This is a genomic window from Streptomyces galbus, assembly GCF_005280195.1.
GTDB lineage: Bacteria > Actinomycetota > Actinomycetes > Streptomycetales > Streptomycetaceae > Streptomyces > Streptomyces galbus.
This window is the reverse complement of sequence record NZ_SZPR01000008.1, coordinates 170,177-227,105: the sequence shown is the minus strand read 5'-3', so window position 1 is coordinate 227,105 and position 56,929 is coordinate 170,177. Positions and strand designations below refer to the sequence as shown.

Genomic DNA, 56,929 nt, shown 5'->3' with positions numbered 1-56,929 from the left:
AACCACGGCACGGGCTGGTGATCGGTGCCGACCTGTACTCCCGCATCCTCGACTACGCCGACCGCCGCACCGCCGCGCTGTTCGGCGACGGGGCCGGCGCGGTGGTGCTCGGGCCCGTCCCCGCCGGGCGCGGCCTGCGGCACATCTCCCTCGTCTCGCACGGCGACGCGCACGGGCTGATCCGGGTCGAGGCCGGCGGCAGCCGCCTCCCCGCCTCGCCGCTGACCCTCGCGGAGGGCGGCCACTACTTCCGGATGGACGGGCGGGGCGTGCGCGCCTTCGTCACCCGCACCCTGCCGCGCGAGGTCGACCGGCTGCTGCGCGAGGCCGCCGTACCGCCGGACGCCGTACGGCACTTCGTCCCGCACCAGGCCAACGGCGCGATGCTCGCCGACCTCTGGCCGGACCTCGGGCTGCGCGGCGCCGACCTGCACCTGACGCTGGAGCGGTACGCCAACACCGGCGCGGCCTCCGTCCCGGTCACGCTCGCCGAGATGGACCGCAGGGGCGCGGTGGCGGCCGGCGACCTGGTGGTGCTGGCCGCGTTCGGTGGCGGCATGAGCCTCGGCACCGCCCTGCTCGACTGGACCCTCGACCGGGCTGCCCCGGCGCCGGACCCCGCCCCCGTCCCGGCCGGCGAGCTGCTCTCGCCGCTGAGCCGGTGAAGGGGGAGGACGGCATGAGCACGCAGGAGAGCGCGACGGACCGCGCCGACGCCACGCCCGTTACCCCCGCAGCCGATCTGCGGGGCCGGGTCGCCGAGTTGCACGCCCTGCGCGAGCGGGTCGAGCAGGGCGACGAACGCGCCACGGCCGCGCAGCGCGGCAAGGGGAAGCTGACGGCGCGGGAGCGCATCGGGCTGCTGCTCGACCCCGGCTCCTTCCAGGAGGTGGAGCCGCTGCGGCGGCACCGGGCGACCGGCTTCGGCCTGGAGGACCGGCGGCCGCACACCGACGGCGTGATCACCGGCTGGGGGACCGTGCACGGGCGCACCACGTTCGTCTACGCCCACGACTTCCGCATCTTCGGCGGCGCGCTCGGCGAGGCGCACGCCCAGAAGATCCACCGCATCATGGACCGCGCCCTCGCCGCCGGTGCCCCGCTGGTCTCCCTCAACGACGGCGCGGGCGCCCGCATCCAGGAGGGCGTCACCGCGCTCGCCGGCTACGGCGGCATCTTCCAGCGCAACACCAAGGCGTCCGGCGTCATCCCGCAGATCTCGGTGATGCTCGGCCCGTGCGCGGGCGGCGCGGCCTACAGCCCCGCCCTCACCGACTTCGTCTTCATGGTCCGCGAGACCTCGCAGATGTTCATCACCGGCCCCGACGTCGTCCACGCCGTCACCGGCGAACGGGTCTCCATCGGCGCCCTGGGCGGCGCCGACGTGCACGCCGAGGTGTCCGGCGTCGCGCACTTCGCGCACGACGACGAGGAGACGTGCCTGGAGGAGGTCCGGTACCTGCTGTCGCTGCTGCCCCAGAACAACCGCGAGACGCCGCCGGCCGCACTGCCCGAGGACCCGGCGGACCGGCCGTGCGACGCCCTGCTCGACCTCGTCCCGGCCGACGGCAACCGGCCGTACGACATGCGCCGCGTCGTCGAGGAGATCGTCGACGACGGGGAGGTGCTGGAGGTCCACGAGCGCTGGGCCGCCAACGTGGTCTGCGCGCTCGGCCGGCTCGGCGGGCAGGTCGTCGGCCTCGTCGCCAACCAGCCGCTGGTGCAGGCGGGCGTCCTCGACATCGACGCCAGCGAGAAGGCGGCGCGCTTCGTGCAGATGTGCGACGCCTTCAACATCCCGCTGGTCACCCTCGTCGACGTGCCCGGCTTCCTGCCCGGCGTCGACCAGGAGCACCACGGCATCATCCGCCGCGGCGCCAAGCTGCTCTACGCCTACTGCAACGCGACGGTCCCCAGGATCTCCGTCATCCTGCGCAAGGCGTACGGCGGCGCGTACATCGTCATGGACTCCCGTTCCGTCGGCGCCGACCTCACCTACGCGTGGCCCACCAACGAGGTCGCGGTGATGGGCGCGGAGGGGGCCGCGAACGTCGTCTTCCGGCGCCGTATCCGCGCGGCCGAGGATCCCGAGGCGGTGCGACGGCAGCTCGTGAAGGAGTACCGGGCCGAGCTGATGCACCCCTACCACGCCGCCGAACGGGGCCTGGTCGACGACGTGATCGACCCGGCCGACACCCGCCGCGTCCTCGTCGAGTCCCTGCGCATGCTGCGCGCCAAGCACGCCGACCTGGCGGCCCGCAAGCACGGCAACCCGCCGCAATGACCGCCGAAGTGAGGGAGCGTCACATGACGAGCACGGTCACACACTCGGACGCACACCCGGGCGAGGAGGCCACCGCCCGGCCCGGGGCACCCCTGGTCCGCGTCGTCCGCGGCGGAGCGCTGCCCGCCGAGGAACTCGCCGCGCTCACCGCGGTGCTGCTGTCCCGGGCCGCCGCCCTGACGGCCGCGGAACCGGGCCCGGAGCCGGTGACGGTCGTCCCCCTGTGGGAGGGCCCGGGGGCCCGCAGCACCCCCTACCGCTCCCCGGTGAGCTGGCGCGACTGAGCCCCGCGCCGCGCGCGGCCGGTCGTGACCGCGGCCCGGGAGGTGGACACCTCCCGGGCCGCAGCCGTGTCCCGTCGCGCTCAGGGGCGCCGGGCCTCCCCGCGGTCGGCTCCGGCGGGCTCCCGGGCACCCTCGCCCGCCGCCGCGCCCGCCTGGGCGCCGGCACCGGTCGGCTCCGGCGTGTCCGTCACCGGTCCCGGCGCACCACCCGTCGCCCCGCGCGCCCCCTCGGCGAGACCCAACCGGCGTACGTCCTCCCCGGCTTCGACGCTCTCCGCGTGCTCGTCGCCCCCGGCGTCCTGGGCGGAGGCGACCGGCGTCCCGGCCCGCGGCGCCCCCGCGGCCTCCACGGGGTCCGTCTGCCACGCCCCCTCGCTGTCCTCCACCGGGCCCTCGCCCCACACGCCCTCGCCCGCCTCGCCCACGTAGGGCGTCGCGACCAGGGCGTCCGGCACGGCCCGCGGTCCCGGCGCGGCGTCCGCCCCGTCCTCCTCCGCCCCCCGCTCGGGCACCCGCACCGCCGCCGGTACCGCGCCGCGCGCCGTCGGGCCCTCCGCCCCGCACCAGTGGAGCAGCGCGCGCCGTACGCGCTCCTCGTGGCCCTCCGCTGCGCCCTCGCCGTCCGCCCAGGCCACGTAGCCGTCGGGGCGGACCAGCAGGGCGCCCGACCCCGCCAGCCTCGCGGGCGGTTCCTCGACGCGGACCGGGCAGACGCGGGAGCCCCACGCCTCGCCCAGCGCGGCCGCCCGGCCGGCCGGGGTGAGGTCGAGCAGGAGGAAACGGCCGTCGCGCATCAGCTCGTAGAGGCGGACCGGGGCCGCGCCCGGACGGCGGACCGTCAGGTCCGGCACCCGCTGCCCGGCGCGCAGGGCACGCCCGCCGCCGCGGCGGGCGTAGTCCGAGCGCAGTCCGGAGATCGCCTCGCCGGCGACGCGGCGGACCCGGCGGCTGCCGAGGAGCCGGGCCAGCGCGGTGCGCCGCAGCGCGGTGAGCGCGGGGGAGGGGCTGGTCGCCGTCCAGGTGGCCCGGTCGGTGGCCTTGAGGATCCGCGCGGCCTGCGGGCGGCGCTCGGCCTCGTAGGAGTCGAGCAGGCCGGGCGGGGCCCAGCCCTGGATGCGGGCGGCGAGCTTCCAGCCGAGGTTGACGGCGTCCTGGATACCGAGGTTGAGCCCCTGGCCGCCCAGCGGCGAGTGCAGGTGCGCGGCGTCCCCGGCGAGCAGCACGCGCCCGGTGCGGTAGTGGTCGGCCAGCCGCTGGTGGATCTTGAACCGGGCCAGCCAGGCCGGTTCGTACGGCTCCGGGTCGAAGCCCAGCGAGAGGGACATCAGCTCGCCCAGCTCCTGGAGCGTCACCGGCTCGCGCGTCCAGGGCCGGTCCCGGCGGGCGACCGCCACCCGGTACAGCCCGTCGCCGTAGGGCACGGTGACCATCACCGCGCCGTTCCCGGCGAGCACCACCACGTCGTCGACGGGCGGCGGCTTGCGCAGCCGTACGTCCGCGAGGACGGGGGCGATGTCGTACGTGCGGCCGCGGAAGGCGATCCCGGACAGTTCGCGCACCGCGCTGTGCGCGCCGTCGCAGCCGACGACGTAGTCCGCGCTCTCCTCCCACTCCTCGCCGCCCGCGCGGACCTGCAGGGTGACGCCGCTGTCGTCCTGCTCCAGCCCGAACACCTCCGCGTCGCGCACCAGGGTGACGCCGAGCTCCACGGCGTGCTTCTGCAGTACCTCCTCGGTGCGGCTCTGCGGCACGACGTGCAGAGCGGGGAAGCGGGTGTCCAGCTCGGTGAAGTCGACGACCGCCCCGCGCGCGGGGTGCAGCCGGCCCACGGGGCGCCCGTACGCCGTCAGCGCGTCGGCGTGGCCGCGCAGGTCCAGCACCTCCAGGGTGCGCGGGTACAGGCCCATCGCGCGGGACTGCGCGGACGTGGTGAGCCGGCGCTCCAGCACGGTGCAGGAGACGCCGGCGGCGGCCAGCTCACAGGCCAGGGTGAGGCCGGTGGGCCCCGCCCCGACGACGATGACGGAAGGGTCGGGAGCAGCGGTGGTCATGGTTTCCTCCTGGAGACGTCGGGCAGGGGCAGGGCCGGCGCGGCGGCCCCGGCGGGCGCGGCCGGCGTACGTCCGATCCGGGCCGCCCAGGCGCCCGCGCCGAGCACCAGCGCGCCGAGCAGCAGCCAGCCCGGCGCGCCGTGCCGGACCACCAGGAAGGTGACGACCAGCGGTCCGTAGGTGTTGCGGGCGGCGTTGCCCAGGCTGAAGAAGGCCAGGTAGACCTGGCGGCGGTCGTCCGGGGCGAGGTCGTAGGAGATGGCCCACGACCCCGCCTGCTGGTGCATCTCCGCGAACGCCTGGAATCCCACGGCGACGAGCAGCACGGCCACGGCGGCGGGCGTGGGCAGCGCGCCGGTCAGGGCGAGTCCCGCGCAGCACACGGCCAGCAGCAGCCCGCTCAGCCCGAGCGCCCGGCCGCCGTCCTCGGCGGTGCGCGTGGCGCGGGTGGCCCGCACCTGGAACAGCACCACCACCGCGGTGTTGAGCACCAGCGTCCAGGCGATCACCGGCCTGGGCAGCGTGTCGTGCGCCAGCACCCACAGCGGGACGCCCGCCGTCAGCACGGTGACGTGCAGGCTGACGGCGGAGTTGAGCGCGGTCAGCGCGGCGAACCGGCGGTCGCGGAACACCCCGAGCCGCCGTCGCAGCGGCAACGGAGCGCCGCCGCGCGCCCGTTCGCCCTCCGCGGTGCGCAACCGGGCGACCAGGACGGCGGCGAGCACGAACGACAGCGCGTCGGCGAGGACGACGGCCACGTACACCGCGTCGGCGTCGCGCACCAGCGCCGCGCCCGCGCCCAGCCCGCCCAGGGCCAGCCCGAGGTTCTGCAGGGACCGCGCCCGGCCCATCGCCCGCACCCGCTCCGCCTCGCCCACCGCGACCGCGAACAGGCCCTGCACCAGCGGGGAGGCGGCCCGGTCGGCGACGGCCAGCAGCGCCACCACGACGAGAAACGCCCCGAAGCCGGGCACGAACGGGTAGCAGGCGAGCAGCGCCGCCCGCGCCAGGTGCGCGGCGACGAGCGTACGGCGGGGCCCCACCCGGTCGGCCAGCACCCCGGTGGGCACCAGCAGCGCGAAGGACGCCGCGCCCGCGACGGACAGGCCGACGCCCACCTGGCCCGCGCCCAGCCCCAGGCAGCGGGTGAAGAACACGACGGAGACGGACATGTACAGCCCGCTGCCGAGCGCGTCGACGAAGACCGCGACGAGCAGTGCCGTCGCGGCCGTGCGCACCGGGGTCCTCATGTCCCCCTCCGTTCCCTGTCGTCGGGGTGGCCGCCGCCTGCGCCGTGCACGGGGACGGTCGACCGTGGGTGGTGCGCCCGGCACGGGCACGGCCGCCGGTGGCCGCGTGCGCCGTGCGGTCGCGGCCGGTCAGTAGTAGTGGCGCATGACCTCGTCGGCCCACGCGGGCTGGACGACCTCCTCGCGCGGCCCGAACTCCCGCAGGTACGGCTTGAGGTCGAGCACGGGGGTGCCGTCCACCGCGTCGAGCCCGGTGACGTGCACGTCGAGTCCGTCGACCTTCAGCAGCCGGCAGCGCGAGACCCCGAGCCGGTTGGGCCGGTTCTTGCCGCGCTGGGCGAAGATCCCGGTCAGCGGCCAGTCGGGATTGCCGCGCGGGTGCCGGGCGCCCGTCTGCACCTTGTGCGGCGGCACCCGGTGGAAGCGGAAGACGACCTCGGCGTGCGAGAACGTGTCGAGGCCGAGCAGCGCCTCGGGCGTGAACCGGGCCGCGTCGAGCCGGATGACCGAACGGACCTCGCCCCAGTCGTCGTCGGTGGGTTCGCGCCGCTCGCTGTGCACGAACCCGATGGGCACCACGTCGGTGAGGGCGCCCGGAGCAGGGGTCTCCCCGGCCTGCATCCCCTCGCGCACCAGCAACTCGCCCGCCGCGGCCCGCTGCACGGTCAGGTAGACCTCCTCCGGGCGGACCCCGAGCAGGTCGACCAGCCGCTGCTGCAGCAGCCGCAGCAGCGCCCCGACCTGCTCGGTGCCGTAGGTCTCCCGGCACGTGACGAAGCCGACCGGGGCGGCGGAACCGGCCCGCCACTCCGGCCGGTGGGCCTCGTCGGGGTCCAGCCGGTGCCACCACACCCAGCAGTGCCCGGCGGGCAGGCCGAGCAGCTCGGTCACCTCGTCCGCGAGCCGGCCGAGGGCGGCGCCGCCCGGTCCCGCGGCCGGCGAGTACAGCCTGATCACCGGCATCTCAGCGCACCTCGTTCAGCGGCTTGACGCCGATCACCATGCAGGTGCGCACCGGGATCAGGAACTCCCCGCCGTCCTCGCGGACACCGAGTGAGTCCCGGTGGGCGGCGGGCGCCGCGGCGAGCCGGGCGCGGATCGCGCGCTCGGCCTCCTCGCCGGACGACGCGATCTGGCACCAGCGCGCGACCGGCACCCCGGTGCGGCTCTCGGCCTGACCGCCGCGCGCGACGGGCACGTTGAGGCCGGCGCCGTGCAGGGCGGCCACCCACTCGGTGAGGGTGTGGCTGCGTACGTGCGTGGGGTCGTGCAGGACCTCCAGCTCGTGGTTGAGGGCGTCGACCTCCGGGTCCTCGTGGCCCTCCAGGTCGATCACGGCGAGGCGGCCGCGGGGGCGCAGCAGCCGCGCCATCTCGCGGACGGCGAGCGGCAGGCTCGGGAAGTGGTGGGGCGCGAGCCGGGACACCACCAGGTCGAACGAGGCGCCGGGGAAAGGCAGTTCGTCGGCGGTGGCGCGGACGGCCTCCGCCTCGGCGCCGCGTTCGGCGGCGAGCGCCCGGAAGGAGTCGAGCATCGAGGGCGCCGGGTCCACGCCCACCAGCCGCTCGGGCCCGTCGGCGGCGAAGGACAGCGCCAGGTGGCCGGCCCCGCAGGCGACGTCACAGATCGCGGCCCCGGTCTGCGGGCCGAGCGTCTCGTGCAGGGCCTCCATCGTCGGGCTCGACCGGTGCACCTCGCTGGTCGCGAAGTTCGCGGCGATCTTGTCGAACCGCCTGCTGGAGAGCGTCTCACTGCCGGGCATGGGTCCCCTTCCGTCGTCCGGCCGGATCTCAGGTGGCGGCGCCCGCGAGGGCCGCGAGCGCCGTGAGCGGGTCCCGGGCCGGACCGGGACCGCACGGGTGGAGGGTGTGCCCGAGCCCCGGGAGCACGTGGACGCGCACGCCCAGCGGGCGGGGCCCGACCAGGCGGCGGGCCGACCAGTCGGCGTACAGCAGCGGCTCGAAGACGGCGGGCGGCAGCGTCTCGTCCTGGTCGTCGGCGAGGTAGCCGACCAGGTCGTATCCGCCGTAGACGAGGTCGAGCGTGTCCACGCGGGAGGTGACGAAGGCGTCCTCCTCGATCACCGTGCCGACCAGGACGACGCGTTCGGCCCGCGGGGGCGTGCCGGTGCACAGCAGGCGCAGCAGGGCCTGTCCGCCCAGGGAGAAGCCGATCAGGGTCAGGGGGCCGGTCAGCAGGTGGCGGTGCGCGTCGAGGAGCCCCGCGAGCCGGTCGGCGCGGGCGTCGCGGTCGGCCTCGGTGGCGGGGGCGCGGCGGTCGCGGGCGGGCATGTCGCACTGCAGCACCTGGGCGCCGGCTGCGACCAGAAGGTCCGTCAGCTCCGCGAGCAGCAGGTCGTCGCGGCCGTCGCCGTCCAGGACGGAGACGGTGCCGGGGCCCGCGAGCAGCACGGTGGCGCGCGCCGGTCCGGCCGGGAAGGTCCGGCCCAGGCGGTGGGCGGTGCCGGCCGGGTCGGTGCGCCAGGTCAGGCGCCGGTGCGCGCTCACCGGCTCACCGGCGGCAGACGGCCTCGGCGAAGTCGCCGATGCGCTGGTGGAAGTAGACGCTGATGATCTCCTCGTGCAGGGCCTCGCCGTCCAGCGTCGGCACCACGGCCTCCGGCTCGCCCGGCACCGGCGCGACGAACCCGCGCTCGGCGAGCTCGGCGAAGACGGAGGCGAACGGCTCGTCCCGGAAGATCTCGACGCCGAACCTGCGGCGGTAGCGCTCGGCGCGGATCGGCTGGTTGGCCTTGAACGCGAACCCCAGCACCATCCCCGCCGACTGATGGCCCGTCAGTCTGCGTCCCGGGGCGAGGGGCAGGCCCGGGCCGGCCTTCATCCGGCTCGCGTAGCCGGTGATGTCGGCGGTGTTGTGGGTCTGCACGACCGTGTCGTCGTCGCCGGTGAGCCAGCCGTAGGCGCCGGGACCGATGGCGATCATCGTGTCGTGACGCTGCCACTTGTTGCGCGAGACCCGCGGGATGTTGCCGTCCGGGTAGGTGCCGGGCCGGTTCCACCACCCGCAGGGGCTCGGGTGGTAGCCGGCGTCCAGCAGCAGCTCCACGACCGCCTCGCGCATGGCGTAGGTCTCGCCCACGCTCGGGAAGGCGAACTGCGCGTCGAGGCGGCTCTTGACGCTCGGCACGTTCCACACGGCCCGGTTGCCGATGCCCATGCCGGCCCGGTCCGCGTTGCGCAGCCGGTAGACGGTGATGGTGGGCACGCCCAGGTCGACCAGCCGCCGGATGTCGTCGGCGACCGTCGCGGTGGTCTGCTGCGGCAGCCCGAACATCATGTCGACGTTGTACGGCTTCCCGGTCGCCCGCAGCTTGTCGATCGCGCGCAGCGACATCACCGCGTCGTGCCCGCGGCCCGCGAACGCGTTGACCTCGCTCTGCAGCGACTGCACCCCGACGCTGAACCGGTTGAAGCCGAGCGCGCACGCCTCGGCCAGCTCGTCGCCGAGGAAGTTGTCGGGGTTGCCCTCCAGGGAGATCTCGCAGTCGTCGCTCAGGCGGTAGCGCTCCCTCATGTGCGCGATCAGGTGGGCCAGTTGCTCGGTGCCGAGCAGGGAGGCGGTGCCGCCGCCGAGGTAGACCGACTCGATCGACGCCCGCCGCAGCCAGGGCGCGTGGGCGAGGTGGCGGGCGGACTCGTCGAGCAGCAGGTCGGTCCACACCTGCGGGGCGCGCGCGCCGCCGGGCCCGTCGGGGACCTTGCGCTTGACGTAGTTGCAGAAGTGGCAGACGTACGCGCACAGCGGCACGTGGAAGTACAGGTGGGCCGGCCGGCCGGCGCCCGGGTGGGTGCGCAGGGCCTCGGCGACCTCGCCCTCGGAGAGCCGCTCGCCGTAGTTGGCGGTGACGTTGATGTTGTAGTCGTCCTGGTCGATGCGCAGGGCGGGGTTCTCCCGGAGCAGCCGCGCCAGTCCGGTGCCGGGGCGCGCGGCCGGGGTGCGGCGCACGGCGGTGGTGGTGCCGGTGGTGCTCATCGCGACCTCGTCTCCTCGGGGCTGTGCGCGACGGTCGCCCTCCCGGCCCGCGCCGGGGGGCGGGCCGGGAGGGAGGCGCCGTACGCCGACGGGGGGTTGTCGGAGACGCACGGCGGCCTCTTCGCGGCCCGTCCCTCAGCGGGCCGCGAAGTCGGGGGGCGAGCGGTCAGACCTCGACCTCGATGACCGTGGCCTCGGTGATGTTGGTGGCCTCGACCAGCGTCTCGGCGGGGGCGGTGGCCGACGCGGCGCCCACCGCGCTCAGCGTCACGCCCTCCTGGCCGGGCTCCAGGTGGATGCGGATGACCTTCTTCTCCTCGGGCATGGCTCGTTCCCTTTCGTGGTGGGGCGGCACGGGTGGTGCCGCCCGGACAGGGGCCCGCTCACGTCGTCGGGAGCGGGGGCGCTGGGTGCCCGGCGGGTCGCCGGACGGCGTGCGGCCTACGGCGTGCGGACCGGGCGCGGGGTGAGCGTCAGGCGTACCCCCCGCTCCCGGCGCTCGCGCCAGTAGCGGCCGGCCCGCAGGGTGAACTCCTGGAGGTACTCGGTGGCCCCGCAGCCCTTCTCGTCGCCGGTGATGTTGCGGGCCAGCGGCGGGCAGCGGAACTGGCACCAGATGTCCTCCCGGGCGACGGGGCAGGTGCCGCACACGGCGTGGTCCTCGAAGCGGATGTCGCGGAAGGCGTCGAAGCCGTTCTCCCAGATCTCGGCGAACGGCTGCCGGGTGACGTTGCCGGCCCGGTGCAGTTGGCCGGACATGCAGTTGCTGCACGGGTAGACGTCGCCGCGGCTGTTGACGTAGACCACCGAGCGGCCGCACTTCTCCTGGCCGACGGCGCGTTCGAGGCGCTGGCAGAACTGGATGGTGTCCACCCCGCGGATCTCGTCGGCGGCCCGCCGCACCGGGGTGGGAGCGGAGGCGCCCGGGCCGTCCGGGGCCGGCCGGCCGGCGGGGCCCGCCGGGTCCTCCGGCTCGCCCGAGTAGCGGTCCATGCAGCGGCGGTAGACCGCGAACACCTCGTCGACGTCCTCGGGCCGCAGCAGCATGCCCGGGTGCAGCAGGGCCCGGCCCACGGGATGGGTCTCCAGCCACTGCGGCCGCGGATAGCCGTTGCGGGCGCACCAGTCGAAGATCTCCTCGGCGTCCTGGATGTTCTGCCGGTGCACGGAGATCGCCGTGCGGAACACGTGCCCGTGCGCGCGCATCGCCTCGAACGCCCTCTTCAGCTTGGGGAAGTCCATCCGGCCGCGCACGGTGCGCTCGGGGTCGGCGGTGTCGAAGCTGATGAAGAACGACTGGCCCGGCGGGATCGCCGCGAGCTTCTCCTCGGTGACCAGCAGCCCGTTGGTGAAGATCTGCGTGCTGAACGGCTTGCTGCGCGCGTGCCGGACGATCTCGACGGCGTCCCGGTGCGAGAAGATCTCACCACCCGTCAGGAACACCTGCAGCACGCCCGCGTCGGCGAAGTCGTCCAGCAGCGACTTGATCATCGGGGTGGACATCTCGTCCGGCCGCTTGAGCGCGGAGTCCGCGTAGCAGTGCCGGCAGCGCAGGTTGCACAGGTTGGTGGTCTCCACGAACGCGATCGCCGGCGCGGGCAGGTGGAAGCGGTCCAGCGTCACCAGCGGGTCGCTCAGCGCGTGCGTCATCAACTCCGCGGCGGGCACCGGCGATCCGGCGTTGTGCCGGTGGATCAGCGGCTCGGCCGAGGCGGCGAGGAACTCGACGTGCCCGTTCGGCAGGAGGGCGACCAGGCCGCCCTCGTTCACCTGGAAGGGAATCTTCTGCACGAGCCCTGCCTCCCGGCCGCATGAAGTCAACGCGTGTTGAACTCATTACGTGTTGAACTCTACGAGCCGTGCATTCCCTTGGCAAGGGCCGCGCGCGTTCCGCCGTCCCGGCGGACCTGTCATCGAGTCCATCTGTTGTTCTAACCCCTTGAAACCTTTTGACAGGTTAGATCCGCTCGTGCTTGCATGGCAGGAACTAACCGGAGCAAGTGTCCAGAAGGGTTAGATATGAGCTCGGTGCACTACCGGACCGCCACCGTCGACGGCCACGAGATCTTCTACCGGGAGGCCGGCCCCGCCGACGCCCCCGCCATCGTCCTGCTGCACGGGTACCCGACCAGCTCTTTCATGTTCCGTGGGCTCATCCCGCTGCTGGCCCGGGACTACCACGTCGTCGCGCCGGACCACCTCGGCTTCGGCCGCTCCGCCGCCCCCCGCGTGGGCGAGTTCACCTACACCTTCGACGCCCTCGCCGAACTCACCTCCGGACTGCTCGACCAGCTCTGCCTGGACCGCTTCGCCCTCTACGTCCAGGACTACGGCGCCCCCGTCGGCTGGCGTCTCGCACTCGAGCACCCTGAACGGATCTCCGCCCTGGTCACCCAGAACGGCAACGGCTACGAGGACGGCTTCGTGGAGTCCTTCTGGGCGGACGTCTGGGCGTACGGGGCGAACCCCGGTCCCGGCACCGAGCGGGCCGTCCGCACGGCGCTGAGCCTCGAGGCCATCCGCTGGCAGTACACGCACGGCGTGCCCGACCCGAGCCTGGTCAGCCCGGACACCTGGGAGCACGACTACGCCCTCGTCTCCCGCGAAGGCAACGACGAGATCCAACTGGCGCTGTTCCGCGACTACCAGAACAACCGCCCGCTCTACCCGCTCCTGCACGAGTTCCTGCGCGCCAGCGAGGTTCCCGTGCTGGCCGTGTGGGGCCGCAACGACGAGATCTTCGGCCCCGCGGGCGCGCAAGCCTTCGCCCGCGACGCCAAGGACGCGGAGGTACACCTGATCGACGGCGGTCACTTCCTGCTGGAGAGCCACCTCGACGTCGTCGCGGGCTACCTCCGCGGCTTCCTCGGGCGCGTGCTGAGCCCAGCCGGAGCCATGTGACCGCAAGGTGCCGGCGCGTGCCCTTGCCTGCTACGTGCCGGACGCGCTGTCAAAGGTCGCGGGTGCGTGCTCGATGGCGGGCATGTGGTGCGCTGCCCAGGCCAACAGCACGTCGATGGGGGGACGAAGGGTCTTGCCCGGGCGGGTGATCCGGTACCGGACCGCTACGGGCCGGGTGGAGACGAGGCGGAGCCTGACAGGTTCCCTGACCAGCAGTCCAGCGGTTTCAGTTCACCGACCGCCGGTATATGCGCCGCTGGCGCTGTGCCCGTCGACCGCCGATCTGCCCCTCGCCTCCGCGCGGCCATAGTCGACCGGCTCGCCTTCAACGGCACGATCATCGAGACCGGCACCACCGACCTCGCGCTCGATGACGCCGCTGCGTCGCGGTCAGCGACTTCGATGCCCCCGGCCTCCCTGATCGGCGTCGACCATCTCTTCGAGCCGGACGTCCTCGTGGAGGTCGAGGCGACCGCGCTTCTGGACCGATAGGGCTGAGCTGGGCGGGGGCTCGGCGCCGGCCGCCCCGTGGGTGGTCAGGTCCGCGGCGCCGTCCGGTCCGGGGGCGTGTCGTCCGGGGTCGCGCGGTCCGGCCGGGCGGGCAGGTAACTCGCCAGGCCACGCAGGATGATCTGCAGGCCGATGTCGAACCGCTCGTCGGAGGAGTCCGTCACCATGTGTCCGGACAGGGCGCGCAGGTGCGGGAAGTCGGCCTCGGGCAAGGAGGCGAAGTAGTTCTGCATCTCGTCGGCCATCTCACGCCAGTCGGGCCGGGCCGGTGAGGAGGCGCCGCCCTGCTGGGCGGCACGGTCCTGCCACATCCCCTCCTCGAGGACGAACCCGTCGATGTACGTGGAGATGAGGTCGCCCGCCTCCGCGGCGATGCGATCGGGCAGGCCCGCCGTGCGGAAGATGGCGAGCAACCCCTCGACGTGCGGGAGCAGTTCGGCGGTGAACGGGACGTGGGCCATGGAGATCCGGGCCATGTCGCGATGGGAGAGCAGACGCTGCCTGTTGGCCCGCGCGAAGTCCAGCAACTGCTCCTGCCAGCGGTCCGGATCCGCGGCGGGCATCTCGAAACCGTCGAAGAGGCGCGTGTACATCAGCTCCAGGAGGTCGTCCTTGGAGCTGACGTGGGCGTAGAGGGCGGAGACGGTGACGCCCAGCTCGGCGGCCACCTGACGCATGGACAGTCCGTCGAGTCCCTGCCGGTCCAGCACGGTGAAGGCCGCCTCGACGACGCGGTCGCGGGACAACGGCGTGCGCGCAGGAGCGGAGTGGGTGCGGGTGGGACGCTCCCGCTCCCACGGGGACGGCGGTGGGGTCGCTGGGGTGTCGGCTACCGCGTCGGTCATGCGGCCAGTCTAGGCACTGGGGGAGAACAGTGTTCTCCGCCGGTCGCGTGAGCTTCGGGGCCTCCGGGGCGCGCCTCGATATGCGTCGCGTCATATCTTGATGAACAGTGTTCTCCGGATGAGCACTGTTCTGTTACGGTGAACACCGTTCACCGATCGTCCGCCCTTTCCCGCGAGGAGTTCCGATGACCACCACCGGTGTCGCGTCCCCGGAGACGCCCACCGACCCGTCCGCGCCCTACCGGTGGCGGTGGGCCGCGCTCTTCGTGATCCTCGCGGCGGAGGTGATGGACCTCCTGGACGCCGTCGTCACGAACATCGCCGGCCCGTCCATGCGCGCCGACCTCGGCGGCGGGGCCTCCACCCTCCAGTGGCTCGCCGCCGCGTACACGCTGTCGATGGCCGTCGGGCTCGTCACCGGCGGACGGCTCGGGGACATCCACGGACGCCGCACCATGTTCCTGGTGGGCGCCGCGGGCTTCACCGTGGGCTCGCTGCTGTGCGCGGTGTCCGTGTCGCCCGAGATGCTGATCGGCGCCCGCGTGGTGCAGGGTCTGTTCGGCGCGGTGATGCTCCCCCAGGGCCTCGGCATGATCAAGGAGATGTTCCCGCCCGAGGAGTCGCAGAAGGCCTTCGGCATGTTCGGCCCGGTCATGGGGCTGTCCGCGGTGTGCGGGCCGATCCTGGCGGGCTGGCTCGTGGACGCCGACTACTTCGGCACCGGCTGGCGGATGATCTTCCTGATCAACCTGCCGCTGGGGGCCGCGGCCTTCCTCGGCGCGGTGCGCTACCTGCCGCGCGGCCGCTCCGGCAGCAAGCCCCGCCTCGACATCCCCGGCATGCTCCTGGTCTCGCTCGCCGCGCTGCTCATCATCTTCCCGCTGGTCCAGGGACGTGAGTACGACTGGCCCGCCTGGACGTTCGTGATGATGGGCGCCTCCGCCGTCGTCTTCGCGGTCTTCGCGAGGTACGAGTCGCGGCGCAGCAGCGCCGGTCTGGACCCGCTGGTCGTGCCGAGCCTGTTCCGCAAGCGCGGGTTCAGCGGCGGCATGGTCCTGGGGCTGGTCTTCTTCTCGACCATGCAGGGCTTCATGCTGGTCTTCAACCTCTACACCCAGATAGGTCTCGGCTACTCGCCGCTCAAGGCGGGCCTGGTCATGGTGCCCTGGTCCGGCGGCATGATCGTGGGGTTCGGGATCGCGCAGGGTGTCGCGCGGTTCGGTCGTGCCGTCCTCCAGGCGGGCACCGTCGTCATGGCGGCCGGCGTGTTCGGTGTGTGGCTGACTCTCGACGTGGTGGGCAGCGGCGTCGGTCCCTGGCAGCTCCTGCCGTCCCTGCTCGTCACCGGCATCGGCATGGGCCTGCTCATGGCTCCCTTCTTCGACATCGTGCTGGCCAGTGTCGAGCAGCACGAGACGGGTTCGGCGTCCGGCACGATGACCGCGATGCAGCAGCTCGGGGGAGCCTTCGGGGTGGCCCTCCTCGGCACCGTCTTCTTCGGCCTGCTGGGCGGCGGGATCGCCACCGCCGTCGACCACCGCTCGGACGGTCTGCGCGGGCAACTGGCCGCCGCCCACGTCGCACCGGCGGCGCAGGACCGCGTGGTGGCGGACCTGCGCGCGTGCGCCTCGGACCGCGCCGTGGCCAAGGACCCCGCCGCCACCCCGGCGTCGTGCGCGCGCCTGGAGACGGACACGCGGTCCGCGGTGACCTCGCCCGAGGCCGGTGCCCGGATACCCACGGCACTGCAGGCCACCGCGACCTCCGCCTTCAAGGGCGGTTTCGGATCGGTCATGAAGACGGTCCTGTGGATCGTCGACGCCCTGCTCGCGCTGACCTTCCTCCTCTCCTTCCTCCTGCCGCGCCGCGCCCGCCCCGAGGAGCCCGCCGCACACTGACCCACGCGCCGGCCGCCGCCCGGCCGGTTCCACTCTTGCCTCGCCCCCGGCCGGGGCCCCGGGTGCGGAACGTGCGCGCCGCGCGCGGCTCAGGTCTGGGGCGGGGTGACCGGCGGCACCGGCGGTACCGCGCCGCGCGCCCGCAGGTCGGCGGCGCCGCCCGCGCCGAGCACCCCGGTGGCCCGCTCCAACTCCTCGGCCGGCAGCGCCGACAAGGACCGCCGGGCCACCGCCGACACCACCAGCGGCAGCACCGGGCGCAGCGGTTGCACCAGACGCAGCCACGGCGGCGCGTAGATGCTCACCGCGCGCCGCTCCACCCCGTGCACCAGCCATCGGGCGACCTGCTCGGGACTGTGCACGCGGCGGGCGGGCGCCGGCTGATGGGAGCGCAGGGCCCGCAGCACCGGATGGTCGTCGAGGGCCGCGATCATGTCGGTGCCGGTCCAGTGCAGGTACGCGATGCCCACCCCCACGCCCGCCGGACGCACCTCGGTGCGCAGGGCCTGGGCGAAGGACTCCACGCCCGCCTTCGACGCGCAGTAGGCGCTCATCAGCGGCGCCGAACCGAACGCCGCGGTGGACGCCACCTGGAGGAAGTACCCCTTGGTGCGGGCGAGTTGGGGCAGGAAGACACGGGCGGTGTTCGCGCTCCCGATCAGGTTGACCTCGACGACCCGGTCGAACAGCGACGCCTCGCACGTGGCGAACGGGCCCGCGGCGGCGATCCCCGCGTTGGCGACCACCACCGAGGCGGGCCCCAGCCGTGCGCCGATGCTGCGGGCGGCGCCCCGGAGCGCCGCCTCGTCGGTGACGTCGACCTCGAAGCAGTGCGCCTCGGTCGGCAGCTCGTCCGCGACCCGGCGCAGCGAGTCGAGTTCCCGGCCCAGCAGGGCCACCCGCATGCCCCGCAGGGCCAGCCGGCGTGCCACCGCCGCTCCCACGCCGCGCGCCGCCCCGGTGACCACCGCGATCCGCGCGTACGGTCCCCACTCCGCCATGACCGCCTCCAGGCCCGCCCTTACGACCCGCGCCGCACCGCGCTCCCGCCCAGTCGACCACGCCCCCACCAGGCCCGCCCGCCACCGCGCGCCACGAGGGTGACGGCAGCGCGGTCCGGGCGGCGCGGCTCCGGGAGGACGTGTGATCCGGCATGTCGCTCCTGCTTCGAACCGGAAGCCGCGGGTACTCCACGCCGGGTACGGCACACACCGAGCGCCAGGAGGTACCTCATGGGCAAGCTGGGAGACATGGCGAACAAGGCCAAGGAGATGGCGAAGGCCCATCCGGACCAGGCCGACAAGGGTGTCGACAGTGTCGAGCGGATGGTCGACGAGCGTACGGGGGACAAGTACGACGCGCAGACCGACAAGGCCGCCGACGCCGTACACCGTTCCTACGGGGGCGGCGAGTGACGGAGCGCTGACCCCGCGGAACCCGGAACCGGGCCCCGGCGTCGCTCGCCGGCTCGTGCCGGCTGAGCCGCCGGGGTCCGTGGCGTGCGCCCCGGGGCGCACGCCAGGGTCCGCGCGCCTGTGGTGCGCGCGGCGGTAGGAATGTCACGCTGGATCCATGGACCTCCCCTTTCTGTCCAAGTGGCGCAAGAGGCATGACCCCGCCGCCGGGGTCGCGGTGTTCCCGGACAGCGACAGTGACGGTGACGGCGAGGGTGCGGGCGGCGGGTACGCCGCACTGCTCGCCGAGTGCGAGCTGCTGCGCTCCCTGGCCTCCCGCGCGGGAGTCCGACTCGACGACACCCCGGCCTCGTTGGAGGCGCTGGACCAGCTCGTGCCGCGCTGGCGCGACGACGAGGAGATGCTGCCCTGGCTCGGCAACGACGCGGGCCTCTACCTGGGCACCGTCGTCGTCCGCACCGTGCCCGGCACCGGCTGGCGGATTCTGCCGGAGGGGCGCCCAGTGGTCCGGCTGGCCTCCGGCCGCGAGGTCGACGTGGTCCTCGAGGGCCGCACCTGGGCCATGACCGGCAGCCCCGAACTCTTCCAGGCGTACGCCGAGATCGCGGAGGTGTGACGCCGGGCGGATCTGGATGCGGATGCGGGTGGGAGAGCGGGGTGCCGGTGAACCTCTGGCCCGACCTGCGGTGTAAATACGGCTAATGCCCGAAAGGTGCGTGTCGTGCCTGCGGCCCCTCCCGGGCTGGATAGTTTGCGGCACCACGACACAGCTGAGAGTGAGTAGGGCTGGGCATGGCCGTCGATCCTTTGATCGAGTCGCGTGACGTCAACGAGCACTCCGGGGAGCCACCGGGCGACACCGAGGACCGCCGCACCACCGATCCCGAGCACCGGCCGGGGGGCGTACGCCCCCGTGATCCGTACGACGCGTGTGTCCCGCCCTGCCGCCGTGCCCAACCGCAGCCGCACGCCCGTCAGTTGGGGGCCGTGCTCCTCGCCCCGCACCGGCCGTCCCCGCGGGCCGGGGCTGCCGGTGTCCGCCCGAGCAGGACCGGCGCGCCGGGCCTCGACTAGGATGTGCCGTTCATCCCTGTGGTGGGGGTGAAGTCGCCGATCCCCAGGGAAGGGCGACGGGGAGACTGCCGCCGGGGAGGGGGCCCTCGCGCAGGGGGCGGCAGTTCACGAGAGCCATACCCGCCCGGTCGCGCGGCCGGAGATCACTGCTCGCGTGGCGGGACCGTCGGACACGGCGGATCGCCGCCGGCGAGGAGAAGGTCAGCCGCGCGCCGGTCGGGTTGCGCTCGGGGAGCGTGTTCCGGTGTCGCCGGGGCGGGTTCGTCAGGACGCCCGGTGCGAGGTCCGGGTCGCGGCGCCGGTCCGGTCGGGCAGCGCGGTACGGGCCGCCTGGGTCACGTCCGCCACCGGTTCCACCACGTCCGGCCCGTACGCCTGGGAGTTGACGACCCGCAGCAGCAGGGCGAACGAGGAGTTGCCGTACTTGCGGGCCAACCGCTCGTGGTGACGGGCCAGATAGCGGGTCGCCGCCTGGTTGGTGATCGCGCGCTGGCCGCAGAACAGGAACACCGGCCGCGCCTCGGGCCGCTCACCGGCCGTCAGCCGGGCCAGCAGCACGTACTCGCTCACCCCCGGCTCCATCCGGTACCGCTCGCCACCGATCTGGAACGCCCCGCGGTCCGGGCCCGGTTCGGGGCCCACGTTGACCCGCACGCCCGGCAGCAGCGACGCCAGGTGGGCGAGCATCCGCCGGTTGGAGGCGGGGCCGCCCACACAGAACTCGGTGCGCTCGCCGAACCCCTGCTGGGCCGCGTCGTGCGCGACGACCTGCGCGTGCGCGTTGCAGTCCTTGATCAGCGCGGCCAGTTCGAGCAGGGCGAAGACGTCGAAGCGGGTCACCGTGAGGTCGGGCCCGCCCGCGTCGCGGTTGACCACCAGCAGCGACTCGGAGTTGTCCGGCAGACCGAAGAACGCCTGCTTGCGCCGCAGCCTGCGCCTCCACAGACAGGTGCGGGCGACCCAGCCGAGCGCGGCCGATATACCCGCCGCCACCACACCCAGGACGATGTTGCGCACGTCGTCGTTCATGGGCGCGCATGCTAGCGGTCACCTGTGCCGCAGGCGTACCCGTGTTCGACGTGTGGCGGTCGTATGACAGTGCCCCGGAGGGGCTGTCGGGGCCGGGGTGGATGTCGTTACGCTGCGCTGACGTTCCTGCACTGGAGGTACGGATGCGTCTGCGTCGCCCTGTCGCGCGGAAACTGTCGGTACTGGCGGTCTCGGCCGCCGTCGTCTCGGTGGGAGCGGCAGCGCCACCCGCCGCCCCGAGAACCGCCGGGGAGAAGGTCCCGGTCGCCGTCGGCTACGGCGGCGCCGTCTCCAGCGTGGACGCCGACGCGTCCGCGGCCGGCATCGAGGTGCTGCGCAAGGGCGGCAACGCCGTCGACGCGGCCGTCGCCACCGCCGCCGCCCTCGGCGTCACCGAGCCCTACTCCGCCGGCGTCGGCGGAGGCGGCTACTTCGTCTACTACGACGCCAAGTCCCGCACCGTGCACACCCTCGACGGCCGCGAGACCGCACCCCGCAGCGCCGACCAGAACCTGTTCACCGAGAACGGCAAGCCCCTCGCCTTCGCCGACGCCGTCACCAGCGGGCTGAGCGTCGGCACCCCCGGCACGCCCGCCACCTGGGCGACCGCGCTGTCGCAGTGGGGCAGCAGGAAGCTCGGCGCCGTGCTGCGGCCGGCCGAGCGCCTGGCCCGCGACGGGTTCACCGTCGACGACACCTTCCGCAGCCAGACCGCCGCCAACGAGGCGCGCTTCCGCTACTTCCCGGACACGGCGAAGCTGTTCCTGCCCGGCGGCGCGCTCCCGGTGGTCGGCTCGACCTTCAAGAACCCCGACCTGGCCCGTACCTACGAGGAGCTGGGCCGCAAGGGCGTCGCCGCCCTCTACCGGGGCGACCTCGGCAGGGACGTCGTCGCGACGGTCAACAAGCCGCCCGTCGACCCGGCGTCGGGGTGGAACGCCCGCCCCGGCCGGCTCACCGCCGCCGACCTCGCGGCCTACCGCGCCAAGCTCCAGGCGCCCACCAGGACGGCCTACCGCGGACTGGACGTCTACTCCATCGCGCCCTCCTCCTCCGGCGGCACCACCGTCGGCGAGGCCCTCAACATCCTGGAGCGGACCGACCTGTCCAGGGCGAGCGAGGCGCAGTACCTGCACCGCTACATCGAGGCCAGCCGCATCGCGTTCGCCGACCGCGGGCGCTGGGTCGGCGACCCCGCCTTCGAGGACGTCCCGACCAAGGAGCTGCTCTCCCAGCGCTACGCCGACTCGCGGGCCTGCCTCATCAAGGACGACGCGGTGCTCACCAGCCCCCTCGCCCCGGGCGACCCGCGCCACCCGGCGGCCTGCCCCGGTCGCGGCACCCCGGCGCCGACGACGTACGAGGGCGAGAACACCACGCACCTCACCGTCGCCGACAAGTGGGGCAACGTCGTCGCCTACACCCTCACCATCGAGCAGACCGGCGGCAGCGGCATCACCGTCCCGGGACGCGGGTTCCTGCTCAACAACGAGCTGACCGACTTCTCCTTCGCCCCGGCCAACCCGGCCGTCCACGACCCGAACCTGCCCGGCCCGGGCAAGCGGCCGCGGTCGTCGATCTCGCCGACGATCGTCCTGGACCGCCACGGCCGGCCGGTCGTCGCCCTCGGCTCGCCCGGCGGCTCCACCATCATCACCACCGTGCTCCAGGTGCTCACCGAGTTCGTCGACCGCGGCCTGCCGCTCGTCGACGCCATCGCGGCCCCCCGCGCCAGCCAGCGTAACGCCGCCCAGACCGAACTCGAACCCGGCCTCCACGACAGCCCGCTGCGGGCGCAACTGGAGGCGATCGGCCACTCGTTCAAGCTGAACCCGGAGATCGGGGCGGCCACCGGCGTGCAGCGGCTGGCGGACGGCCGGTGGCTGGCCGCCGCCGAGACCGTACGCCGCGGCGGCGGCTCCGCCCAGGTGGTGCGCCCGGCGCGGTAGGGGGCCACGCGGAGCGGGTCAACGGGAGCGCCCGTGACCGGTCACAACTCCGGTGCAGGGACGGAGGGTTCGTCGGTGCGGAAGACGAGCCCTGCGTCCCCCGCGTCCACCGTGACCCGGTCGCCCTCCTTGACCCGCCCGTCGAGCAGCAGCCGGGAGAGCTGGTTGTCGACCTCCCGCTGGATGGTGCGGCGCAGCGGGCGGGCGCCGTACTCCGGCTGGTAGCCGCGCGCCGCCAGCCAGTCGACGGCCGCCGCGCTGAAGGTCGCGGTGATGCCCTGCGCCTGCAGCAGCCGGCGGGTCTTCTCCAGCAACAGGTCGGTGATCCGCCGCAGTTGCTCGGTCGAGAGCTGCCGGAAGACCACGATCTCGTCGATCCGGTTGAGGAACTCCGGCCGGAAGTGGTCGCGCAGCGGCCGCAGGACCTGCTCGCGCCGGGCCTCCTCGTCCGCGTCGGCGCCGCCCGCGCCGAAGCCGATGCCGGTGCCGCGCCGGGTGATGGCCTCCGAGCCGAGGTTGCTCGTCATCACCACGACCGTGTTGGTGAAGTCCACCGTGCGGCCCTGCGCGTCGGTGAGCCGGCCGTCGTCCAGCACCTGCAGCAGGATGTTGAAGACGTCCGGGTGCGCCTTCTCCACCTCGTCGAGCAGCAGCAGCGAGTACGGGTGCCGCCGCACCACCTCGGTGAGCTGGCCGGCCTCCTCGTGGCCGACGTACCCGGGCGGGGCGCCGACCAGGCGGCTGACCGTGTGCCGCTCCTGGTACTCGCTCATGTCGAGCCGCACCATGCGTTCCTCGCTGCCGAACAGCGCCTCGGCGAGCGCCCGGGCCAGTTCGGTCTTGCCGACACCGGTCGGCCCGAGGAACAGGAAGCTGCCGATGGGGCGGTCGGGGCTGGCGAGCCCGGCCCGCGAGCGCAGCACCGCGTCGGACACCACCCGCACCGCCTCGTCCTGGCCGACCACCCGCTGGTGCAGGTGCTCCTCCAGGCCCAGCAGGCGGTCCTTCTCCTCCTGGGTGAGGCTGCTGAGCGGGATGTGCGTCAGCCGCGAGACGACCTCGGCGACGGCCTCCGCCGTCACCTCCAGGCCGCAGCCCTCGTCCACCGCGCCGTCCTGGGCGGTGTCCGCGATGCGCTGCTTCAACTCGGTGATGCGGTCCCGCAGTTGGGTCGCCGTCTCGTACTGCTCGTCGGCGACCGCCTGGTCCTTGTCGAGGGTGAGCTGCTCGACCTCGCGCTCCATGGCGCGCACGTCCGTGCCCTTGGTGCGCGCACCGAGCCGTACCCGCGCCCCGGCCTGGTCGATCAGGTCGATCGCCTTGTCCGGCAGGCGGCGGTCGGTCAGGTAGCGGTCGGACAGCTCCACCGCCGCCACCAGCGCCTCGTCGGCGTAGCGGACCTGGTGGTGGGCCTCGTAGCGGTCGCGCAGGCCCCGCAGGATCTCGATGGCGTCCGGCACCGACGGCTCGGGCACCAGGATCGGCTGGAAGCGGCGGGCCAGCGCCGCGTCCTTCTCGATGCGCCGGTACTCCTCCAGCGTGGTCGCGCCCACGATGTGCAGCTCGCCGCGGGCCAGCGCCGGCTTGAGGATGTTGCCGGCGTCCATCGACCCGCCCTCGCCGCCGCCGCCCGCGCCGACGACCGTGTGCAGCTCGTCGATGAAGACGATCAGCCGGTCGGAGTGGGCGCGGATCTCGTCGACGATGGTGTTGAGCCGCTCCTCGAAGTCGCCGCGGTAGCGGGTGCCGGCCACCACGCCCGTCAGGTCCAGCGCCACCACCCGCCGTCCGGCGAGGATGTCGGGCACGTCGTTGTCCGCGATGCGCTGCGCGAGGCCCTCCACGATGGCCGTCTTGCCGACGCCGGCGTCACCGATCAGCACCGGGTTGTTCTTGCCGCGCCGGGACAGCACCTCGATCGTCTGCTCGATCTCCTCGTCCCGGCCGATCACCGGGTCGATACGGCCCTGACGGGCCATGTCGGTGAGGTCGCGGCCGTACTTGTCGAGGGTGGGCGTGGACGTCGGGCGCTGCCGCTCGGCACGGGCCGCGGGCGGCGCCTCGGGCGTCTCGGCGGGGCCGCCGGGGGCGAACCGGGCCTGGTTGAGGATGTGGCCCGCCGCCGAGTCCGGGTTCGCGGCCAGCGCGCTCAGCACGTGCTCCGGACCGATGTAGCCCGCGCCGCGGGACCGGGCCAGGTCGTGGGCGTCCAGCAGGGCGCGCTTGGCGGCCGGGGTGAGGGACAGCGAGGTGGGCGGCGGCACCTCGGCCGGTGGCTGCTGCGCCGGGCCCGAGCGCTCGTCGATCTCCGAGGCGAGCGAGTCGGGATCGGCACCGGCCCGGCTGAGCAGCGACCTGGTCGGCTCCGCCGCGAGCGCCGCCCGCAGCAGGTGTTCGGTGTCCAGGTCGCGGCTGCCGTGCTCGGCGGCGTACTGGGCGGCGCCGCGGACCAGCTCCCTCGCGGGCTGGCTGAGGAGCTGGCCTATGTTGATCTGCCGGGGGCCGGGGCGGGGCCCGCCGAAGAAGCGGGCCAGGAACTCGCCGAAGGGGTCGCCGTAGCCCTCCGGGCTGGTGAAGCCGCTGGTCATGGCGTTCCGTTCGTTGACTGCGCGGGCTGGCCGGGTGCCCGGTCCGTGCCGGACTTACACCACCATGGCACGGTACGTACCGAACGGCGCGTCCTGCCCGGAGGGCACCGGGGCCCCGCTGCGGCCGGGCGGGTCAGCGCCGCTCGGTCAGCACCCTCGGGCCGCTCTCGGTGATCGCCACCGTGTGTTCGACGTGGGCCGCGCGTGAGCCGTCGTTGGTGCGCAGGGTCCAGCCGTCCGGGGCCACGTGGTAGTCGTCGCGGCCGCCCCCGAGCAGCATCGGCTCGATCGCCAGGACCATGCCGGGGCGCAGCGGCAGACCGCGGCCGGGCCGGCCCTCGTTGGGCACGGGCGGGTCCTCGTGCATACGACGGCCGATGCCGTGGCCGCCGAAGTCGTCCAGGATGCCGTAGCCGGCCGAGCGGCAGACCGTGCCGATGGCGTGGCCGATGTCGCCCATGCGGTTGCCCGGCACGGCGGCCGCGATGCCCGCGGCCAGGGCCCGCTCGGCCGTCTCCACGAGGCGCGCGTCCGCCGGGCGGGGCGTGCCCACGACGAAGCTGAGCGCGGAGTCGCCCGCCCAGCCGTTGAGCTGGGCGCCGAAGTCCAGTGAGACCAGGTCGCCGTCGCGCAGCCGGTAGTCGGTCGGGACGCCGTGCACGACGGCGTCGTTGACGGAGGTGCACAGCACCGCCGGGAACGGGGTCGGCGCGAAGGACGGCCGGTAGCCGAGGAACGGTGACGTCGCCCCCGCCTCCCGCAGCACCTCGTGGGCCAGCTCGTCCAGCTCCAGCAGGGAAACGCCCACGCCGGCGGCGTCGCGCGCGGCCGTCAGGGCCCGGGCGACGACCTGGCCCGCCTCGTACATCGCGTCGATCGAGGTCTTCGACTTCAGTTCCACCATGCCAATTACTATACCGGTATTAGAATGGCGGGCATGGTGCGCACCCCCTTGACCCCCGAAGAGCGCGAACGCGGCGAGCGGCTCGGCCGTTTCCTCCGCGAGGCCCGCGGTGGGCGGAGCATGGCCGACGTCGCCGCCGCCGCCGGCATCTCCGCCGAGACCCTGCGCAAGATCGAGACCGGCCGGGCCCCGACGCCCGCCTTCTTCACGGTCGCCGCGCTCGCCGGCGCCCTCGGCCTGTCCATGGACGAGCTGGCCGGGCGGTGCGCGTTCGCCGGGGTGTGAGCGTCCGGCCCCGGGCGGCCCGCCGAGGGGTTCGCGTCCCCTTCGAAAACTCCCCGTAGCCGGTCCGTAACACGGATGGTGTTTTCTCGGAGCTGAGTGTTCCGGTCGGGTGGGAGTCGACGATGACGGTGGATCAGCTCCCGGAGGAGGCGCGGGAGTTCGCGCACCACCTGGGCGGCCTCTTGGCGCGCCTCGACCAGGTCGCCGGCTGGGCCGGGGTGTTCTGGCAGCGGGACCCGGAGGGCATGCGGGACTGCGTGGAGGGGCGCGAAGTGCCGCCCTGGGACGTGGTGGAGGCGCTGCTGCAGGACCTCGCCGCGGCCTACGGCGCCAGGGCCGCCGAGCAGGAGGCCGAGCGGGTCCGCCCGCTGCACGCCGCCGCACTCCTCGCCCACGACGACCGGCCCGGCGGGCGCGAAGCCCTGGGGGACCGCCTCGACGTCATGCTCCGCGAGCAGCGCTACGCCGCCGAGCGCCAGGCCGAACTCGGCCGCCTCCTCGCCGCCGCGACCACCCCCGGGGAGGCGGACGCCCTGCGCCTGGACCTGGCCTGGGCCCGCGACGACCACGCACGCGCCACCGCCCGCTGCGCCGAGCTGCGCCGCCGCATGGCGGAACACGACCACCGGGCGAGGCAACGCGGCGACCACCGGCGCCGGGCCGACCCCGGCCGGACGGCCACGGCCCACCCCAGCGACCCGCCCGCGACTGCCCCGGCGTACGCGGCCGGCTCCACCGGGCCGGTGGGCGGGACGGATGCCGACGGCTTCACGGGCCGGGGCGAGTTCGCCGGTCCGGAGGGACGGACCGGCGGAGGGGACCCGGTGGGGCCGGCGGGCCGACGCGGCCCGGTGGGGCCGGCGGACCGAGGTGGCCCCGTGGGGCCGGCCGGCCGCGACGGCCCGGTCGTCGCGCGCGACTTCGCCGGCCCTACGGTGTCGGCCGACGCGAGCGGCCCGGACCGGGCAGCCGCGGACGCGTACGGCGCCACCGCGGCCGACCGGCCGGCCACGGGCGGCCGCGCGCCCCTCGACCTTGACTGGGCCAACGCCGGCACATACCCGGACACCTCCGCCCTCCACGAGCCCGCCCACGCCCCCGCCTCCCACGACCCGGCCCACACCCCCGCCCCGTACGGGACCGGCCCCGACCCCCACCAGCCCGTCTCCGCGGAACCCCCCGCCTCCGCCCCCACCGTCCCCAAGCAGCGCAAGCGGCGCAGGGGGAGTGCCCGGTTCGCCGGGATGGCGCAGGAGGACGTCGACGCCGTACCCGTACCGGCGCGGCCGGACGGCGGTCCCGCGCTGCCCGGGCTCGGGCCCGCACCCGCGCCCGCCGGCCGGCGTGGCCTGCGGGGCGCGCGGTTCGCCGGGGCCGCCGCGGAGCCGAAGGCGCCGTCCGCGGCCCGGCCGCGGGAGACCGGCCCGGTGAACGACCGGGCGCGGCAGGAGGCGGCCCGGGCCGTGGAGCGGCTGGTGAGCCTGCGCACGCGGCAGCTCAGCGGCGAGGCGCACGCCCTGCTCGTGGAGCTGGCGTACTGGCCGGCGGCCCACGTGCCGCTGCTCGCCGCGGAACTCCAGCACGCCGGTCTGGGCGCCGACTGGGCGACCTTGCTGTGGGAGGCCGCCTCGCTGCCGGTCGGGCGGCTGGTCGCGGCCGCGGACGCGCTGCTCGCGGCGGGGCGCGCGGACGACGCCGAGCAGATCCTGCGGCAGGGCGTCGGCCGCCCGGCCGAGGAGATCGGTGAGGCGGTACGGGGCCTGGCCGCCGAGGGCCGTCACCGCGAGGTGCGGGCGCTGCTCGACGCGTACGTCCGGGTCCGCGCCCCCGAGGAGGCCGCCCGCAGCGCCGCACCCGAGCCGCGCACCCTGGTCCCGCTGCTGCTGGACGCCGCCCGGGGTGTCTCGGACACCCGGTACTGGGACCTGGTGCACGCGCTGCGGGTGGCGGGACACCACACCTGAGCACGCCGGGTCCGGCCCCCGGCCGCACCCGGCGCGTACGCCGTACGCGCGACGGCTCACCCACCGGAGTGTGAAACGCGATCGACTCACCGGGTTGACGACGATGGTCTTGGCAAGGCCGTCCGAGAGGCTTACGTTCGTCCCTCTAAGGCCTGTTCTACGGGCGTAGAGGCTCTGACGGTCCCGTCGAAGGAGCAGCTCATGGCCAACGTCGTACGTGCCGCACTGGTCCAGGCCACCTGGACCGGCGACACCGAGTCCATGGTGGCGAAACACGAGGAGCACGCCCGCGCGGCGGCCCGGCAGGGCGCGAAGGTCATCGGCTTCCAGGAGGTCTTCAACGCGCCCTACTTCTGCCAGGTCCAGGAACCGGAGCACTACCGTTGGGCCGAGCCGGTGCCCGACGGCCCGACCGTGCGCCGGATGCGGGAGCTGGCGCGCGAGACCGGCATGGTGATCGTGGTCCCGGTCTTCGAGGTCGAGCAGTCCGGGTTCTACTACAACACCGCCGCCGTGATCGACGCCGACGGCTCCTACCTCGGCAAGTACCGCAAGCACCACATCCCGCAGGTGCGCGGCTTCTGGGAGAAGTACTACTTCAAGCCCGGCAACCTCGGCTGGCCCGTCTTCGACACCGCCGTCGGCAAGGTCGGCGTCTACATCTGCTACGACCGCCACTTCCCCGAGGGCTGGCGCCAACTGGGCCTGAACGGCGCCCAGCTGGTCTACAACCCGTCGGCCACGCACCGCGGCCTGTCGTCCTACCTGTGGCAGCTGGAGCAGCCCGCCGCGGCCGTCGCCAACGAGTACTTCGTCGCCGCGATCAACCGCGTCGGCCAGGAGATCTACGGCGACAACGACTTCTACGGCACCAGCTACTTCGTCGACCCGCGCGGCCAGGTCGTCGGTGACACCGCCAGCGACACCAAGGAGGAACTCCTGGTGCGCGACCTCGACTTCGACGTGATCGAGGAGGTCCGGCAGCAGTGGGCGTTCTACCGCGACCGCCGGCCCGACGCCTACGAGGGGCTGGTGCGGCCGTGAACGACCTGTACGCCCGCCACCGCACCGTCCTGCCCGACTGGCTGGCCCTCTACTACGAGGACCCGCTGGAGATCACCCACGGCGAGGGCCGCCACGTCTGGGACGTCCAGGGCAACCGGTACCTGGACTTCTTCGGCGGCATCCTCACCACGATGACCGCGCACGCCCTGCCCGAGGTGACCAAGGCGGTCGCCGAACAGGCGGGGCGGATCGTCCACTCCTCCACCCTGTACCTGAACCGCCCGATGGTGGAACTCGCCGAGCGGGTCGCGCAGATCAGCGCCATCCCCGACGCCCGGGTCTTCTTCACCACCTCCGGCACCGAGGCCAACGACACCGCGCTGCTGCTCGCCACCACCTACCGGCGCAGCAACACGGTCCTCGCGATGCGCAACAGCTACCACGGCCGGTCCTTCAGCGCGGTCGGCATCACCGGCAACCGCGGCTGGTCGCCCACCTCGCTGTCCCCGCTGCAGACGCTCTACGTCCACGGCGGCGTCCGCACCCGCGGCCCGTACGCCCACCTCGACGACGACGCGTTCACCGCCGCCTGCGTCGAGGACCTGCGCGACCTGCTCGGCCAGACCCGCCCGCCCGCCGCGCTGATCGCCGAACCGGTCCAGGGCGTCGGCGGGTTCACCTCGCCCCCCGACGGCCTGTACGCCGCCTTCCGCGACGTGCTGCACGAGCGGGGCGTGCTGTGGATCGCCGACGAGGTGCAGACCGGCTGGGGCCGCACCGGCGACCACTTCTGGGGCTGGCAGGCGCACGGGCGCAGCGGCCCGCCCGACATCGTGACCTTCGCCAAGGGCATCGGCAACGGCATGTCCATCGGCGGCGTCATCGCCCGCTCCGAGATCATGAACTGCCTCGACGCCAACAGCATCTCCACCTTCGGCGGCACCCAGATCACCATGGCGGCGGGCCTGGCGAACCTGACGTACCTGCTGGAGCACGACCTGCAGGGCAACGCGCGGCGCGTCGGCGGGCTGCTGCTGGAGCGGCTGCGGGCCGTCGCCGCGCAGGTCGACGGGGTGCGCGAGGTGCGCGGCCGCGGCCTGATGATCGGCGTCGAGCTCGTCAGGCCCGGCACCGACCGGGCCGACCCGGACCGGGCGGCCGCGGTGCTGGAGGTGGCCCGCGCGGGCGGGCTGCTCATCGGCAAGGGCGGCGGGCACGACACCAGCGCGCTGCGCGTGGCGCCGCCGCTGTCCCTGACCGTCGCGGAGGCCGAGGAGGGCGCCGCGATCCTCGAGGACGCCCTGCGGAGCACGCAGTAGCGCGGCACGGGCTCCGGCGCCCGGCGGGCGCACCGGGCCACGGAAGCGAAGGGGAACCGCCATGACCACCACGTCGGATTCCTGGGGGCACGCCGAACCGCTCGAGGCGCTGTCGGTCCGGCACGTCCTGTCCCTGGAGCGGGTCCTGGCCGGGGAACCGGAGGTGGTGGCCGGGGCGGCGCAACTGGACCGGCCCGTGCGCTGGGTGCACGTCGCCGAGGCCGCCGACGTCGGCGTGATGCTCAGCGGCGGGGAGATGGTGCTCACCACGGGCGTCCTGCTCGCCGGGGACGAGGGCAAGCAGACCGAGTACGTGCGGTCCCTGCACCGCGCCGAGGCGGCGGCCGTCGTCCTCGGCCTCGGGCGGGCGTTCCCCGCGCCGCCGGACGCGATGCGCCGGGCCGCCGAGCGGTGCGGGCTGCCCATGGTCGTCCTGCACCGCCCGTTCCCCTTCGCCGAGCTGACCGAGGAGGTGCAGTCCCGCCTGGTGCGGCGCAAGTTCGCCGCCGTCAGCCTGTCGGAGTCGGTGCGCACCGCCCTCACCCGGCTGATCACGTCCGGCGCCCCGCTGCAGCGCCTGCTCGACGAGGTCGCCCGGCACAGCGGCTGCCCCGTCGTCGTCACCAACCTCGCCCACCGGGTGCTGGCCACGGCGGGGGAGCGGCCGGCCGTCGACGACGTGCTGCGCGACTGGGAGCGCATCGCCCGTCAGGCCGGAGGCGGCGAGGGCGACGGCTGGATCCGCGCCGAGCTGGGCGGACGCGGGGAGCAGTGGGGCCGCATCACCCTGTGCGGCTACCGGGGCGACGCCGCCGGCGGGCGGCTGCTCGCCGACCGGGCCGCCGAGGCGCTCGTGCTGCACCGCATGCTCGGCGGCGGCTCCGCCCGCTCCTGGGAGGAGCAGTCCGCGCAGGGCCTGCTCACCGACCTGGTCTCCGGCGCCGTACCGGCCCGGCACCTGCTGCCGCGGGCGCGCGCGGCCGGGCTGCCCGTGAACCGCCGCACCTTCGTCCCGCTGGTGGTGAGCGACGGCGAACCCGTCCGGCTCGACCGGACGCTGCGCCTGCTGGGCCTGCCCGGGCTGGTCGCCGACCTCGGCGACGGGACCACCGCCGTCCTGCTCAGCCTCGCCCGCGACCAGGACGCCGACGCGCTGGCCGCGCACCTCGCGGCGCGGCTGCGCGGCGGGACGGACGAGCCGCGCCCCGTCGTCGCCGCGGCCGGGCCGCGCACCGCCTGGGACGACGTGCCGGCCGGGCTGCGCGAGGCGCGGCACGTCGCCGAGGCCGTGGCCGGCTCCGCCGCCGCACTCGACCTGCCGCCCGTGGTCCGGCTGCGCGATGTCCACCTGCGCGGCCTGGTACGGCTGTTGCGCGACGACCCGCACGTGCAGTCCTTCGCCGAGCGCGAGTTGGACGGGCTGCTGCGGGCCGGCGACGACGACCTGCTGTCCGTGCTGCGCACCTACCTCGCGACCGGCCGCAACAAGTCCCGCACCGCCCAGCTCCACCACGTCTCCCGCCCCGCCCTGTACCGCCGCCTGGAGGCGATACGGGCCCGCCTCGGCGTCGACCTCGACGACTTCGAGCAGGCGGCCTCCGTCCACATCGCGCTCCTCGCCCACGACGCGCAACAGGGCCGCACCGCGCCCGTGCAACCGCACTGAAACACCGAACCACCTGGGAAAACGGCGGTGAAACATGGCCCCTCGCGAGCGTGACACGGTGGCATGCCGCACGGGTGCGGACGTGACACGCTGCACCTCAAGGACGGCCTCCCCGGTTCCTACGCTCCTTCAGCGAGCACACCGAGCGACCGGAGGTCCCGATGAGCAGAGTGATCCGCGCCGCCGTCTTCCAGACCGCGTGGACCGGCGACAAGGAGTCGATGATCGAGGTGCACGAGCAGGCCGTGCGCGACGCGGCCGCCCAGGGCGCCCAGGTGCTGTGCTTCCAGGAGCTGTTCTACGGGCCGTACTTCTGCCAGGTCCAGGACCCGGCCTTCTACGCGTACGCCGAACGCGTCCCCGACGGGCCGGTCGTGGAGCGCTTCCGGGCCCTCGCCCGGGAGCACGGCATCGTCCTGGTCCTGCCGGTGTACGAGGAGGAGCAGCCCGGCGTCCTCTACAACACGGCCGCCGTGATCGACGCGGACGGCTCCTACCTCGGCAAGTACCGCAAGCACCACATCCCGCAGGTGCGCGGCTTCTGGGAGAAGTTCTACTTCAAGCCCGGCAACGCCGGCTGGCCCGTCTTCGACACCGCCGTCGGCAAGGTCGGCGTCTACATCTGCTACGACCGCCACTTCCCCGAGGGCTGGCGGGCGTTGGGCCTCGCGGGCGCCGAGATCGTGTTCAACCCGTCGGCCACCTCGCGCGGACTGTCCCGCTACCTGTGGCAGCTCGAGCAGCCGGCTGCGGCCGCCGCCAACGAGTACTTCGTCGGCGCGATCAACCGGGTCGGCGTGGAGGACCTCGGCGACAACGACTTCTACGGCACGAGCTACTTCGTCGACCCGGAGGCCCAGTTCGTCGGCGAGGTGGCCGGCGACAAGGAGAGCGAACTCGTCGTGCGCGACCTGGACCTGGCCAAGCTGCGCGAGGTGCGCGACCGCTGGCAGTTCTACCGGGACCGCCGCCCGGAGGCGTACGAGCCGCTGACCGGGCCGTAACCGGGCACGACGGCGCCCACCGCCCGGGGCACCCGGCGGGGAGTGCTCCGCACCCCTCACCGCGCCCCCGGCGGGCCGGGCGCCCCCGGGGACGCGGGCCCCCGCGCCCTCGTCCACCCCCTCGCCCCCGCGTCCTGCCGACCCCGACCCAGCGGAGCGTCCCGCATGAGCAGCCGTACCGTGATCCGCGGTGGCCTCGTCGTCACCGCGTCCGACGAGATCCACGCCGACGTCCTGATCGAGGACGGCCGTGTCGCCGCCCTCGCCGCCTCCGGCACCCCGGCCGCCGCGGCCTGGGCCGGCGACCGCGTCCTCGACGCCACCGGGAAGTACGTGATCCCGGGCGGAGTCGACGTCCACACCCACATGGAGCTGCCGTTCGGCGGCACTTTCGCCTCCGACACCTTCGAGACCGGCACCCGGGCCGCCGCCTGGGGCGGCACCACCACGATCGTCGACTTCGCCGTGCAGAGCGTCGGCCGCTCCCTGCGCGAGGGCCTGGACGCCTGGCACGCCAAGGCGGAGGGCAACTGCGCGATCGACTACGGCTTCCACATGATCGTCTCCGACGTCAACGACGAGACGCTGAAGGAGATGGACCTCCTCGTCGAGGAGGGCGTGACCAGCTTCAAGCAGTTCATGGCCTACCCGGGCGTCTTCTACTCCGACGACGGCCAGATCCTGCGCGCCATGCAGCGCTCCGCCGACAACGGCGGCCTGATCATGATGCACGCCGAGAACGGCATCGCCATCGACGTGCTCGTCGAGCAGGCCCTGGCCCGCGGCGAGACCGACCCCCGCTACCACGGCGAGGTCCGCAAGGCCCTGCTGGAGGCCGAGGCGACCCACCGCGCCATCCGGCTCGCCCAGGTCGCGGGCGCCCCCCTCTACGTCGTGCACGTCTCGGCCATGGAGGCGGTCGCCGAGCTGGCGCGCGCCCGCGACGAGGGGCTGAACGTCTTCGGCGAGACCTGCCCGCAGTACCTGTTCCTGTCGACCGACAACCTCGCCGAACCGGACTTCGAAGGCGCCAAGTACGTGTGCTCCACGCCGCTGCGCCCCAGGGAGCACCAGGCCCGGTTGTGGCGGGGCCTGCGCACCAACGACCTCCAGGTGGTCTCCACCGACCACTGCCCCTTCTGCTTCGTCGGCCAGAAGGAGCTGGGCCGCGGCGACTTCTCCAAGATCCCCAACGGCCTGCCGGGCGTGGAGAACCGCATGGACCTGCTCCACCAGGCCGTCGTCGACGGGCACATCTCCCGGCGCCGGTGGATCGAGATCGCCTGCGCCACCCCGGCCCGCATGTTCGGCCTCTACCCGAAGAAGGGCACCCTCGCCCCGGGCGCGGACGCCGACGTCGTGATCTACGACCCGCACGCCGAGCAGGTGCTGTCCGCCGAGACGCACCACATGAACGTCGACTACTCGGCGTACGAGGGCCGGCGCGTCACCGGCCGCGTCGAGACCGTCCTGTCGCGCGGCGAACCCGTCATCGACCGGCGGGAGTTCACCGGACGCGCCGGCCACGGCGCCTACACCCCGCGTTCGACCTGTCAGTACCTCACCTAGGAGCGGCGCCCATGGACTTCGGACTCGTCCTGCAGACCGACCCGCCCGCGTCGAGGGTCGTCGACCTCATGAAGCGGGCGGAACGCAACGGCTTCACGTACGGCTGGACCTTCGACTCCGCCGTGCTCTGGCAGGAGCCGTTCGTCATCTACAGCCAGATCCTCGCGCAGACCGAGCGGCTGACGGTCGGCCCGATGGTGACCAACCCGGGCACGCGCACCTGGGAGGTCACCGCCTCCACCTTCGCCACCCTGAACGACATGTTCGGCAACCGCACGGTGTGCGGCATCGGCCGCGGCGACTCCGCGATGCGCGTCGCGGGCCGCAAGCCCAACACCCTGGCCCGCATCAGCGAGGCCATGAAGGTCATCCGCGCCCTCGGCCGGGGCGAGGAGGCCGACCTCGGCGGCGGCACGCTCGTGCGGTTCCCGTGGATCAAGCCGGACGCCCGGCTGCCCGTGTGGATGGCGGCGTACGGCCCGAAGGCGCTGAAGATGACCGGTGAGGAGGCGGACGGGTTCATCCTCCAGCTCGCGGACCTCTACCTCACCGAGTACATGGTGAAGGCCGTCAGGGACGCCGCCGCGGCGGCCGGACGCGACCCGTCCGAGGTCACCGTGTGCGTCGCCGCCCCCGCCTACGTCACCGCGGACGACTCGCCCGAGGCGCTGGCCCACGCCCGGGAGCAGTGCCGCTGGTTCGGCGGGATGGTCGGCAACCACGTCGCCGACCTGGTCGCCCGGTACGGTGAGCACTCGGCGGCGGTCCCCGACGAACTCACCGACTACACCAAGGCCCGGCAGGGCTACGACTACGCCCACCACGGCCGCAGCGGCAACCCGGACACCCGGTTCGTGCCCGACGAGATCGTCGACCGGTTCTGCCTGATCGGCCCCGTCGACCGGCACGTCGAGAAGCTGAGGGCCCTGCACGACCTGGGCGTCGACCAGTTCGCCGTCTACGACATGCACGACGCCCAGGAGGCGGTCATCGACGCCTACGGCGCCGAGGTGATCCCGGCCCTCCACGCCTGACGCGCCGTCACCTGCCGCTCGTACCCCCACTGTTGGTCTCCCCTTCCCGCCCCGTGACGGGAAGGGGGCACAGGGCGCTCCCCACGCGCGCACCCCCTCTCGCCCGCACCGGCCTCTCCCGTCCCGCCTCCTGATTGGCCTGCCCATGACCGACACCGCTCCCACGGCGATACCGCCGTCCGCACAGGTCACCCTCCCCGACGGCCGGGTGGAGCTCGCCCCCGGCACCCCGCCGCCCAGCGGCCCCTACGCCAACGAGGACCTGCTCCCCGTCCCCGTCGAGAAGCGCACCTGGACCACGTACAACTTCTCCGCGCTGTGGGTCGGCATGGCCCACAACACGGCCTCCTGGACGCTCGCCTCCGGGCTCATCGCGGTCGGCATGGACTGGAAGCAGGCGGTGCTCACCATCGCCCTCGCCAACGTGATCGTCCTGGTGCCGATGCTGCTCACCGGCCACGCCGGACCCAAGTACGGCATCCCCTTCCCGGTGTTCGCCCGGGCCTCCTTCGGGGTGCGCGGCGCCAACCTGCCCGCCGTGGTACGGGCGTTGGTGGCGTGCGGCTGGTTCGGCATCCAGACCTGGATCGGCGGCGAGGCGATCTTCTTCCTCGCCGGCAAGCTGATCGGCGACAGTTGGGCCGACGCGGGGCGGATCGGTGGCTACGCGTGGACGATGTGGCTGTCGTTCGCGCTCTTCTGGGCCCTGCAGGTGGCCATCATCTACCGGGGCATGGAGACGATCCGCCGCTTCGAGAACTGGGCGGCGCCCTTCGTCCTGGTCGGCGCGTTCGTCATGCTGTGGTGGATGAGCGCCAAGGCCGGCGGGGTCGGCCCGCTCTTCGACCAGCCCTCCCGGCTCGGCTGGGGCGGCGACTTCTGGAAGCTGTTCTGGCCGTCGCTGATGGGCATGATCGGCTTCTGGTCGACGCTCTCGCTGAACATCCCCGACTTCACCCGCTACGGCCGGAGCCAGCGGGCGCAGACCCGCGGCCAGGCGCTCGGCCTGCCGACCACGATGACGCTGTTCGCCTTCCTGTCGGTCCTCGTCACGTCCGGCTCCCAGGCCGTCTACGGCGAACCCGTCTGGGACCCGGTGCAACTGGCCGCCAAGACCGACAACGTGGTGGGCCTGCTGTACGCGCTGGTGACCGTCCTGGTGGCGACGCTCTCCGTGAACATCGCGGCCAACCTGGTCTCCCCGGCCTTCGACTTCTCCAACGTCGCGCCCCGCAGGGTCAGTTTCCGCGCCGGCGCCCTCGTCACCTCCGTGCTCGCGGTGCTGATCTTCCCGTGGAAGCTGTACTCCGACCCGCAGGGCTACATCTTCACCTGGCTCGGCCTGGTCGGCGGCCTGCTCGGCACCGTCGCCGGCATCCTCATCGCCGACTACTGGGTGCTGCGCCGGGCCCGCCTGGACCTGGTCGACCTGTACCGCGCCGGCGGCCGCTACTGGTACGCGGGCGGCTGGAACTGGCGGGCCGTCGCCGCCTTCGTGGTCGGCGGCGTCCTCGCGATCGGCGGCGCCGGCTTCAAGCCGCTGATCGACGGCCGCCCCGTCCCGGCCCTCGCACCGCTCGCCGACTACGGCTGGGCGGTGGGCCTGGGCACGTCGATGGTCCTGTACCTGCTCCTGATGCTGCCGCGCGCGTCCCGGGAGCGAGAGCCGGCGCCGACGGACGCGCGGGACGTCAGGGACGCGCCGTAGCGGTCTCAGCTGGCGGCGGGCGGCGCGCTGCTGCCCGCCGCCGCGCCCGCGCCGCTCCTGAGCGCGGCCACGGCGTCCTTCGCCGCCCTGATCGCGCCCTTGTTGATCTCGTCCGTGCTCGGCGCCTTCTTCGACTCGAAGTCGCTGCCGTTGTACGTGATGACGACCAGCGCGTTGGCCGCGCGCACGATCACCACGCCCTCCCGGGTCTGCTGCCTGTCCTCGGTCGTCAGGTTCACCACCGAGTACGCCTCGTCCCCGAGGCCCGGCACGGCCCCGCCGCCGCTCTTCTCGGCGGTGCGGTCCCGGTAGGAGCCGGCCGCCGCGTCGTCCGAGTCCATGATCTCGAAGGAGACGTCCAGCCAGCGGTAGTCGTACCCCTTGAGCGCGTTCCACGAGCAGGTGCGGCGCAGGTCGGTGTCGGTGGACGGTATCTCCTTGCCGGCCGTCTTCGCGCCCGGCACCAGCGCCGACACCGTCTTCACCGCGACGCTGCCGCAGGGCGGGGGAGCCGCGGTGTACGTCTTCGGCGCGGCCGTGGAGGAGGGCGCGGACGACGACTGCGCCTGCGGTCTGCCCGCGTCCCGGACCCCGGTGTCCTTCGCCGGGGCGAGCGGCCCCGAGGACAGGGCCCAGCCCATGCAGGCGAGTACGGCCACCGGTGACAGGCGCGCGGTCAGGGCGAGCGGCAGGGGGAGAGAACGCACGGCGCACTTCTTCGTGGGGGAGGGTGCGGAGGCAGTCCACACTGCGGACAGGTGGACGCCAGTGAAGCACGACTCCCCGAGGCGCGGAAGGGTCACCTCGCTCCGTGCCCGGGCGGTCACAACGCCCCCACTCCGGGCGGAGGTTCTGTCCGGTTATGTCCCACCGTCCGAGGTGGCCGTTGCGTCGCCTCCCGAAACGCAGGTGCGGACGGTCGCCACCGGCGCCTACCATTCCGGCCGTGCCGTGACCCTTCCGGCCCTTCCGCCCGCCCCCAGGAGAGAGCAACTGACACCGCATTCCCTCGCCTTCTACGTGGACGTGGTCACGTCGGGAACGGTGCTCGGCGTCCGGCCGACGGACCGTCCCGACCAGGTCAGCGCCGTTCTGGGCGCCGACTTCGCCGAGAACTCCCTCAGTGACCACAGCATGTGGCGCGACTACGGCCTGGTCGAGTTCGCCTGGGTCCGACAGACGCCGGACCACCCGTGGGAGGGCCATCACTTCACCGTGCAGGTGCACCGGCTCGCCCACAGGGACGGCAGCATCGTCGGTGAGGCGATCCGCGAGCGGTACGGCCGCTTCGACCGTCACCTCCCCTTCGACAAACTGCGGCGGCTGCTGGCACACCGCGGCGTGTCCCTGGAGGACGTCCCGGACGCCAACGCCCCCGCCTTCAGCCTGCACTGGCAGCCCGCCTCCCAGGTGTCCGTCATGACCCTCCGGGAACGAGAGCGGGCACGCACCCGGCGGCACGGCGCCACGCTCGTCGGTGACGTGTGGAAGATCTCCTCATCCGTGACCCCCGAGCAGGTGGCCTGGAACAGGGCGCGCCACGGGGGTCCCCGCGGCACCCCGGGACGGACGTGACGGTTCTCCTGACCGGACGGCGCGGCCCAGGGCCGATTCGACCCGGTCCACCGCGAGGAACGCCCCGAGGGCCACGAGGCGCACCAGGCAGTCGTCGGTGTGGTCCGGCCGCCGCCAGGCCGCCACGTCCTCGTCCGTGATCCGGTACGGCGCGAGGGCCGCCAGCAGCACGAGGCGCGCCCCCGGCCGCTCCCGCCGGCCCGGGAACCCGGGCAGGGCGAGCGGCGGGTGCGACCCGTCCCAGTCGACCAGGGTCTCCTCCACGAGGTCCTGGTCGTCGGTGTCCAGCAGATCCGCCCCCGCCATGGCCGTCCGCAGCAGCGCCGCGTACGCCGACCCGACGGGTGTGCCGCCCGCCCACGCGGGGGCCTCACCGGGGTCGGGCCGGTCGAGCAGCGTCAGGGCGTCGCCCGGCGGGGCGCTGCGGCGCACGGTCCGCGCCAGCGCCCGGCCGGCGAGGCTGCGCACCGCCCGCAGCCGCTGGGCCCGGCCCGGCAGCAGGTCCTCGCCGACCAGGGCGGAGACGACGCGGTTGATGAAGTGGAAGGCGAGCGCCGTGCCGACGTACCCGGGCAGGTGTGCGCGCGGGAAGGGGTACGGCCCGTCGTCGAGGGCGCCGGGCACCCGGGACCGCTCGCCCCACTCCAGCACGCGCGCGTGCGCCTCGTCGGCGGGGCGTTCCCCGCGGGCCAGGCGTTCGGCGAGGGCGTGGTCGCCGGTCGCGTGCAGCAGCACGGTGTGCGCGTCGACGCAGAACGGGCACCGGTTGGCGCGGGACACCCCGAGCGCCACCAGTTCCTTGCCCGTGCGGTCCCCGGGGCCGGCGATCAGCGACTCGCGCATCAACGCCCAGGTCGCGGCGAGCAGTTCGGGGACGGGGGACAGGACGACGAAGGTGTCCGGGGCCCGCAGGCCGAAGTCGCGGGCCAGTTGCCCGTACACCCCGGCGACGCGGCCGGTGGCCGCCCGGGGAGAGGGGGATGCGGTGAAACGGAAGCGTGTGGACATGGACCGCAGCCTGCGCCCCGGAGGCGGCCCGGGTCGTCGTACGGCCGGAGTGGATCGGCGCTCCTGCGCGGGAGCCGGAGCCGGCGCCGGCTACTTCCCCGGGAGTAGTCCGGGAGCCGTCCCCAGGGCGGACGCCGCCGTCGGCGACGGCCCCTAGGGTGGGCACCATGGGAGGGCTCGGGGCGAAGAGGTTGCCGGACAGGGTGAGGGAGCGGATCACCGACGCGTCCCTCGCCGTCGTGGTGGGCGCGCTGACCATCGGTGTCGCCGCGAGCGACCCCGGCACCACGGCCCTCGACGTCGTCCTGCTCGCCGTCGCCTGCGCCGCGCTGGCCCGCTACCGGACCGCCCCGCGCGCCGTGCTGGCCGTCACCACCGCCGCCGGCACGGCCCACGTGCTGCACGCCCACCCCGGCCCCCTGGCCGCCCTGCCCGTCCTGGGCGCCGTGCACACCGCGGCCCGCGCCGGGCACCGGCGTCCGGGGGCCCTCGCGGGCGCGGTGTACCTCGCGGGGTGCGTCGCGACCGGCCCCGGCACGCACACGGTGCTGGAGCGCACCGCGCTGCTCGCCGGCTGGTTCCTGTGCGCCGTCGTGACCGGCCTCGCCGACCGCAACTGGCAGGCCTACCTCCGCCAGACCGAACAGCGCGCCCTGGAGGCCGAACGCACCCGTGAGGAGGCCGCGCTGCGCCGCGCCGGGGAGGAACGGCTGCGCATCGCCCGCGAGTTGCACGACTCGCTCACCCACAGCATCTCCATCGTCAAGCTCCAGGCCGGGGTCGCCGTGCACCTGGCCCGCAAACGCGGCGACGAGGTGCCCGCCCCGCTGCTCGCCATCCAGGAGGCCAGCGGTGAGGCGATGCGCGAACTGCGCGCCACCCTGGAGGTGTTGCGCACCGACGAGCCGAGCGGGACGCCCGCGCTGCTCGTGGAGCGCGCCCGCGCCGCCGGACTCGCCGCCGCGCTGACCGTGACCGGCAGGCAGCGCCCCCTGCACGCGACCGTGGAGCGGGCCGCGTACCGGATCGTCCAGGAGGCGCTGACCAACGCCGCCCGCCACGCCGGGCCCGCCCAGGTCGCCGTGCACCTCGCCTACCACGACGACCGGTTGACGGTCCGCGTCGAGGACGACGGCGTCGCCGACCCGGACCGCCCGCCGGTCCCCGGGATCGGCCTGACCGGCATGCGCGAGCGCGTCACGGCCCTCGGCGGCACCCTGGAGGCCGCGCCCCGCCCGGGCGGCGGCTTCCGCGTGCACGCCGAACTGCCCCTGGACGGCGCGGAGCACGGAGCGCCGCACGACCGGGCTCCCGCGCCGGCCGAGGTACCGCGGTGATCAGGGTCGCCCTCGTCGACGACCAGGCGCTGATGCGCGCCGGCTTCCGCGCCCTGCTGGACGCCGAGGACGGCGTCGAGGTGGTCGGCGAGGCCGCCGACGGGCGGGCCGGCCTGGAGCTGGTCCGCGCCGAGGTGCCCGACGTCGCGCTGATCGACGTGCAGATGCCGGTGATGACGGGCATCGAGACGACCCGCCGGATCGCCGCCGACCCCGCCCTGACCGGCGTGCGGGTCGTCATCCTCACCAACTACGGCCTCGACGCCTACGTCTTCGACGCGCTGCGCGCGGGCGCCAGCGGTTTCCTGCTGAAGGACACCGAGCCGGCCGACCTGCTCCAGGCGATCGAGGTCGTCGCGCGCGGCGAGGCCCTGCTGTCCCCGGCGGTCACCCGCACCCTCATCGGGGAGTTCGTCTCCCGGCCCCCCGACCGCGCCGACGCCCCCGGCCTGGAGTGCCTCACCCGCCGCGAACGCGAGGTGACCGCGCTGGCCGCGCGCGGCCTGACCAACGAGGAGATCGCCGCCCACATGGTCATCAGCCCCCTGACGGCCAGACCCACATCAGCCGCGCCATGACCAAGCTGGGTGCCCGCGACCGCGCCCAACTGGTCGTCTTCGCCTACGAGTCGGGACTGGTCACGGCCCGGGGCCGGGCCGGCACCTGAGACCCGGCGGGCGCGGCGGGGCCGGGTAGCCTGACCGGCGACCGGTCCGGCCGACGCACGACCACAGCGAGGTGACAGCCCCGTGTTCACCACCCGCCCCACGCTCCAGGGCACCCACGGCATGGTCTCCTCCACGCACTGGCTGGCCTCCCAGTCGGCGATGGCCGTGCTGGAGGACGGCGGCAACGCCTACGACGCCGTGGTGGCCGGCGCGTTCGTGCTGCACGTCGTCGAACCGCACCTCAACGGCCCGGCCGGGGAGGTGCCGATCCTGCTCGCCCCCGCGGGCGGCGAGGTGCGGGTGCTGTGCGGGCAGGGCGTCGCACCGGCCGGCGCGAGCGTCGCCCACTACCGCGGCCTGGGCCTCGACCTGGTGCCCGGCACCGGGCCGCTCGCCGCCGCCGTGCCGGGCGCCTTCGACGCCTGGATGATCCTGCTGCGCGACCACGGCACCCGCTCCCTGGACGACGTCCTGAAGTACGCCGTCGGGTACGCCGAGCACGGCCACGCGCCCGTGGAGAACGTCGCCGCCACCGTCGAGACCGTCCGCGAGCTGTTCGAGACCGAGTGGACGTCGTCCGCCGAGCTGTACCTGCCCGGCGGACGGGCGCCCCGGCCCGGACGTCTGCTGCGCAACCCCGCCCTCGCCGCCACCTGGCGCAGACTGCTCGCCGAGACCGCGGGCGCCGGTGACCGCGAGGCGCGCATCGAGGCCGCGCGGGAGGTGTGGCGGTCCGGGTTCATCGCCGAGGCGCTGGTCCGCCAGGCCGCACGGCCCACCCTGGACACCAGCGGCGCCCGCCACACCGGCACGCTCACCGCCGACGACCTCGCCGGCTGGTCCGCCACCTACGAGACGCCCGCGACGTACGACTGGAACGGCTGGACCGTGTGCAAGGCGGGGCCCTGGAGCCAGGGCCCGGCCCTCCTGCAGCAACTGGCGCTGCTGCCGGCCGAACTGCCCGAGCCCGGCACCGCGGACCACGTCCACCTGCTGGTCGAGGGCTGCAAGCTCGCCATGGCCGACCGGGAGGCCTGGTACGGCGACGCGGCGCCGGTGCCGCTGGCCGAGCTGCTGTCGCCGGAGTACAACGCCGGGCGGCGGGCCCTCGTCGGCGCCGGGGCGTCGCTGGAGCTGCGGCCCGGCAGCCCCGGCGGGCGGACGCCCCGGCTGAGCGCGCACGCGCACGTGGTGACCGCCGACGAGCCCGGCTTCAGCCCCATGGGCGCCGGGGAGCCCACGGTCGGCCGCGACGGGCGCGCCGCGGGGGACACCTGCCACATCGACGTCGTCGACCGTTGGGGCAACATGGTCGCCGCCACGCCCAGCGGCGGCTGGCTCCAGTCCAACCCCGTCGTGCCCGAACTGGGCTTCCCGCTCGGCACCCGGCTGCAGATGACCTGGCTGGAGGACGGCCTGCCGAACTCCCTCACCCCGCGCCGCCGTCCCCGCACCACCCTCACGCCCTCGATCGCCCTGCGCGACGGGGTGCCGGTGCTGGCCTTCGGCACGCCCGGCGGCGACCAGCAGGACCAGTGGCAGCTCCACTTCTTCCTGGAGGTCGCCCGGCGCGGGCCCGTGCGCGGGGGGCTCGACCTCCAGGGTGCGATCGACGCGCCGAACTGGCACACCGACGGCTTCCCCGGCTCGTTCTACCCGCGCGGGATGCGGCCCGGCAGCGTCACCGTCGAGTCCCGCACGCCCGCCGCCGTCGTCGAGGAGCTGCGGCGGCGCGGCCACCGGGTGACCGTCGGGCCCGCCTGGTCCGAGGGCCGCCTGTGCGCGGTCGCCCGGGACCCGGAGACCGGTGTCCTGTCGGCGGCGGCGAACCCGCGGGGCATGCAGGGGTACGCGGTGGGCCGCTGAGCACCGTCGGCGGACGCCGGTGCCCCGTGCGGGCCGGTACGCTGCGACGACGCGAATTCATGCCCTTTCCACCCGGTGTACACGGGCCCGGCGGGGATTGTCAGTGGGCCGTGTTCTCATGGAGGCATGATCGTGAACACGGAAACCATCGACGAGTTTCTCGACCGCCGTTCCGCCGACGTCGAGGAAGCCGTCCGCACGGCGGCCGAGACCGAGATCCTGCCCCGCTTCCGGCACCTCGCGGAGCACGAGGTCGACCAGAAGACCGGCCCGCACGACCTGGTGACGGACGCCGACCGCAACGCCGAGCTGTACCTGACCGGGGTGCTGGGCGCCCTGCTGCCCGGCTCGATCGTCGTCGGCGAGGAGGCGGTCCACGCCGACCCCGCCGTCTACGCCGCCCTCCAGGGCGACGCGCCCGTCTGGATCGTCGACCCGGTCGACGGCACCCGCCAGTTCGTGCACGGCGACGACGGCTTCTGCACCCTGGTCGCGCTGGCCCGGCGCGGCGAACTGCTCGCCTCCTGGATCCACGCCCCGGCCCGGCGGCAGTTCGCCACCGCAGTGCGGGGCGGCGGCGCCTTCCTCGACGGCGAGCGGCTGCACGCGGGGCCGCCCGCGGCCGGCCGCGACCTGGAGGTGGCCACCTCCCACCCCGACTTCACGACCGAGGACCAGAAGCGCGCCCTGCTCGCCCTGCGGACCGACGGCGTGGCCCCCCGTCCCTGCGGCTCGGCCGGTCTGGAGTACCTCGCCGTCGCCCGGGGCCTGTTGGACGCCACCGTGTTCTCCTGGGAGGCCGCCTGGGACCACGCGGCGGGTCTGCTGCTCGTCGAGGAGGCGGGCGGCGCGCACCTGACCCTCACCGGTGAGCCGTTCCGCATCACCGGCGGCAACGCCCTGCCGTTCACCACGGCCCGCGACGAGGCCACGGCCCGGCGGATACAGGGGCTGCTGACGGCACGCTGACGCGCGCGTCGTCCGCTCGCCGTCCCGCGCGGCGGCGGGTGCGCCGTTCGCCCCCCGCCCCGTGGGTGCCGTCCCGCCCCCGGCATATCCTGATCCCCCAGAGGCCACCGGTTGACGAAGGGGTCCAAGTGCCGTCGATGCTCGATGCGGTCGTGGTGGGAGCGGGGCCGAACGGACTGACCGCTGCCGTGGAGCTGGCCCGCCGCGGATTCTCCGTGGCCCTCTTCGAGGCGCGCGACACCGTGGGCGGGGGAGCCCGCACCGAGGAGCTCACCCTGCCGGGCTTCCGGCACGACCCGTGCTCGGCCGCCCACCCGCTCGCCGTCAACTCGCCGGCGTTCCGCGCGATGCCGCTGGAACGCTACGGCCTGCGGTGGCTGCACCCCGAGCTGCCCATGGCGCACCCCTTCCCGGACGGCACGGCCGCCGTGCTGGCCCGCTCGGTCGCCGAGACGGCCGCCTCCTTCGGCCCGCGCGACGCGGGGGCGTACCGCAGGCTGGTCGAGCCGTTCCTCGCCAAGTGGGACACGCTGGTCCGGGACTTCATGTCCCTGCCCTCCAGCGGGCTGCCCCGCGACCCGGTGACCCTCGCCCGCTTCGGCCTGGCCGGCCTGCCCCCGTCGACCTGGCTGACCAGCCGGTTCCGCGACGAGCGGGCCCGGACCCTGTTCGCGGGCCTGGTCGCCCACGTCATGGCCCCGCTGAACGGCGTCGCCACCGGCGCGGTCGGCCTGGTCTTCGCCCTGTCCGCGCACGCCCGCGGCTGGCCCCTGGCCCGCGGCGGCTCCCAGGCGATCTCCGACGCCCTCGCCGCCTACCTGACCGACCTCGGCGCCAGCGTCCACACGGACTACGAGGTCAAGCGCCTCGACGACCTGCCCCCGGCCCGCGCCTACGTCTTCGACACCTCGCCCACCGCGCTCGCCCGCATCGCCGGGTTCGGCCGCTACTACGACCGGTTCCGGTACGGCCCCGCCGCCTTCAAGGTCGACTACGCCCTCGACGGTCCCGTCCCCTGGACCGCGCCCGAGGCGCGCACCGCGGGCACCGTGCAGATCGGCGCGAACAGCGCGGAGATCGGCGCCGCACTGCGCGCCGCGTCCCGCGAGGGCCGCGCCCCCGACCGGCCGTTCATGATCACCGTGCAGCCCAGCGTCGTCGACCCCACCCGGGCCCCCGAGGGCAAGCACGTGTTCTGGGCCTACGGCCACGTGCCCAACGGCTGGACCGGCGACCTCACCGACGCCCTGGAGGCCCAACTGGAGCGGTTCGCGCCGGGGTTCCGCGACCGCGTCCTGGCCCGCGCCACCGCCGGCCCCGCCGAACTCGCCGCCCGCAACGCCAACTACGTCGGCGGCGACATCGCCTCCGGCGCGGCGTCCGGGCTCCAGCTGCTGCTGCGCCCCAAGCTGTCCCTCTTCCCGTACGGCACCCCGCACCCGGCCGTCTTCCTGTGCTCCTCGGCCACCCCGCCGGGCCCCGGCGTGCACGGCATGTCCGGCCACAACGCGGCCAAGGCGGTGTGGCGGCACCTGCGCCGGCAGGGCTGACGGCGGCGCCGGCGGCCCCGGAAATGCCCGGGCGGTCCCGGCCCCGGCGGGCTAGAAAGGTCCCATGACCACCCTCACCCTCGTCCAGGGCGACATCACCCGGCAGTCCGTCGACGCGATCGTCAACGCCGCCAACTCCTCCCTGCTCGGCGGCGGAGGCGTCGACGGCGCCATCCACCGCCGCGGCGGCCCCGACATTCTCGAGGAGTGCCGCCGGCTGCGCGCCTCCCGGTACGGCCGGGGCCTGCCCACCGGCCGGGCGGTCGCCACCACCGCCGGGAACCTGGACGCGCGCTGGGTGATCCACACCGTCGGCCCCGTCTGGTCGGACACCGAGGACCGCTCCGCGCTGCTGGCCTCCTGCTACCGCGAGTCCCTGCGCGTCGCCGACGAGCTGGGCGCCCGCACGGTGGCGTTCCCGGCCATTTCCACCGGTGTCTACGGCTGGCCGCTCGACGACGGGGCCCGCATCGCCGTCGAGACGGTACGGGCCACGGACACGGCCGTCGAGGAGGTCCGCTTCGTCCTCTTCGACCAGCGGGCCCACGACGCCTTCGCCCGCCAGGCCGGCTGACGGACCACCTCGCCCGGGTCGGAGCCCCTCCCTGGACCGGCTGCCACCTCAAGGAGCGGTTGCGCGCACAGAGTTGAAATCCGGTCAGGTCGGCGCGTTGATGGTCGTTTCATCAACACAATCGGACAAGATCTGACCTGCCGCACTCCGCAGCGCCGCACTGTCCGCCCCGAGGGAGGCCACGGTCATGCCGCACCCCCACGTGTCACCCGTGCACCGTTCCGTCAGCCGCCGCCGTCTGCTGGAGGGGTCCGCCGCCGCGCTCGGCGCCCTCGCCCTGTCCGCGCCGACCGGCGGCCGGCCCGCCCGGGCCGCGGAGCCCGGACCGGAGTGGAACGGCCGCATCGACCTCTTCCGGGTCGGCACCCAGCCCCCGCACACCACCCTCATGCCGTACGCCGACCTCGCCCAGGCCCTGGCCGCCGACCGCACCCGCTCGCCGTACCGCCTGAGCCTGGACGGCACGTGGAAGTTCGCCCACGCCGACCGCCCCGACGACCGGGACCCCGACTTCCACCGCACCGACCTCGACGACTCCGGCTGGGACACGATCCCGGTCCCCTCGGCCTGGCAGCTCCACGGCTACGACCGCCCGATCTACGTCAACATCACCTACCCCTGGTGGGGTCCCAACGGCCTCGGCGAGAACGCCCAGCCGCCGGCCGCGCCGACCCGCTTCAACCCCGTCGGCCAGTACCGGCGCACCTTCACGGTGCCCCGCGGCTGGGCGGGCCGGCGGACCTTCCTGCACTTCGAGGGCGTGAAGTCGGCGCACTACGTGTGGATCAACGGCACCCTGGTCGGCTACAGCGAGGACTCCTACACCCCCGCCGAGTACGACATCACCGCCCACCTCAGGCCGGGCACCAACCGGATCGCCGTCGAGGTGTACCGCTTCTCCGACGGCGACTGGCTGGAGGACCAGGACATGATCCGGCTGAGCGGCATCTTCCGCTCGGTCTACCTCTACTCCACCCCCGCCGTGCACCTGCGCGACTTCCGGCTGCAGACCCCCCTCGGCGACGACCACACCTCCGCCGAGCTGAAGGTCACCGCGCACGTCCGCGACTACGGCGGCCACGGCGCCGGCCGCTACACCGTGGAGACCCAGCTCTACGACGCCCGCGGGCACGCCGTGTGGCCGCGCCCGCTCCAGCAGTCCCTCGACGTCCCCGACGGCGCCGAGGCCACCGCCGAGGCGGCCCGCGCCGTCCCCGCGCCCAAGCTCTGGTCGGCCGAGGAACCCCACCTCTACACCGCCGTCCTCCAGCTGCGCGACCCGGCGGGCCGGGTGACCGAGACCCTCTCCCACCGCGTCGGCCTGCGCGAGTTCGCCCTGAAGGACGGGCTGATGCGCATCAACGGCAAGCCGGTCTCCTTCCGCGGCACCAACCGCCACGAGATGCACCCCGAGCGCGGCTCCGCCCTCACCCGGGCGGACCTGGTGAAGGACATCACGCTCATCAAGCGCCTGAACATCAACAGCGTCCGCACCTCGCACTACCCCAACAACCCGCTGTGGCTCGAACTCGCCGACGAGTACGGCCTGTACCTGGTCGACGAGACCAACCTGGAGACCCACGGCATCCGCGGCGAGTACCCCGGCGACCACGCCGAGTGGACCCGCGCCTGCGTGGCCCGCGCCCAGAACATGGTCCACCGCGACAAGAACCACGCCTCGGTCGTCATCTGGTCGCTCGGCAACGAGGCCGGCGGCGGCAGCACCTTCACCGCCATGCACGAGTGGATCCGCTCCTACGACCCGACCCGTGTCATCCAGTACGAGGGCGACGACCGCCCCGGCATCAGCGACATCCGCTCCGAGATGTACGACACCCCCGCGCGCGTCGAGGCCCGCGCCCTGGACACCGCCGACACCCGCCCGTACGTGATGATCGAGTACTCCCACGCGATGGGGAACTCCAACGGCAACTTCAAGACGTACTGGGACGTCGTACGCCGCCACGACGTGCTCCAGGGCGGCTGGATCTGGGACTTCGTCGACCAGGCCCTCAGCTGGCCCACACCCACCCGCAAGCTGCTCACCGAGACCGGCCCGGCCCGGCTGCGCGGCGAGGTCATGGCCCCCAGCGGCGGCTTCGACCGGCACCGGGGCGTCTCCGGCGGCACGGTCTTCGCCCGCGACCCGCGCCTGGACCTCACCGGGTCCCTCACCCTGGAGGCCTGGGTCACCCCGCACGTCACCGGCTACCACCAGCCGATCCTCGCCAAGGGCGACACCCAGTACGCGCTGAAGCAGACCAACGGGACGCTGGAGTTCTTCATCCACGGCGACGGCCAGTGGATCACCGCCGGCTGGACGCTGCCCGAGGACTGGACCGGCCGCGAGCACCACGTCGCCGGGGTCTTCGACGCGGACGCGGGCACCCTCACCCTCCACGTCGACGGCGTGGTGCGCGCCACCCGCACCACCACCCGGCGGCCCGGCAGCACCACCGCCCCGCTCGCGCTGGCCACCGACGTCGACAACCCCACCCGGGAGTTCAGCGGCACGATCCGCGCGGCCCGCGTGTACTCCCGCGCGCTCGGCGCCGCCGAACTGGCCTCCGGCCGGCGCGGCCCCGGCGACGAGGGCGTGCGCTTCTGGTTCGACGCCGCCACGGTCCGGTTCACCGAGAAGCGGCCCCGCGCGAAGACCTTCCTCGCCTACGGCGGCGACTGGGGCGACAACCCCAACGACGGCGCCTTCTCCGGCGACGGCATCGTCACCGCCGACCGCGGCCACACCGGCAAGGCCGCGGAGGTCAAGCAGGTCTACCAGGCGATCCAGGTCACCCCCGCCGCGGGCGGCCCCGGCGCGGTCCGGCTCACCAACGAGTACCTGTTCACCGACCTCCGCCGGTTCGACAGCCGGTGGTCCCTGGTCGCCGACGGCAAGGTCGTCCAGCACGGCAGCCTCACCCGCGAGCAACTGGACGTCGCCCCGCTGTCCCACAAGGACGTCACGCTGCCCGTACGGCTGCCGCGCGACGCGAAGCCCGGCACCGAGTACTTCCTCCAGCTCTCCTTCACCACCAGGCGGGCCACCCCCTGGGCGAAGGCCGGCTTCGAGGTGGCCAAGCAGCAACTCCCGCTCGACGCGGGCGTCCCGGCCGTGACCCCCGCCCCGCTGAGAAGCGTCCCGGCGCTGCGCCACCAGGAGCGGGACAAGACCGTCGAGGTCACCGGCCGGGACTTCTCGGTCGTGATCGACAAGCGCGGCGGCACCCTCGCGTCGTACGAGGCGGGCGGCCGCCGGCTGATCACCTCCGGCCCGGTGCCTAACTTCTGGCGCGCGCCCACCGACAACGACCGGGGCAACGGCCAGCACACCCGCAACCAGACCTGGCGGGACGCCGGAGCGGCCCGCACCGTCACCGGCGTCCGGGTCGGCCCGCTGGCCGACCGGGCCGTACGGGTCGAGGTGACCGGCACCCTGCCCACCACCGTCGCCTCCACCTGGTCCACCACGTACACCGTCTTCGGCAACGGCGAGATCAAGGTCGACCACACCCTGCACCCCGGCGCCGGACTGCCCTACCTCCCCGAGGTCGGCGCCCTGCTGTTCCTGCCGCGCCGCCTGGACCGCCTGCACTACTACGGCCGCGGCCCCGAGGAGAACCACTGGGACCGCAACAACGGCACCGACGTGGGCCTGTACTCCGGCACCGTCGCCGCCCAGTGGAGCGGCTACCTGCGCCCGCAGGAGAACGGCAACAAGACCGACGTGCGCTGGGCGGCGCTGACCGACGCCGACGGGCGCGGCCTGCTTGTCAGCGGCGAGCCGCTGCTGGAGGTCAACGCCTCCCACTTCACCCCGGAGGACCTCTCGGTCGGCGCCCGCCACGACTACCAGCTCACGCCCCGCGACGCGGTCGTGCTGCGGGTCAACCACCGGCAGATGGGCGTCGGCGGCGACAACAGCTGGGGCGCCCACACCCACGACGAGTACAAGCTGTTCGCGGACCGCGCCTACGCCTACACCTACCGGCTGCGGCCGCTGACCGACCTGGCGGACGCCATGGCGGCCGCGCGCCGGCCCACCGCGGCGCGGTAGCGCGGGGCGCGCCGGGAACAGCGGGAGGCCCGGTTCCGTTCCCCGTTCGGTGTGACGCCCCGCACGCCCGGATGATCTCTGTGGCGGCGGGTGCCGAACAGCGGAACAATCCACCACGGAACGGGAAACGGACCGGTCCACATCCCGAGGGAAGGGGAAGCCACCCATGGCCGAGCAGGACGAACGCTTCGACGTCGTGGTCCTCGGCGCCGGCCCCGGCGGCTATGTGGCCGCCGTCCGCGCCGCCCAGCTGGGCAAGCGCGTCGCGGTCGTCGAGGAGAAGTACTGGGGCGGCGTCTGCCTGAACGTGGGCTGCATCCCCACCAAGGCCCTGCTGCGCAACGCCGAACTGGCGCACATCGTCACGCGCGAGGCCAAGACCTTCGGCATCAAGGTCGACGGGCAGGTCTCCTTCGACTACGGCGAGGCGTTCCGCCGCAGCCGCAAGGTCGCCGACGGCCGGGTCAAGGGCGTCCACTACCTGATGAAGAAGAACAAGATCACCGAGTTCGACGGCCGCGGCACGTTCCTCGACGACCACACCCTCCAGGTCACGGGCTACGACGGCAACACCCGCACACTCGGCTTCGACCACTGCATCATCGCCACCGGCGCCACGCCGAGGCTGCTGCCCGGCACCAAGCGCAGCGCGCGCGTGGTGACGTACGAGGAGCAGATCCTCGCCGACGACCTGCCGCGGTCGATCGTCATCGCGGGCGCCGGCGCGATCGGCATCGAGTTCGCCTACGTCCTGCACAACTACGGCGTGAAGGTCACCATCGTCGAGTTCCTGGACCGGGTGACGCCGCTGGAGGACGCCGAGGTCTCCGCCGAACTCGCCCGCCAGTACCGCAAGCTGGGCATCGACGTGCTCACCTCCACCCGGGTCGAGAGCATCGACGAGTCCGGGCCGCAGGTCCGGGTCACCGTCACCGCCAAGGACGGCTCCCAGCAGGTCCTGGAGGCCGACAAGGTCCTCCAGGCGATCGGCTTCGCCCCCAACGTCACCGGCTACGGCCTGGAGAACACCGGTGTGAAGCTCACCGACCGCGGCGCCATCGACGTCGACGGCCGCTGCCGCACCTCCGTCCCGCACCTGTTCGCCATCGGCGACGTCACCGCCAAGCTGATGCTCGCGCACGCCGCCGAGGCGATGGGCGTGATCGCCGCCGAGACGATCGCCGACGCCGAGACCATGGAGCTGGACTACGCCATGATCCCGCGCGCCACCTACTGCCAGCCGCAGGTCGCCAGCTTCGGCTACACCGAGGCGCAGGCCCGCGAGCTCGGACACGACGTCAAGGTCGCCAAGTTCCCGTTCACCGCCAACGGCAAGTCGCACGGCCTCGGCGACACCACCGGCTTCGTCAAGCTGATCAGCGACGCCAAGTACGGCGAGCTGCTCGGCGGCCACCTCATCGGCCCGGACGTCACCGAGCTGCTGCCCGAGCTGACCCTGGCCCAGCAGTGGGACCTCACCGTGCACGAGGTCGCCCGCAACGTCCACGCCCACCCGACGCTGGGCGAGGCCGTCAAGGAAGCCGTGCACGGCCTGGCCGGCCACATGATCAACATGTGACGCCCGCCGGCGGGGCCGCTCACCCGAACGGCCCCGCCGCGCTCGCCCCCGCCGCGCGCCCGGGATCTCCTGCAACGGACCCCACGTCCCACGGGAAGGGAGCGCCGTCGATGGTCTCCGGACCGCACCCCGCGCCCGGCGAGCCGCAGGGCGAGATCGGCACCGCCTGGTCGGTCCCGCGCGGCGGACCCCCTCCGCCCGCTCCGCCGCCACCTCCCGCGCCCCCCGACGGCGGGGGCGCCGCCCTGGCCGCCGTGCTGATGCTGTGCAGCGGCCTGCTCGCCGTGCTCCAAGGCGTGGCCGCGGTCGCCGGGGACGACGTCTACGCCCGCACCGGCGCCTACGCCTATCGGCTCGGCCTCGCCGGCTGGGGCTGGATCCACCTCACCCTCGGCGCGCTCCTCGCCCTGGCCGGCGCCGGTGTCCTCAGGGGCGTCGCACGGGCCCGCACGGCCGGCGTCGTCCTGGCCGGCCTCGGGCTCGTCGCCCAGTTCCTGTTCCTGCCCTACGAGCCGCTGTGGTCGGTGGTGGTGATGGGCCTGGACCTGTTCGTGATCCGGGCGCTGGTGGTCGCCCCGCGGCACCGAGGCTGAGGGCGCGCCTGGTCACGGAAGGTCGATGTCGTGATCCTGCCAGCCAGGTGCGGGCCCGGTGCCCGATGCTGGACGCATGCAGAACGGGATGCACACCGACCGGGAGCACTGCGTACGCGCCGTGCAGTCCAAGGACGCGCGGTTCGACGGCTGGTTCTTCACCGCCGTCCTCACCACCCGCATCTACTGCCGGCCGAGCTGCCCCGTGGTACCGCCCAAGCCCGAGAACATGACGTTCTACGCCAGCGCCGCCGCCTGCCAGCAGGCCGGCTTCCGGGCCTGCAAGCGCTGCCGCCCCGACACCAGCCCCGGCTCCCCGGAGTGGAGCGGCCGGGCCGACGTGGTCGCCCGCGCCATGCGGCTGATCGCCGACGGCGTCGTGGACCGCGAGGGCGTGCCCGGCCTCGCCGCCCGCCTCGGCTACAGCACCCGCCAGGTCGAGCGGCACCTGCGCGCCGAGCTGGGCGCCGGCCCGCTCGCCCTGGCCCGCGCCCAGCGCGCCCAGACCGCCCGCGTCCTCATCGAGACGACCCGGCTGCCGCTCGCCGACGTGGCGTTCGCGGCGGGCTTCTCCTCCGTCCGCAGCTTCAACGACACCGTGCGCGAGGTCTTCGCCCTGTCCCCGACCGCACTGCGCGCCCGGCTCCCGAAGCACGACCGCGCCGCCCCGGCCGCCCCCGGCACGCTGCAGCTCCGCCTGCCCTTCCGCGCCCCGCTGCACCCCGACAACCTCTTCGGGCACCTCGCGGCGACCGCCGTACCCGGCGTCGAGGAGTGGCGGGACGGCGCGTACCGGCGCACGCTGCGGCTGCCCTACGGCCACGGGATCGTCGCGCTCGCCCCGGCCCCCGACCACGTGGCCTGCCGCCTCACCCTCGCCGACCTGCGCGACCTCACCGTGGCCATCAGCCGCTGCCGCCGCCTGCTCGACCTGGACGCCGACCCGGTCGCCGTCGACGACCAGCTGCGCACCGACCCGCAGCTCGCGCCGCTGGTCGACAAGGCACCCGGCCGCCGGGTGCCGCGCACCGTGGACGAGGCCGAGTTCGCGGTCCGCGCGGTGCTCGGCCAGCAGGTCTCCACCGCCGCCGCCCGCACCCACGCGGCCCGCCTGGTCACCGCCCACGGCGACCCGGTCGACGACCCCGCGGGCGGCCTCACCCACCTCTTCCCCGAACCGGCCGCGCTGGCCGCCGTGGACCCCGGCACCCTGGCCATGCCCGCCACCCGCCGCGCCACCCTGACCGGCCTGGTCGACCGGCTGGCCGACGGCAGCCTGCACCTGGGCGTCGAGAGCGACTGGGCCGAGGCCCGCGCCACGCTCCTCGCGCTGCCCGGGTTCGGGCCGTGGACCGTCGAGGTCATCGCCATGCGGGCCCTCGGCGACCCCGACGCCTTCCTGCCCACCGACCTCGGGGTGCGTGCCGCGGCCCGCCGGCTCGGCCTGCCGGCCACGCCCGCCGCGCTCACCGCCCGTGCGGCGGCCTGGCGCCCCTGGCGGGCGTACGCCGTGCAGCACCTGTGGGCGACCGACAGCCACCCGATCAACTTCCTTCCCGCCTGAGGACAACCGCGTGAAAGCCCACACCGTCATCGACAGCCCCTACGGCCCGCTGACCCTCGTCGCCGACGACGGCGTCCTGTGCGGCCTCTACATGACCGACCAGCGCCACCGCCCGCCCGAGGAGAGCTTCGGCCCGCCCGACCACACCCCGTTCGCCGAGGCAGAGGAGCAACTGGAAGCCTACTTCGCGGGCGAGTTGACCGAGTTCACCCTCGAACTGCGCCTGCACGGAACCCCGTTCCAGCGCTCCGTCTGGACCGCCCTGCGCGCCATCCCCTACGGCGAGACCCGCACCTACGGCCAACTCGCCGCGCTCCTCGGCCAACCGACCGCCTCCCGCGCGGTGGGCCTCGCCAACGGCAAGAACCCCGTCGGGATCGTCGTCCCCTGCCACCGGGTCATCGGCGCGAGCGGCGGCCTCACCGGCTACGGCGGCGGCCTGGACCGCAAGCGCCGCCTGCTGGACTTCGAACGGGGCGCGACACCGGCCCTGTTCTAGGGGTGTCTCGTCGGCCAGGCCGGGCTCGCGGCGCCCGGCACCGCGCCTCGCCGCGTTGTCGTCGGTTGGCGATACTCCGCATCGCCGCCCTCCTCCGCCTTGCGATGCACGGCACCGGACGCCGCTCCCTGATCCGGCCTGGCCGACGAGACACCCCTAGGCGGTGTCCTGCGCGGCCAGCTCCCGCAGCAGCCGGGGCAGCGCGGTGCCGATCGGCTCGCGCACCACCTCGTCCGCGAGGTCGTCGTAGGGGGTCGGCTCGGCGTTGACGACGACCAGCCGGGCGCCGTGGTCGACCGCGACCCCGGCCAGGCCCGCGGCCGGCTGCACCTGCAGGCTGGTCCCGACGGCGAGGAAGACGTGGCACGCCTTGGTGATGGCGACCGCCTCGGCGAGGACCGCCGGGTCGAGCCGCTCGCCGAACATCACGGTGGCTGGCTTCAGCACACCGCCGCACTCCAGGCACGGCGGGTCGTCCTCGCCGGCCTCGACCCGCGCCAGGGCGTCGCGCATCGGGCCGCGCGCGTGACAGTGGGTGCACACCACGCTCCGGGCGCTGCCGTGCAGTTCGAGCACCTTGCGGGCGGGCATCCCGGCGAGCTGGTGCAGCCCGTCCACGTTCTGCGTGATCACCCGCACCGGCACCCCGGACCGCTCCAGCTCGGTGACGGCCCGGTGCGCGGCGTTCGGCTCGGCGCCCAGCGCCCCGGCGTCGCGCCGCATGAGCCACGCGCGGCGCCGGACGTCCGGATCGGCCATGTAGAAGGAGTGGGTGACGAGCTTCTCCGCCTCCGGGTCCCGGCGCCACAGTCCGCCGGGGCCGCGGTAGTCCGGGATCCCGGAGTCGGTGGAGATGCCCGCCCCGCTCAGCAGGGCCACGAGTGGCTTGCTCATGGGGCGAGGGTAGGGCGGTGCGTCCGGCCACGGCGAACGGATATCCACGCGCGGACCCGGGGTGTTACCGTCCCGGCATGGCCAAGGTCACCGTCTCCCTGGACGCCCGGCTCGTCGTCGAGGTCATGGTCCTCGCCGGCGTCGGCAACCCCCAGGACGCCGTCGAACTCGTGGTCCGCGACTACATCGAGCGCGGCCACCGCACGGAGGCGCGGACCGCCGCCCGTGACGAGGGACTGCGCGAGGTCGACCTCAAGCCGCGCGACGTCGAGGGCTGACCCCCGTCCTAGGGGGCGGCCCCCTAGCGCCACCCGGCGTCAGCCGACCGGCCGCCCGCTCTCCAGCTCCAGCGGGCCCGAGCCGTCGGCGAGGGCGTCCAGCGCGGCCAGGACGCGCCGGCCGAGGCTGCCCAGCAGGTGGTCGGGGAGGTCCTCGCGCGGCACCAGCCGCCAGGACAGCAGCTCCTCCTCCTGGAGGCGGATCGCCTTGAGGTCGTCCTCGTCGAGCACCCCGCCGTCGTACAGGTACGCCACCAGAGGCGGCCGGTCCGTGCCCGGCACCCAGTCCACGGCCAGCAGCCGGCCGAGCTCACGGTCGAGGCCGATCTCCTCCAGGGTCTCCCGGCGGGCGCCCTGGCGCGGGCTCTCCCCGTCGTCCGACTCCACGGTGCCGCCCGGCAGCGCCCAGCCCTCGCGGTAGTTGGGCTCCACCAGCAGCACCCGCCCCTCGGCGTCCCGGAAGAGCGCGGCGGCCCCGACGAGCACGCGGGGCAGGGAAGCGATGTACGCGGCGTAGTTCTCACTGGTCACCCCGGAAGGGTAACCAGCACGCGGCCCCCCACACGGCTCCTCCGCGGCGGCGCTCGCCCCCTACGCCCCGGTGCGTGCCAACCGCACCGTCCGCTCGGCCAGTTCGCTGATCCGCACCCCGTCGAAGCCGAACACCGCACTGCGCACGGTGTCCTCCAGCGGTTCGGTCCACTGCGCCGGGATGGCCCGCGCACCGGTGAGCACCCCGGCCACCGAGCCGGCCGTCGCCCCGTTGGAGTCGGTGTCCAGACCCCCGCGCACGGTCAGCGCGATGGTGCGGGTGAAGTCGCCGTCGCCGTACAGCAGTCCCGCCGTCAGCACGGCCGCGTTGGGCACGGTGTGGATCCAGCCGAGCCCGGCCGTCTCCTCGGCCACCGTGGTGAGCGTCTCCTCCCAGGGCAGCCGCGTCGCGTGCAGGGAGAGCACCCGGCGCACCGTCCGGGCCAGGCGGCAGCTCGCCGGGACCACCGTGAGCGCCTGCTCCAGGGCGTCGCGGACGTCCGGCGCGGTGAACGCGGCGGCGATCAGCGCGGCCGCGAACATCGCCCCGTACACCCCGTTGCCGGTGTGCGAGAGCACCGCGTCCCGGCGGGCCAGGGCGGCGGCGCGGCGCGGGTCGCCCGGCGAGGTCCAGCCGAAGGCGTCGGCGCGGATCAGGGCGCCGATCCACTCCTGGTAGGGGTTGTCGTACGTGGCCGTCAGCGGCGGCTTGAGCCCGTTCGCGAGGTTGCGGTACGCGGCCCGCTCCGCGGTGAAGGTCTGCAGGTACGGCAGCCGCAGCAGCCACAGGTCGCCGACCTGCTCGGTGCTGAAGCCGAAGCCGTGCGTCTCCAGCAGGTGCAGGCCGAGGATGGCGTA

47 protein-coding genes and 4 pseudogenes (2 of these 51 cut by a window edge) are annotated in these 56,929 nt (G+C 74.2%); 32 read left to right on the top strand and 19 right to left on the bottom strand.

Features of this window, described 5'->3' with window-relative positions; genetic code table 11:
- The 3 genes in view from E4U92_RS05510 to E4U92_RS05500 are tightly spaced (at most 23 nt apart) and all read left to right on the top strand, a layout consistent with a single transcriptional unit that may run on beyond the window.
- Positions 1-665: the 3' portion of a 3-oxoacyl-ACP synthase III family protein gene (locus E4U92_RS05510; protein WP_229861975.1), read on the top strand. The gene continues 400 nt to the left of window position 1, outside the view; the window shows 665 of its 1,065 coding nt (coding positions 401-1,065); its start codon lies beyond the left edge, outside the window; it ends in the stop codon at positions 663-665.
- Positions 666-679: 14 nt separating this feature from the next.
- Positions 680-2,284: an acyl-CoA carboxylase subunit beta gene (locus E4U92_RS05505; RefSeq protein WP_137299105.1), complete on the top strand. Its 1,605-nt coding sequence runs from the start codon at positions 680-682 to the stop codon at positions 2,282-2,284.
- 23 nt (positions 2,285-2,307) lie between these two features.
- Positions 2,308-2,568, top strand: a complete 261-nt coding sequence (locus tag E4U92_RS05500; RefSeq protein WP_168725036.1) for an acyl-CoA carboxylase subunit epsilon — start codon at positions 2,308-2,310, stop codon at positions 2,566-2,568.
- Between the two features lie 80 nt (positions 2,569-2,648).
- Here the strand turns inward: E4U92_RS05500 and E4U92_RS05495 are convergent, their stop codons facing one another.
- The 8 genes from E4U92_RS05495 to E4U92_RS05465 all read right to left on the bottom strand — a co-directional run bounded on the left by E4U92_RS05495 (position 2,649) and on the right by E4U92_RS05465 (position 11,653).
- Entirely contained in the window at positions 2,649-4,619 is a 1,971-nt protein-coding gene (locus E4U92_RS05495; protein WP_137299103.1) for an FAD-dependent oxidoreductase, read from the bottom strand.
- Entirely contained in the window at positions 4,616-5,869 is a 1,254-nt protein-coding gene (locus E4U92_RS05490; protein WP_137299102.1) for an MFS transporter, read from the bottom strand. Before E4U92_RS05490 ends, E4U92_RS05495 begins: the two co-directional genes overlap by 4 nt.
- Positions 5,870-5,998: 129 nt before the next feature.
- Entirely contained in the window at positions 5,999-6,490 is a 492-nt protein-coding gene (locus tag E4U92_RS05485) for an SAM-dependent methyltransferase (RefSeq protein ID WP_137299494.1), read from the bottom strand.
- Positions 6,491-6,833: 343 nt separating this feature from the next.
- Entirely contained in the window at positions 6,834-7,631 is a 798-nt protein-coding gene (locus tag E4U92_RS05480; RefSeq protein WP_137299101.1) for a class I SAM-dependent methyltransferase, read from the bottom strand.
- A gap of 28 nt (positions 7,632-7,659) precedes the next feature.
- The gene (locus E4U92_RS05475) at positions 7,660-8,376 is read right to left on the bottom strand and encodes an alpha/beta fold hydrolase (protein WP_137299100.1); all 717 of its coding nucleotides are present in this window, start codon (positions 8,374-8,376) and stop codon (positions 7,660-7,662) included.
- Between the two features lie 4 nt (positions 8,377-8,380).
- A complete protein-coding gene (locus E4U92_RS05470) occupies positions 8,381-9,862 on the bottom strand; it encodes a coproporphyrinogen-III oxidase family protein (protein ID WP_137299099.1) in 1,482 nt (493 codons plus the stop codon).
- A gap of 166 nt (positions 9,863-10,028) precedes the next feature.
- On the bottom strand, positions 10,029-10,187 hold the full coding sequence (locus tag E4U92_RS35785) for a hypothetical protein (protein ID WP_158690554.1): 159 nt from the start codon (positions 10,185-10,187) through the stop codon (positions 10,029-10,031).
- A 116-nt stretch (positions 10,188-10,303) separates the two neighbouring features.
- Complete coding sequence (locus E4U92_RS05465) at positions 10,304-11,653, bottom strand: radical SAM/SPASM domain-containing protein (RefSeq protein ID WP_137299098.1); 1,350 nt, start codon at positions 11,651-11,653, stop codon at positions 10,304-10,306.
- Between the two features lie 228 nt (positions 11,654-11,881).
- On the opposite strand from E4U92_RS05465, the gene E4U92_RS05460 reads away from it, so the two are divergent.
- Positions 11,882-12,763, top strand: coding sequence for an alpha/beta fold hydrolase (locus E4U92_RS05460; protein ID WP_137299097.1), 882 nt, complete (start codon positions 11,882-11,884; stop codon positions 12,761-12,763).
- A 30-nt stretch (positions 12,764-12,793) separates the two neighbouring features.
- On the opposite strand, the pseudogene E4U92_RS05455 reads toward E4U92_RS05460, so the two are convergent.
- Positions 12,794-12,991, bottom strand: a pseudogene (locus tag E4U92_RS05455) (winged helix-turn-helix transcriptional regulator); the annotation flags it as partial.
- Between the two features lie 60 nt (positions 12,992-13,051).
- Between E4U92_RS05455 and E4U92_RS37300 the strand changes: the two are divergent.
- Both E4U92_RS37300 and E4U92_RS05450 read left to right on the top strand, forming a co-directional pair.
- Positions 13,052-13,147 (top strand): annotated as a pseudogene (locus E4U92_RS37300) (IS21-like element helper ATPase IstB); the annotation flags it as partial.
- An 18-nt stretch (positions 13,148-13,165) separates the two neighbouring features.
- Positions 13,166-13,255 (top strand): annotated as a pseudogene (locus E4U92_RS05450) (RidA family protein); the annotation flags it as partial.
- A gap of 44 nt (positions 13,256-13,299) precedes the next feature.
- Here E4U92_RS05450 and E4U92_RS05445 read toward each other — a convergent pair.
- Entirely contained in the window at positions 13,300-14,118 is an 819-nt protein-coding gene (locus E4U92_RS05445) for a TetR/AcrR family transcriptional regulator (RefSeq protein WP_137299096.1), read from the bottom strand.
- Between the two features lie 185 nt (positions 14,119-14,303).
- On the opposite strand from E4U92_RS05445, the gene E4U92_RS05440 reads away from it, so the two are divergent.
- Positions 14,304-16,016, top strand: coding sequence for an MFS transporter (locus tag E4U92_RS05440; protein ID WP_137299095.1), 1,713 nt, complete (start codon positions 14,304-14,306; stop codon positions 16,014-16,016).
- An 89-nt stretch (positions 16,017-16,105) separates the two neighbouring features.
- Here E4U92_RS05440 and E4U92_RS05435 read toward each other — a convergent pair whose 3' ends face one another.
- Positions 16,106-17,017 carry an SDR family oxidoreductase gene (locus E4U92_RS05435; protein WP_137299094.1) on the bottom strand — a complete coding sequence of 304 codons (912 nt, stop codon included), beginning with the start codon at positions 17,015-17,017 and terminating at the stop codon, positions 16,106-16,108.
- Between the two features lie 231 nt (positions 17,018-17,248).
- Between E4U92_RS05435 and E4U92_RS05430 the strand changes: the two genes are divergently transcribed.
- The gene (locus E4U92_RS05430) at positions 17,249-17,431 is read left to right on the top strand and encodes an antitoxin (RefSeq protein WP_137299093.1); all 183 of its coding nucleotides are present in this window, start codon (positions 17,249-17,251) and stop codon (positions 17,429-17,431) included.
- Positions 17,432-17,588: 157 nt separating this feature from the next.
- Positions 17,589-18,047 carry a DUF6278 family protein gene (locus tag E4U92_RS05425; protein WP_137299092.1) on the top strand — a complete coding sequence of 153 codons (459 nt, stop codon included), beginning with the start codon at positions 17,589-17,591 and terminating at the stop codon, positions 18,045-18,047.
- Between the two features lie 722 nt (positions 18,048-18,769).
- On the opposite strand, the gene E4U92_RS05420 is transcribed toward E4U92_RS05425, so the two are convergent.
- Complete coding sequence (locus E4U92_RS05420; RefSeq protein ID WP_174863707.1) at positions 18,770-19,534, bottom strand: hypothetical protein; 765 nt, start codon at positions 19,532-19,534, stop codon at positions 18,770-18,772.
- Between the two features lie 149 nt (positions 19,535-19,683).
- Here E4U92_RS05420 and ggt point away from each other — a divergent pair, with 149 nt between their 5' ends.
- On the top strand, positions 19,684-21,483 hold the full coding sequence (ggt, locus tag E4U92_RS05415) for a gamma-glutamyltransferase (protein ID WP_137299492.1): 1,800 nt from the start codon (positions 19,684-19,686) through the stop codon (positions 21,481-21,483).
- Between the two features lie 41 nt (positions 21,484-21,524).
- Here ggt and E4U92_RS05410 read toward each other — a convergent pair whose 3' ends face one another.
- Both E4U92_RS05410 and map read right to left on the bottom strand, forming a co-directional pair.
- Positions 21,525-24,071, bottom strand: a complete 2,547-nt coding sequence (locus E4U92_RS05410) for an ATP-dependent Clp protease ATP-binding subunit (RefSeq protein WP_137299091.1) — start codon at positions 24,069-24,071, stop codon at positions 21,525-21,527.
- A gap of 133 nt (positions 24,072-24,204) precedes the next feature.
- Complete coding sequence (gene map, locus E4U92_RS05405) at positions 24,205-24,975, bottom strand: type I methionyl aminopeptidase (RefSeq protein ID WP_137299090.1); 771 nt, start codon at positions 24,973-24,975, stop codon at positions 24,205-24,207.
- A gap of 33 nt (positions 24,976-25,008) precedes the next feature.
- Here map and E4U92_RS05400 point away from each other — a divergent pair, with 33 nt between their 5' ends.
- The 9 genes from E4U92_RS05400 to E4U92_RS05360 all read left to right on the top strand — a co-directional run bounded on the left by E4U92_RS05400 (position 25,009) and on the right by E4U92_RS05360 (position 36,529).
- On the top strand, positions 25,009-25,260 hold the full coding sequence (locus E4U92_RS05400) for a helix-turn-helix domain-containing protein (RefSeq protein WP_137299089.1): 252 nt from the start codon (positions 25,009-25,011) through the stop codon (positions 25,258-25,260).
- A gap of 122 nt (positions 25,261-25,382) precedes the next feature.
- Entirely contained in the window at positions 25,383-27,224 is a 1,842-nt protein-coding gene (locus tag E4U92_RS05395; protein ID WP_137299088.1) for a hypothetical protein, read from the top strand.
- A gap of 201 nt (positions 27,225-27,425) precedes the next feature.
- On the top strand, positions 27,426-28,268 hold the full coding sequence (locus E4U92_RS05390; RefSeq protein WP_137299087.1) for a nitrilase-related carbon-nitrogen hydrolase: 843 nt from the start codon (positions 27,426-27,428) through the stop codon (positions 28,266-28,268).
- Positions 28,265-29,548, top strand: coding sequence for an aspartate aminotransferase family protein (locus E4U92_RS05385; protein ID WP_137299086.1), 1,284 nt, complete (start codon positions 28,265-28,267; stop codon positions 29,546-29,548). The genes E4U92_RS05390 and E4U92_RS05385 overlap by 4 nt, the downstream gene beginning before the upstream one ends.
- 61 nt (positions 29,549-29,609) lie before the next feature.
- The gene (locus E4U92_RS05380) at positions 29,610-31,214 is read left to right on the top strand and encodes a PucR family transcriptional regulator (RefSeq protein ID WP_137299085.1); all 1,605 of its coding nucleotides are present in this window, start codon (positions 29,610-29,612) and stop codon (positions 31,212-31,214) included.
- Between the two features lie 161 nt (positions 31,215-31,375).
- Complete coding sequence (locus tag E4U92_RS05375) at positions 31,376-32,218, top strand: nitrilase-related carbon-nitrogen hydrolase (RefSeq protein WP_137299084.1); 843 nt, start codon at positions 31,376-31,378, stop codon at positions 32,216-32,218.
- A 165-nt stretch (positions 32,219-32,383) separates the two neighbouring features.
- Positions 32,384-33,787, top strand: coding sequence for a dihydropyrimidinase (gene hydA / locus E4U92_RS05370; RefSeq protein WP_137299083.1), 1,404 nt, complete (start codon positions 32,384-32,386; stop codon positions 33,785-33,787).
- Positions 33,788-33,798: 11 nt separating this feature from the next.
- Complete coding sequence (locus tag E4U92_RS05365; protein ID WP_137299082.1) at positions 33,799-34,821, top strand: TIGR03842 family LLM class F420-dependent oxidoreductase; 1,023 nt, start codon at positions 33,799-33,801, stop codon at positions 34,819-34,821.
- 145 nt (positions 34,822-34,966) lie between these two features.
- Complete coding sequence (locus tag E4U92_RS05360) at positions 34,967-36,529, top strand: NCS1 family nucleobase:cation symporter-1 (protein ID WP_168725035.1); 1,563 nt, start codon at positions 34,967-34,969, stop codon at positions 36,527-36,529.
- 5 nt (positions 36,530-36,534) lie between these two features.
- Here the strand turns inward: E4U92_RS05360 and E4U92_RS05355 are convergent, their stop codons facing one another.
- Positions 36,535-37,236, bottom strand: a complete 702-nt coding sequence (locus E4U92_RS05355; protein WP_137299080.1) for a hypothetical protein — start codon at positions 37,234-37,236, stop codon at positions 36,535-36,537.
- 313 nt (positions 37,237-37,549) lie between these two features.
- Here E4U92_RS05355 and E4U92_RS05350 point away from each other — a divergent pair, with 313 nt between their 5' ends.
- The gene (locus E4U92_RS05350) at positions 37,550-38,104 is read left to right on the top strand and encodes a hypothetical protein (protein ID WP_338326442.1); all 555 of its coding nucleotides are present in this window, start codon (positions 37,550-37,552) and stop codon (positions 38,102-38,104) included.
- Here the strand turns inward: E4U92_RS05350 and E4U92_RS05345 are convergent.
- Complete coding sequence (locus E4U92_RS05345; protein ID WP_137299079.1) at positions 38,027-39,112, bottom strand: carboxymuconolactone decarboxylase family protein; 1,086 nt, start codon at positions 39,110-39,112, stop codon at positions 38,027-38,029. The genes E4U92_RS05350 and E4U92_RS05345 overlap by 78 nt on opposite strands.
- A 203-nt stretch (positions 39,113-39,315) precedes the next feature.
- On the opposite strand from E4U92_RS05345, the gene E4U92_RS05340 reads away from it, so the two are divergent.
- The 11 genes and pseudogenes from E4U92_RS05340 to E4U92_RS05290 all read left to right on the top strand — a co-directional run bounded on the left by E4U92_RS05340 (position 39,316) and on the right by E4U92_RS05290 (position 54,368).
- Positions 39,316-40,449, top strand: coding sequence for a sensor histidine kinase (locus E4U92_RS05340; protein ID WP_229861976.1), 1,134 nt, complete (start codon positions 39,316-39,318; stop codon positions 40,447-40,449).
- Positions 40,446-41,116: pseudogene (locus E4U92_RS05335) on the top strand (response regulator). Before E4U92_RS05340 ends, E4U92_RS05335 begins: the two are co-directional and overlap by 4 nt.
- Positions 41,117-41,198: 82 nt before the next feature.
- On the top strand, positions 41,199-42,983 hold the full coding sequence (locus E4U92_RS05330) for a gamma-glutamyltransferase family protein (protein WP_137299077.1): 1,785 nt from the start codon (positions 41,199-41,201) through the stop codon (positions 42,981-42,983).
- Between the two features lie 126 nt (positions 42,984-43,109).
- Positions 43,110-43,952 carry an inositol monophosphatase family protein gene (locus E4U92_RS05325; RefSeq protein ID WP_137299076.1) on the top strand — a complete coding sequence of 281 codons (843 nt, stop codon included), beginning with the start codon at positions 43,110-43,112 and terminating at the stop codon, positions 43,950-43,952.
- A gap of 137 nt (positions 43,953-44,089) precedes the next feature.
- Positions 44,090-45,502 (top strand): phytoene desaturase family protein, encoded by a 1,413-nt coding sequence (locus E4U92_RS05320; RefSeq protein ID WP_137299075.1) that lies wholly within the window; start codon positions 44,090-44,092, stop codon positions 45,500-45,502.
- 64 nt (positions 45,503-45,566) lie between these two features.
- Positions 45,567-46,076 carry an O-acetyl-ADP-ribose deacetylase gene (locus E4U92_RS05315; RefSeq protein WP_137299074.1) on the top strand — a complete coding sequence of 170 codons (510 nt, stop codon included), beginning with the start codon at positions 45,567-45,569 and terminating at the stop codon, positions 46,074-46,076.
- Positions 46,077-46,263: 187 nt separating this feature from the next.
- Entirely contained in the window at positions 46,264-50,133 is a 3,870-nt protein-coding gene (locus E4U92_RS05310) for a glycoside hydrolase family 2 TIM barrel-domain containing protein (protein WP_137299073.1), read from the top strand.
- Between the two features lie 166 nt (positions 50,134-50,299).
- Entirely contained in the window at positions 50,300-51,712 is a 1,413-nt protein-coding gene (gene lpdA / locus E4U92_RS05305; RefSeq protein ID WP_137299072.1) for a dihydrolipoyl dehydrogenase, read from the top strand.
- A gap of 110 nt (positions 51,713-51,822) precedes the next feature.
- On the top strand, positions 51,823-52,305 hold the full coding sequence (locus E4U92_RS05300; RefSeq protein ID WP_137299071.1) for a DUF7144 family membrane protein: 483 nt from the start codon (positions 51,823-51,825) through the stop codon (positions 52,303-52,305).
- An 88-nt stretch (positions 52,306-52,393) separates the two neighbouring features.
- Complete coding sequence (locus tag E4U92_RS05295) at positions 52,394-53,869, top strand: AlkA N-terminal domain-containing protein (RefSeq protein ID WP_137299490.1); 1,476 nt, start codon at positions 52,394-52,396, stop codon at positions 53,867-53,869.
- 10 nt (positions 53,870-53,879) lie between these two features.
- The gene (locus tag E4U92_RS05290; RefSeq protein WP_137299070.1) at positions 53,880-54,368 is read left to right on the top strand and encodes a methylated-DNA--[protein]-cysteine S-methyltransferase; all 489 of its coding nucleotides are present in this window, start codon (positions 53,880-53,882) and stop codon (positions 54,366-54,368) included.
- Between the two features lie 156 nt (positions 54,369-54,524).
- Here E4U92_RS05290 and E4U92_RS05285 read toward each other — a convergent pair whose 3' ends face one another.
- A complete protein-coding gene (locus tag E4U92_RS05285) occupies positions 54,525-55,262 on the bottom strand; it encodes an SIR2 family NAD-dependent protein deacylase (protein WP_137299069.1) in 738 nt (245 codons plus the stop codon).
- A gap of 77 nt (positions 55,263-55,339) precedes the next feature.
- On the opposite strand from E4U92_RS05285, the gene E4U92_RS05280 reads away from it, so the two are divergent.
- The gene (locus tag E4U92_RS05280) at positions 55,340-55,540 is read left to right on the top strand and encodes a DUF2191 domain-containing protein (protein WP_137299068.1); all 201 of its coding nucleotides are present in this window, start codon (positions 55,340-55,342) and stop codon (positions 55,538-55,540) included.
- 39 nt (positions 55,541-55,579) lie between these two features.
- On the opposite strand, the gene E4U92_RS05275 is transcribed toward E4U92_RS05280, so the two are convergent.
- Complete coding sequence (locus tag E4U92_RS05275) at positions 55,580-56,071, bottom strand: NUDIX domain-containing protein (protein WP_137299067.1); 492 nt, start codon at positions 56,069-56,071, stop codon at positions 55,580-55,582.
- 60 nt (positions 56,072-56,131) lie between these two features.
- Positions 56,132-56,929, bottom strand: partial view of an ADP-ribosylglycohydrolase family protein gene (locus E4U92_RS05270; RefSeq protein WP_137299066.1) — the 3' portion only. The gene runs 276 nt beyond the window's last position; only the last 798 of its 1,074 coding nucleotides appear in the window; the start codon falls outside the window, past its right edge; it ends in the stop codon at positions 56,132-56,134.

What these genes read in the sequence shown, in the direction of transcription:
- E4U92_RS05505 (WP_137299105.1), top strand. Translation starts at nt 680, where the DNA reads ATGAGCACGCAGGAGAGCGCGACGGACCGCGCCGACGCCACGCCCGTT.
- E4U92_RS05500 (WP_168725036.1), top strand. Translation starts at nt 2,308, where the DNA reads ATGACGAGCACGGTCACACACTCGGACGCACACCCGGGCGAGGAGGCC.
- E4U92_RS05495 (WP_137299103.1), bottom strand. Translation starts at nt 4,619, where the DNA reads ATGACCACCGCTGCTCCCGACCCTTCCGTCATCGTCGTCGGGGCGGGG.
- E4U92_RS05490 (WP_137299102.1), bottom strand. Translation starts at nt 5,869, where the DNA reads ATGAGGACCCCGGTGCGCACGGCCGCGACGGCACTGCTCGTCGCGGTC.
- E4U92_RS05485 (WP_137299494.1), bottom strand. Translation starts at nt 6,490, where the DNA reads ATGCAGGCCGGGGAGACCCCTGCTCCGGGCGCCCTCACCGACGTGGTG.
- E4U92_RS05480 (WP_137299101.1), bottom strand. Translation starts at nt 7,631, where the DNA reads ATGCCCGGCAGTGAGACGCTCTCCAGCAGGCGGTTCGACAAGATCGCC.
- E4U92_RS05470 (WP_137299099.1), bottom strand. Translation starts at nt 9,862, where the DNA reads ATGAGCACCACCGGCACCACCACCGCCGTGCGCCGCACCCCGGCCGCG.
- E4U92_RS35785 (WP_158690554.1), bottom strand. Translation starts at nt 10,187, where the DNA reads ATGCCCGAGGAGAAGAAGGTCATCCGCATCCACCTGGAGCCCGGCCAG.
- E4U92_RS05460 (WP_137299097.1), top strand. Translation starts at nt 11,882, where the DNA reads ATGAGCTCGGTGCACTACCGGACCGCCACCGTCGACGGCCACGAGATC.
- E4U92_RS05445 (WP_137299096.1), bottom strand. Translation starts at nt 14,118, where the DNA reads ATGACCGACGCGGTAGCCGACACCCCAGCGACCCCACCGCCGTCCCCG.
- E4U92_RS05440 (WP_137299095.1), top strand. Translation starts at nt 14,304, where the DNA reads ATGACCACCACCGGTGTCGCGTCCCCGGAGACGCCCACCGACCCGTCC.
- E4U92_RS05435 (WP_137299094.1), bottom strand. Translation starts at nt 17,017, where the DNA reads ATGGCGGAGTGGGGACCGTACGCGCGGATCGCGGTGGTCACCGGGGCG.
- E4U92_RS05430 (WP_137299093.1), top strand. Translation starts at nt 17,249, where the DNA reads ATGGGCAAGCTGGGAGACATGGCGAACAAGGCCAAGGAGATGGCGAAG.
- E4U92_RS05425 (WP_137299092.1), top strand. Translation starts at nt 17,589, where the DNA reads ATGGACCTCCCCTTTCTGTCCAAGTGGCGCAAGAGGCATGACCCCGCC.
- E4U92_RS05420 (WP_174863707.1), bottom strand. Translation starts at nt 19,534, where the DNA reads ATGAACGACGACGTGCGCAACATCGTCCTGGGTGTGGTGGCGGCGGGT.
- E4U92_RS05410 (WP_137299091.1), bottom strand. Translation starts at nt 24,071, where the DNA reads ATGACCAGCGGCTTCACCAGCCCGGAGGGCTACGGCGACCCCTTCGGC.
- map (WP_137299090.1), bottom strand. Translation starts at nt 24,975, where the DNA reads ATGGTGGAACTGAAGTCGAAGACCTCGATCGACGCGATGTACGAGGCG.
- E4U92_RS05400 (WP_137299089.1), top strand. Translation starts at nt 25,009, where the DNA reads ATGGTGCGCACCCCCTTGACCCCCGAAGAGCGCGAACGCGGCGAGCGG.
- E4U92_RS05395 (WP_137299088.1), top strand. Translation starts at nt 25,383, where the DNA reads ATGACGGTGGATCAGCTCCCGGAGGAGGCGCGGGAGTTCGCGCACCAC.
- E4U92_RS05390 (WP_137299087.1), top strand. Translation starts at nt 27,426, where the DNA reads ATGGCCAACGTCGTACGTGCCGCACTGGTCCAGGCCACCTGGACCGGC.
- E4U92_RS05380 (WP_137299085.1), top strand. Translation starts at nt 29,610, where the DNA reads ATGACCACCACGTCGGATTCCTGGGGGCACGCCGAACCGCTCGAGGCG.
- E4U92_RS05375 (WP_137299084.1), top strand. Translation starts at nt 31,376, where the DNA reads ATGAGCAGAGTGATCCGCGCCGCCGTCTTCCAGACCGCGTGGACCGGC.
- hydA (WP_137299083.1), top strand. Translation starts at nt 32,384, where the DNA reads ATGAGCAGCCGTACCGTGATCCGCGGTGGCCTCGTCGTCACCGCGTCC.
- E4U92_RS05365 (WP_137299082.1), top strand. Translation starts at nt 33,799, where the DNA reads ATGGACTTCGGACTCGTCCTGCAGACCGACCCGCCCGCGTCGAGGGTC.
- E4U92_RS05360 (WP_168725035.1), top strand. Translation starts at nt 34,967, where the DNA reads ATGACCGACACCGCTCCCACGGCGATACCGCCGTCCGCACAGGTCACC.
- E4U92_RS05345 (WP_137299079.1), bottom strand. Translation starts at nt 39,112, where the DNA reads ATGTCCACACGCTTCCGTTTCACCGCATCCCCCTCTCCCCGGGCGGCC.
- E4U92_RS05325 (WP_137299076.1), top strand. Translation starts at nt 43,110, where the DNA reads ATGATCGTGAACACGGAAACCATCGACGAGTTTCTCGACCGCCGTTCC.
- E4U92_RS05320 (WP_137299075.1), top strand. Translation starts at nt 44,090, where the DNA reads ATGCTCGATGCGGTCGTGGTGGGAGCGGGGCCGAACGGACTGACCGCT.
- E4U92_RS05315 (WP_137299074.1), top strand. Translation starts at nt 45,567, where the DNA reads ATGACCACCCTCACCCTCGTCCAGGGCGACATCACCCGGCAGTCCGTC.
- E4U92_RS05310 (WP_137299073.1), top strand. Translation starts at nt 46,264, where the DNA reads ATGCCGCACCCCCACGTGTCACCCGTGCACCGTTCCGTCAGCCGCCGC.
- lpdA (WP_137299072.1), top strand. Translation starts at nt 50,300, where the DNA reads ATGGCCGAGCAGGACGAACGCTTCGACGTCGTGGTCCTCGGCGCCGGC.
- E4U92_RS05300 (WP_137299071.1), top strand. Translation starts at nt 51,823, where the DNA reads ATGGTCTCCGGACCGCACCCCGCGCCCGGCGAGCCGCAGGGCGAGATC.
- E4U92_RS05295 (WP_137299490.1), top strand. Translation starts at nt 52,394, where the DNA reads ATGCACACCGACCGGGAGCACTGCGTACGCGCCGTGCAGTCCAAGGAC.
- E4U92_RS05285 (WP_137299069.1), bottom strand. Translation starts at nt 55,262, where the DNA reads ATGAGCAAGCCACTCGTGGCCCTGCTGAGCGGGGCGGGCATCTCCACC.
- E4U92_RS05280 (WP_137299068.1), top strand. Translation starts at nt 55,340, where the DNA reads ATGGCCAAGGTCACCGTCTCCCTGGACGCCCGGCTCGTCGTCGAGGTC.